This is a genomic window from Actinoplanes campanulatus (assembly GCF_014647795.1).
GTDB lineage: Bacteria > Actinomycetota > Actinomycetes > Mycobacteriales > Micromonosporaceae > Actinoplanes > Actinoplanes campanulatus.
The window spans coordinates 168,783-226,453 of sequence record NZ_BMPW01000001.1 but is presented as its reverse complement, the minus strand read 5'-3'; the positions used below and the strand labels follow the sequence as shown (position 1 = coordinate 226,453).

At 71.6% G+C, this 57,671-nt stretch carries 45 protein-coding genes (2 of these 45 cut by a window edge); 21 read left to right on the top strand and 24 right to left on the bottom strand.

Features of this window, described 5'->3' with window-relative positions:
* Positions 1-2,715, bottom strand: the 5' portion of a protein-coding gene (locus IEZ13_RS00995; protein WP_229794385.1) for a carbohydrate binding domain-containing protein. Its footprint begins 156 nt before the window's first position; only the first 2,715 of its 2,871 coding nucleotides appear in the window; its start codon is at positions 2,713-2,715; its stop codon lies beyond the left edge, outside the window.
* A gap of 297 nt (positions 2,716-3,012) precedes the next feature.
* A complete protein-coding gene (locus IEZ13_RS00990; protein ID WP_229794384.1) occupies positions 3,013-3,684 on the bottom strand; it encodes a TetR family transcriptional regulator in 672 nt (223 codons plus the stop codon).
* A 78-nt stretch (positions 3,685-3,762) separates the two neighbouring features.
* Here IEZ13_RS00990 and IEZ13_RS00985 point away from each other — a divergent pair, with 78 nt between their 5' ends.
* The 5 genes from IEZ13_RS00985 to IEZ13_RS00965 all read left to right on the top strand — a co-directional run bounded on the left by IEZ13_RS00985 (position 3,763) and on the right by IEZ13_RS00965 (position 13,219).
* Positions 3,763-5,187 carry a DHA2 family efflux MFS transporter permease subunit gene (locus tag IEZ13_RS00985; RefSeq protein WP_183215702.1) on the top strand — a complete coding sequence of 475 codons (1,425 nt, stop codon included), beginning with the start codon at positions 3,763-3,765 and terminating at the stop codon, positions 5,185-5,187.
* Between the two features lie 46 nt (positions 5,188-5,233).
* Positions 5,234-6,190 carry a magnesium transporter CorA family protein gene (locus IEZ13_RS00980; RefSeq protein WP_183215700.1) on the top strand — a complete coding sequence of 319 codons (957 nt, stop codon included), beginning with the start codon at positions 5,234-5,236 and terminating at the stop codon, positions 6,188-6,190.
* 84 nt (positions 6,191-6,274) lie between these two features.
* Positions 6,275-9,280 (top strand): ABC transporter permease, encoded by a 3,006-nt coding sequence (locus IEZ13_RS00975; RefSeq protein WP_183215698.1) that lies wholly within the window; start codon positions 6,275-6,277, stop codon positions 9,278-9,280.
* Positions 9,277-12,267, top strand: coding sequence for an FtsX-like permease family protein (locus IEZ13_RS00970; protein WP_183215696.1), 2,991 nt, complete (start codon positions 9,277-9,279; stop codon positions 12,265-12,267). The genes IEZ13_RS00975 and IEZ13_RS00970 overlap by 4 nt, the downstream gene beginning before the upstream one ends.
* 298 nt (positions 12,268-12,565) lie before the next feature.
* Positions 12,566-13,219: an ABC transporter ATP-binding protein gene (locus IEZ13_RS00965; protein ID WP_183215694.1), complete on the top strand. Its 654-nt coding sequence runs from the start codon at positions 12,566-12,568 to the stop codon at positions 13,217-13,219.
* Between the two features lie 89 nt (positions 13,220-13,308).
* Here the strand turns inward: IEZ13_RS00965 and IEZ13_RS00960 are convergent, their stop codons facing one another.
* Entirely contained in the window at positions 13,309-14,151 is an 843-nt protein-coding gene (locus tag IEZ13_RS00960) for an ABC transporter ATP-binding protein (RefSeq protein WP_183215692.1), read from the bottom strand.
* Between the two features lie 46 nt (positions 14,152-14,197).
* Here IEZ13_RS00960 and IEZ13_RS00955 point away from each other — a divergent pair, with 46 nt between their 5' ends.
* The 3 genes from IEZ13_RS00955 to IEZ13_RS00945 are packed head-to-tail and all read left to right on the top strand — an operon-like array spanning position 14,198 to position 18,884.
* Entirely contained in the window at positions 14,198-15,136 is a 939-nt protein-coding gene (locus tag IEZ13_RS00955; RefSeq protein WP_183215688.1) for a ribose-phosphate diphosphokinase, read from the top strand.
* 58 nt (positions 15,137-15,194) lie between these two features.
* Positions 15,195-17,213 carry a hybrid sensor histidine kinase/response regulator gene (locus IEZ13_RS00950; protein ID WP_229794383.1) on the top strand — a complete coding sequence of 673 codons (2,019 nt, stop codon included), beginning with the start codon at positions 15,195-15,197 and terminating at the stop codon, positions 17,211-17,213.
* 45 nt (positions 17,214-17,258) lie between these two features.
* On the top strand, positions 17,259-18,884 hold the full coding sequence (locus IEZ13_RS00945; RefSeq protein WP_183215684.1) for a serine/threonine-protein kinase: 1,626 nt from the start codon (positions 17,259-17,261) through the stop codon (positions 18,882-18,884).
* Between the two features lie 25 nt (positions 18,885-18,909).
* On the opposite strand, the gene IEZ13_RS00940 is transcribed toward IEZ13_RS00945, so the two are convergent.
* Positions 18,910-19,689, bottom strand: a complete 780-nt coding sequence (locus tag IEZ13_RS00940) for an SGNH/GDSL hydrolase family protein (protein WP_183215682.1) — start codon at positions 19,687-19,689, stop codon at positions 18,910-18,912.
* Positions 19,690-19,913: 224 nt separating this feature from the next.
* Here IEZ13_RS00940 and IEZ13_RS00935 point away from each other — a divergent pair, with 224 nt between their 5' ends.
* Positions 19,914-20,291: a hypothetical protein gene (locus IEZ13_RS00935; protein WP_183215680.1), complete on the top strand. Its 378-nt coding sequence runs from the start codon at positions 19,914-19,916 to the stop codon at positions 20,289-20,291.
* Positions 20,292-20,325: 34 nt separating this feature from the next.
* Here the strand turns inward: IEZ13_RS00935 and IEZ13_RS00930 are convergent, their stop codons facing one another.
* The gene (locus IEZ13_RS00930; protein WP_183215678.1) at positions 20,326-21,345 is read right to left on the bottom strand and encodes a LacI family DNA-binding transcriptional regulator; all 1,020 of its coding nucleotides are present in this window, start codon (positions 21,343-21,345) and stop codon (positions 20,326-20,328) included.
* A gap of 135 nt (positions 21,346-21,480) precedes the next feature.
* Here IEZ13_RS00930 and IEZ13_RS00925 point away from each other — a divergent pair, with 135 nt between their 5' ends.
* The 6 genes from IEZ13_RS00925 to IEZ13_RS00900 all read left to right on the top strand — a co-directional run bounded on the left by IEZ13_RS00925 (position 21,481) and on the right by IEZ13_RS00900 (position 30,740).
* Positions 21,481-23,451 (top strand): beta-galactosidase, encoded by a 1,971-nt coding sequence (locus tag IEZ13_RS00925; RefSeq protein ID WP_183215676.1) that lies wholly within the window; start codon positions 21,481-21,483, stop codon positions 23,449-23,451.
* On the top strand, positions 23,448-24,311 hold the full coding sequence (locus tag IEZ13_RS00920; RefSeq protein ID WP_183215674.1) for a carbohydrate ABC transporter permease: 864 nt from the start codon (positions 23,448-23,450) through the stop codon (positions 24,309-24,311). Before IEZ13_RS00925 ends, IEZ13_RS00920 begins: the two co-directional genes overlap by 4 nt.
* The gene (locus IEZ13_RS00915) at positions 24,308-25,132 is read left to right on the top strand and encodes a carbohydrate ABC transporter permease (RefSeq protein ID WP_183215672.1); all 825 of its coding nucleotides are present in this window, start codon (positions 24,308-24,310) and stop codon (positions 25,130-25,132) included. Before IEZ13_RS00920 ends, IEZ13_RS00915 begins: the two co-directional genes overlap by 4 nt.
* 26 nt (positions 25,133-25,158) lie before the next feature.
* Positions 25,159-26,472, top strand: a complete 1,314-nt coding sequence (locus IEZ13_RS00910) for an ABC transporter substrate-binding protein (protein WP_229794382.1) — start codon at positions 25,159-25,161, stop codon at positions 26,470-26,472.
* Entirely contained in the window at positions 26,469-28,505 is a 2,037-nt protein-coding gene (locus IEZ13_RS00905) for an alpha-galactosidase (protein ID WP_183215668.1), read from the top strand. The genes IEZ13_RS00910 and IEZ13_RS00905 overlap by 4 nt, the downstream gene beginning before the upstream one ends.
* Before the next feature lie 132 nt (positions 28,506-28,637).
* Complete coding sequence (locus tag IEZ13_RS00900) at positions 28,638-30,740, top strand: ATP-binding protein (protein ID WP_229794381.1); 2,103 nt, start codon at positions 28,638-28,640, stop codon at positions 30,738-30,740.
* On the opposite strand, the gene IEZ13_RS00895 is transcribed toward IEZ13_RS00900, so the two are convergent.
* The 3 genes from IEZ13_RS00895 to IEZ13_RS00885 form a co-directional block, all read right to left on the bottom strand.
* The gene (locus tag IEZ13_RS00895) at positions 30,734-31,480 is read right to left on the bottom strand and encodes an energy-coupling factor ABC transporter permease (RefSeq protein WP_183215664.1); all 747 of its coding nucleotides are present in this window, start codon (positions 31,478-31,480) and stop codon (positions 30,734-30,736) included. The two genes, IEZ13_RS00900 and IEZ13_RS00895, sit on opposite strands and share 7 nt — an antisense overlap.
* Before the next feature lie 61 nt (positions 31,481-31,541).
* A complete protein-coding gene (locus IEZ13_RS00890; protein WP_183215662.1) occupies positions 31,542-32,291 on the bottom strand; it encodes a ferredoxin reductase in 750 nt (249 codons plus the stop codon).
* Positions 32,261-32,860 carry a sulfite oxidase-like oxidoreductase gene (locus tag IEZ13_RS00885; protein WP_183215660.1) on the bottom strand — a complete coding sequence of 200 codons (600 nt, stop codon included), beginning with the start codon at positions 32,858-32,860 and terminating at the stop codon, positions 32,261-32,263. The genes IEZ13_RS00890 and IEZ13_RS00885 overlap by 31 nt, the downstream gene beginning before the upstream one ends.
* A 55-nt stretch (positions 32,861-32,915) precedes the next feature.
* Here IEZ13_RS00885 and IEZ13_RS00880 point away from each other — a divergent pair, with 55 nt between their 5' ends.
* Complete coding sequence (locus IEZ13_RS00880; RefSeq protein WP_183215658.1) at positions 32,916-33,350, top strand: nitroreductase family deazaflavin-dependent oxidoreductase; 435 nt, start codon at positions 32,916-32,918, stop codon at positions 33,348-33,350.
* On the opposite strand, the gene IEZ13_RS00875 is transcribed toward IEZ13_RS00880, so the two are convergent.
* The 7 genes from IEZ13_RS00875 to IEZ13_RS00845 all read right to left on the bottom strand — a co-directional run bounded on the left by IEZ13_RS00875 (position 33,347) and on the right by IEZ13_RS00845 (position 38,429).
* Positions 33,347-34,525 (bottom strand): adenylosuccinate synthetase, encoded by a 1,179-nt coding sequence (locus IEZ13_RS00875; protein ID WP_183215656.1) that lies wholly within the window; start codon positions 34,523-34,525, stop codon positions 33,347-33,349. The two genes, IEZ13_RS00880 and IEZ13_RS00875, sit on opposite strands and share 4 nt — an antisense overlap.
* Entirely contained in the window at positions 34,522-35,481 is a 960-nt protein-coding gene (locus IEZ13_RS00870) for a hypothetical protein (protein ID WP_183215653.1), read from the bottom strand. The genes IEZ13_RS00875 and IEZ13_RS00870 overlap by 4 nt, the downstream gene beginning before the upstream one ends.
* A 12-nt stretch (positions 35,482-35,493) precedes the next feature.
* Entirely contained in the window at positions 35,494-36,441 is a 948-nt protein-coding gene (locus tag IEZ13_RS00865) for a molecular chaperone DnaJ (RefSeq protein ID WP_183215651.1), read from the bottom strand.
* Positions 36,438-37,193, bottom strand: a complete 756-nt coding sequence (locus IEZ13_RS00860) for an NUDIX hydrolase (protein ID WP_183215649.1) — start codon at positions 37,191-37,193, stop codon at positions 36,438-36,440. The genes IEZ13_RS00865 and IEZ13_RS00860 overlap by 4 nt, the downstream gene beginning before the upstream one ends.
* Before the next feature lie 112 nt (positions 37,194-37,305).
* Positions 37,306-37,719 (bottom strand): PIN domain-containing protein, encoded by a 414-nt coding sequence (locus IEZ13_RS00855; RefSeq protein ID WP_183215647.1) that lies wholly within the window; start codon positions 37,717-37,719, stop codon positions 37,306-37,308.
* Positions 37,716-37,937 carry a type II toxin-antitoxin system VapB family antitoxin gene (locus tag IEZ13_RS00850; RefSeq protein WP_183215640.1) on the bottom strand — a complete coding sequence of 74 codons (222 nt, stop codon included), beginning with the start codon at positions 37,935-37,937 and terminating at the stop codon, positions 37,716-37,718. The genes IEZ13_RS00855 and IEZ13_RS00850 overlap by 4 nt, the downstream gene beginning before the upstream one ends.
* A gap of 201 nt (positions 37,938-38,138) precedes the next feature.
* Entirely contained in the window at positions 38,139-38,429 is a 291-nt protein-coding gene (locus IEZ13_RS00845; protein ID WP_183215638.1) for a DUF1540 domain-containing protein, read from the bottom strand.
* 447 nt (positions 38,430-38,876) lie between these two features.
* Here IEZ13_RS00845 and IEZ13_RS00840 point away from each other — a divergent pair, with 447 nt between their 5' ends.
* Positions 38,877-40,778 (top strand): hypothetical protein, encoded by a 1,902-nt coding sequence (locus IEZ13_RS00840; protein ID WP_183215636.1) that lies wholly within the window; start codon positions 38,877-38,879, stop codon positions 40,776-40,778.
* Between the two features lie 91 nt (positions 40,779-40,869).
* Here IEZ13_RS00840 and IEZ13_RS00835 read toward each other — a convergent pair whose 3' ends face one another.
* The gene (locus IEZ13_RS00835) at positions 40,870-41,574 is read right to left on the bottom strand and encodes a hypothetical protein (protein ID WP_183215634.1); all 705 of its coding nucleotides are present in this window, start codon (positions 41,572-41,574) and stop codon (positions 40,870-40,872) included.
* Positions 41,575-41,839: 265 nt separating this feature from the next.
* Between IEZ13_RS00835 and IEZ13_RS00830 the strand changes: the two genes are divergently transcribed.
* On the top strand, positions 41,840-43,822 hold the full coding sequence (locus tag IEZ13_RS00830) for a S8 family serine peptidase (protein WP_183215632.1): 1,983 nt from the start codon (positions 41,840-41,842) through the stop codon (positions 43,820-43,822).
* 88 nt (positions 43,823-43,910) lie between these two features.
* Here IEZ13_RS00830 and IEZ13_RS00825 read toward each other — a convergent pair whose 3' ends face one another.
* Positions 43,911-44,606 (bottom strand): hypothetical protein, encoded by a 696-nt coding sequence (locus IEZ13_RS00825; RefSeq protein ID WP_183215630.1) that lies wholly within the window; start codon positions 44,604-44,606, stop codon positions 43,911-43,913.
* A 302-nt stretch (positions 44,607-44,908) separates the two neighbouring features.
* On the opposite strand from IEZ13_RS00825, the gene IEZ13_RS00820 reads away from it, so the two are divergent.
* A complete protein-coding gene (locus tag IEZ13_RS00820; protein ID WP_229794380.1) occupies positions 44,909-45,160 on the top strand; it encodes a hypothetical protein in 252 nt (83 codons plus the stop codon).
* On the opposite strand, the gene IEZ13_RS00815 is transcribed toward IEZ13_RS00820, so the two are convergent.
* From IEZ13_RS00815 to IEZ13_RS00795, 5 genes are read right to left on the bottom strand one after another with little or no spacing between them, the layout of a single operon-like run.
* A complete protein-coding gene (locus tag IEZ13_RS00815; protein ID WP_229794379.1) occupies positions 45,161-46,342 on the bottom strand; it encodes a VWA domain-containing protein in 1,182 nt (393 codons plus the stop codon).
* Positions 46,339-48,534, bottom strand: coding sequence for a DUF5682 family protein (locus IEZ13_RS00810; RefSeq protein WP_183215626.1), 2,196 nt, complete (start codon positions 48,532-48,534; stop codon positions 46,339-46,341). The genes IEZ13_RS00815 and IEZ13_RS00810 overlap by 4 nt, the downstream gene beginning before the upstream one ends.
* Positions 48,527-49,588 (bottom strand): ATP-binding protein, encoded by a 1,062-nt coding sequence (locus IEZ13_RS00805; RefSeq protein ID WP_183215624.1) that lies wholly within the window; start codon positions 49,586-49,588, stop codon positions 48,527-48,529. The genes IEZ13_RS00810 and IEZ13_RS00805 overlap by 8 nt, the downstream gene beginning before the upstream one ends.
* Positions 49,585-52,419 (bottom strand): SWIM zinc finger family protein, encoded by a 2,835-nt coding sequence (locus IEZ13_RS00800; protein ID WP_183215622.1) that lies wholly within the window; start codon positions 52,417-52,419, stop codon positions 49,585-49,587. The genes IEZ13_RS00805 and IEZ13_RS00800 overlap by 4 nt, the downstream gene beginning before the upstream one ends.
* Complete coding sequence (locus IEZ13_RS00795) at positions 52,308-53,312, bottom strand: EamA family transporter (RefSeq protein WP_229794378.1); 1,005 nt, start codon at positions 53,310-53,312, stop codon at positions 52,308-52,310. The genes IEZ13_RS00800 and IEZ13_RS00795 overlap by 112 nt, the downstream gene beginning before the upstream one ends.
* A gap of 73 nt (positions 53,313-53,385) precedes the next feature.
* Between IEZ13_RS00795 and IEZ13_RS00790 the strand changes: the two genes are divergently transcribed.
* Positions 53,386-53,877, top strand: a complete 492-nt coding sequence (locus IEZ13_RS00790) for a MarR family winged helix-turn-helix transcriptional regulator (protein ID WP_183215619.1) — start codon at positions 53,386-53,388, stop codon at positions 53,875-53,877.
* Here the strand turns inward: IEZ13_RS00790 and IEZ13_RS00785 are convergent.
* Positions 53,851-54,831, bottom strand: a complete 981-nt coding sequence (locus tag IEZ13_RS00785; RefSeq protein ID WP_183215617.1) for a glutathione S-transferase family protein — start codon at positions 54,829-54,831, stop codon at positions 53,851-53,853. The genes IEZ13_RS00790 and IEZ13_RS00785 overlap by 27 nt on opposite strands.
* A gap of 534 nt (positions 54,832-55,365) precedes the next feature.
* Positions 55,366-55,995: a hypothetical protein gene (locus tag IEZ13_RS00780; protein ID WP_183215615.1), complete on the bottom strand. Its 630-nt coding sequence runs from the start codon at positions 55,993-55,995 to the stop codon at positions 55,366-55,368.
* Between the two features lie 165 nt (positions 55,996-56,160).
* Here IEZ13_RS00780 and IEZ13_RS00775 point away from each other — a divergent pair, with 165 nt between their 5' ends.
* Positions 56,161-57,671, top strand: the 5' portion of a protein-coding gene (locus IEZ13_RS00775; RefSeq protein WP_183215613.1) for a sensor histidine kinase. 526 nt of this gene lie beyond the right edge of the window; the window shows 1,511 of its 2,037 coding nt (coding positions 1-1,511); it begins with the start codon at positions 56,161-56,163; its stop codon lies beyond the right edge, outside the window.

Below are 57,671 nucleotides of genomic sequence, written 5' to 3'. Positions count from 1 at the left end.
GGTGCCGTTCGGGATGCCGCTGAAGGTCGCCCCGGCGGAGACGGCGATCAGCGCGAAACTGTCCACGCCGTTGGCGGTGTAGCGGCGCTTGTAGGCCATGTTGCCGCTGACACCCTCGGTCGAGTATTGGCCCATCTGGAGGGCGGGGACCGCCCGGCGGATCTGGTTGAGCCGCTGGAGGTGCTTGACCAGCGGCTGGTTCAGCGTCGTGGCGACCTGGCCGCTGGCCGAGCTGACCACCCCGTAGTCGCTGGCGGTGACGCTGCCGGCGAGGTTGGCGCCGTAGTAGGCCCGGCCGGTGGTGGCGAGCGGGCAGGTCGGGCCGCAGTCGATCTGCTTGCCGGCCTGGAACTCGATCTCCGAGCCGTAGTACAGCGTCGGGATGCCACGGAACGTCCACATGAGCGTCATGTTCTCGGCCCAGGCGTCGGTGCCACCGGTGTAACGGGTCGTGGACTTGTTCGGCCCGTAGTCGTGCGAGTCGACGTAGACGACGTTGTAGGTGGCGTCGTTGACCGAGTCGTCCGAGTCCTTGCCGTTCCAGTACGCGTTGTTCGCGTCACCGAAGTTCATGTGCATGCGCATGTCGATGATGTTCATGCCGGAGAACCGGCTGTAGTCGGGCGTGTGGTAGCTGTTGCCCGACAGGAACGCGTTGGTGCTGGTCGGCTGGTTGCCCGTACCCAGGTTGTTCTCGTAGTCGAACTGCTCGATCGCCGCGGTGACGTCGTCGGCCGAGTACTCCTTCCGCTCCTGCCAGGTGAAGAACTGGGCGGAGTGGTTGACCGAGCCCCGGTTCCACTTGTCGTTCACGAACGCCGCGACCTCGCCGAAGATGTAGAAGTCCTTGGCCTTGGTGGCGCCGTACTTCTCGGTGAGGATCTGCTGGAAGGCCGGCAGGAAGCGGCGGTTCCAGGTGATGCGCGGGATGTGCACGGCGGTGTCGATGCGGAAGCCGTCCACGCCCATGTCGATGTACTTCTCGTACGCCCCGATCAGGTAGTCCTGGACCACGGCGTTCTCGGTGTTGAAGTCGGCCAGGTCCTCGTGCAGCCAGCAGGACCGGGCGTCCTCACCCTCCCAGTTGCCGATCCAGCACTGGTGGAAGAGGTTCGACGGGAACAGCTTGTTGGTCGGCTGCGGCCACTGGCAGTTGTAGAGCGTGTATCCCTCGGTGCTCTTGCCGCCGGTCGCCACCCCGTAGTTGGGGCAGGCGTTGGAGGCCGGGGCGGTGCTGCTCCACAGGTCGCCGTTGTAGGTGCGGCCCTTGGCGAGCGCGTTGGCCGCCCCGGAGTCCTCCTCGAGCGGGTTGTAGGTCTTCCCGGCGACCTTCTCGCTGTAGTACCAGCTCCACTGGCTGTCCCGGACGCCGTAGACGGTCGGCGTGTAGAGGCCGTTCGCGCCCCAGCGGGAGCTGTGGTTGAGGACGATGTCCTGGTAGATCTTGAGGCCCTTGGCGTGGGCCGCGTCGATCAGCTCCTGGTAGGACGCGCCGTCCGACTCCAGCCGCGGGTCGACCTGATAGAAGTCCCAGCCGTGGTAGCCGTGGAAGTCGTAGTCGGAGCGGTTCAGCACGACCGGCGTGATCCAGATGGCGGAGAAGCCGAGGCCCTTGATGTAGTCGAGTTTGTCGACCAGGCCCTTGAAGTCGCCCCGGAACATCGGGTCGCTGTTGGCCTCGTTCCCGGACTTGGTGTGCTGGCTGCCGCCACGGTTGTTGCTGGTGTCACCGTCGTTGAACCGCGCGGTGAGGATGAAGTAGATGCTGTCCTTGCGCGGGTCGCCGCCGAGCATCTCGCCGCCGGCCGGGGCCGGGTCGGCCGCGCCGGTGGTGACGGTCGCCGAGGCGGCGGTGGAGAGGTTCCCGGCCGCGTCGAGCGCCTGAACCCGGTAGGTGTAGGCGGTGTTCGCGCTCAGTCCCCGGTCGGTGTAGCCGGTGGTCGAGCTGCTCAGCACCGTGTTGCCCCGGGTGATGCGGTAGCCGACGACGCCGACGTTGTCGGTGGCGGCGGTCCAGCCGAGGGTGACCGTGGTGCCCGCCGCGGTGGCGGTCAGCGCGGTCGGCGCGGTCGGGGCCGTGGTGTCGTCCGGGGCGGTCACGCACGGGCTGGTCGCGTTCGCGGTGACGACGCCGCCGTTGACGGTGCTCGTCCCGGTCCCCAGCGCGTAGTTCTTGCTGGAGTTGTTGTCCCAGGTCCCGGACCCGTTGTTGAAGGTCGCCGACCACGCGGTGGCGGTGCCGAGGCTGACGGTCCTGCGGACCCAGCCGGTGCACGCCTCCTCGTTCATCACCACACCCGGAACCGTGGTCCAGGATCCGCCGCTCGGCGCGTAGTGCAGGTAGGTCGTGGTCCACGAGGTCTTGTAGTAGACCGTCGCCGAGTTGCCGGCGGTGCTGCACGGCACCGACGAGCTGACCGCGCCGCCGGAGACGGTGACGGTGCCGGTCCCGACGCTGTAGTCGGCGCCCGAGTTGTTGTCCCAGGTGCCGGAGCCGTTGTTGAAGACGACCTGCATGCCGGTGGCGGCGCCGAGGTCGAGTTCCTTGACGTACCAGCCGGAGCAGCCGCTGTAGGCGCTCATCGCGACGCCCGGCACGGTGGTCCAGGATCCGCCGGTCGGGGCGTAGTGGATGTTCACCGTCGTCCAGGACGTGGGCGCCTGGTAGTAGACGGTCACCGTGGTTGCCGCGTTCGCGGCCGGGAGTTGCGTCAAGAGCAGGAGTGGTACGGCGCAGAGCACCGCAAGCGCTCTGCGGAGTATTCGGGACATGGGAGAGCCTCCAACCACCTCGGGGACGGCGGTGTCACGGGGGATATGCGGGGTTGACGGGTTGGTAATCCCGCGTTCATTTGAGGCGGACGCTAGCAAGTTCTTTCAGGACCTGGAAGAGCTGAGCATGTTCCTGCAAAAAGATGCACTCAGATGTCTGGATGTATACGGATCTGGACAGCCGTCAATGGCCGGCCGGATGCCCCAGAGGCCGGCTGGCTGACGTTTCCCCTGGTGGGGTCAGGTGCGATCGGCCCGCCGGGCGGCCGTCGTCTCCACCGCCGCGATCAGCAGATCGACGCAGAAGGTGTAGTAACGCTCCATGTCGGGCTCGTCCCGGTACGACGCGGCGAGCGCGATCATCATCGGAAAGCGGTCGGCCGGCATGGTCTCGAGCTGCACCCGCTTCTGCCGCCGCCACTCCGGCTCCTGCTCGGACGGCAACCCGGGCGGGCACCCGGGCTGGGCGCCGACGATGCCGATGCAGGCGTTCAGCAGGTACGACGCGACCCAGAAGCCCTCCTCGACGGTGAACCCCGCCTCGGTCAGGAGCGCCAGTGTGTCGTTGGTCGCGCGGTTGAAGCTCTCCGTCTGCGTCTTGTCCACCGCGTGCAGCAGGACGGGCAGCGACGGGTGGGCGCGCATCACGCCGACCACCGTCTCGACCACGTTGCGTAGCCGCTTCTGCCACGGGTCGCCGGTCGCCGGGTCGGCGCGGACCCCGGAGAGAACATGGTCGACCATGCCCAGGAGCAGCTCGTCCTTGTTCTTGAAGTGCCAGTAGAGCGCCATCGGGGTGACGCCCAGCTCCTTGGCGAGCCTGCGCACGGTGACCGCTTCGAGGCCCTCCTCGTCGGCGAGGCGCAGGGCGCGCTCGGCCACGGCCGCCTTGGTCAGTCGATCACCCGTCACTTGACAACCATACAACGTACAGGTCTCATGTACGAGGTACATGTACGTTGTACATGGACGACGTACAGGGGAGGGCTGATGAAGAACAACCGGCGGTGGTGGGCGCTCGTCGCGGTAGCGCTCGGGACCTTCATGACGTATCTGGACAACAACGTGGTAAACGTCGCGCTACCCAGCATTCAGCGTGATCTCGGCCTGAGCATCGCCGGCCTGGAATGGATCACCAGCGCGTACATCCTGGTCTTCGCCGGCCTGCTGCTGGCCGGTGGCCGCGTCGCCGACGTGCTCGGCACCCGGCCCGCGTTCCTGTCCGGCCTGGTGATCTTCACAGGCGCCTCGGTCGTGGCCGGGCTCGCCGACGGTCAGGCGCTGCTCATCGGCGCCCGGGCCGTGCAGGGCGTCGGCGCGGCGCTGCTCGCACCCGCGTCGCTGGCCCTGCTCCAGGAGCTGTTCCCGGACCCGAAGGAGCGGGGCGCCGCCATCGGGGTCTGGGGCGGGGTGGGCGCGCTCGCCCTGGCGGTCGGCCCGTTCGCCGGCGGGGTGCTCAGCGAGCACGTCTCCTGGGGCTGGATCTTCCTGATCAACCTGCCGATCGGCGTCGCGACGCTGGCGCTGACCCTGTTCAGCGTGCCCCGGCGCACCCTCGGCGGCCGCTCGGCGGGAGTCCTGCGCCGCCTCGACCCGGCCGGGCTCGCCACTTCCTCGACCGGGCTGTTCGCACTGACGTACGCGCTGATCGAAGGCGACGCGGAGGGCTGGACCTCGCCGTTCATCCTGGGGTCCTTCGGGGTTGCCGCGGCGGCGGCCGTGCTCTTCGTGATCCTCCAGAACCGCAACGCCGACTCGATGGTGGATCTCGCGTTCTTCCGGTCCCGGATGTTCACCGGCGGCCTGCTGGCGATGGGCCTGTGGGCGTTCGGGGTGTTCGGCATCTACTTCTACATGGCCATCTACCTGCAGAACGTGCTCGGCTTCACACCGACCGAGGCGGGCGCCGCGTTCATCCCGATGGCGATCATCACGGCCGCCGGCGCGGTCCTGGCGCCCCGCCTGGAGCTGCGGTTCGGCGTGGCCCGGGTGACCGCTTTCGGTCTTGCGGTGATGGCGGCCGCGATCGGCGGCATCGCCCAGTACGGCGAGGGCACCACCTACGGCGACCTGCTGCCCTGGTTCCTGCTCTACGGCGTGGGCGGCGGCCTGCTCATCCCGCTGAACACCGTGGTCGTCGACGCGCTGCCCCCGCAGCGGGCCGGGATCGCCTCCGGGATGCTGAACGTCTCCCGCGAGGTGTTCGGGCTGCTCGGCGTGACCGTTCTCGGCGCGATCCTGACCAACCGGGCGAACGCCGCCGCCGGCACCGAACTGCACCGCTACCTCGAGGGGTACCGGTTCTCGCTGGTCGTCGCCGCGCTCCTGGTGGCGGTGGGCGTACCGGTCAGTCTCTGGATGTTGCGGCGCACGCCGGCCACCCGGCCCGCGCCGAAGGTCCTCGAGACCGTCTGACCGCGGTCCGGTTCCCCCGCGCTCGGGCCATGGGCATAGTGGGTGCGTGAGCAGCCGTCTCTACGTGAAAGGCCGCCTCGTCGCGGAGGAATTCGACGCCGCCGAGGCGGGCGCCCGGCTCCGCGCGGAGCCGGGCGCCGTGCTGTGGCTCGACCTCGTCGATCCGGGGCCGGACGAGCTACGGGCCCTCGCCGCCGAGTTCGAGCTGCACCCGCTCGCCGTCGAGGACGCTCTCACCGACCGTGAACGGCCCAAACTGGACCGATACCACAACCACCTGTTCCTCAACCTCTACGCGGTCGCGTTCGACGACGAGGTACGCAAGACCGAGATCAGCGCGTTCATCACGCCGCGCGCGCTGATCACGGTGCGTAAGCCGCCCGACGAGGTGGCCCTCCATCTGGACCGGTGGGACGCCGACGAGCGACTCGCCTCCGGCGGCGTCGATTTTCTGGTGTACGGGCTGCTCGACGTCGTGGTCGACGGACAGTACGCGTCCGCCCAGCGGATCGACGAGAGCATGGACGGCATCGAGGACCGGATGATCGGTGAGGGAGCGGCGCCCCGCGATGTCCGGCGACGCGGTTTCGCCCTGCGACGGACCCTGGCCGGCCTGCGGCGGGCGGTCGCCCCGATGCCGGACGTGGTGCGCGAGGCCGGCCGGGCGCTGGCCGCCGACGAGCACCACCTGCGGCCGTACTACCGGGACGTCGAGGACCACGCGCGACGGGCCGTCGACCTGATCGAGCACTCCCGCAACCGGATCACCGAGCTGCTCGACGACGATCTGGCCGAGCAGAGCAACGCGCTCAACGACGTCACCCGCAAGCTGGCCGCCTGGGCCGCCATCATCGCCATCCCCACGGCGATCACCGGATACTTCGGGCAGAACGTGCCCTATCCCGGGTACGAGAAGTGGTGGGGATTCCTGATCAGCACCGCGTGCATCGTCCTCACCGGCAGCGGCCTGTACGCCTACCTCAAGCGCCGCAACTGGCTGTGAATCGGTTCAGCAAACCGTTATCCACAGGGCTCCCGGGCCCGTCACCCGATCGCGTAACGTTCCCCGGCAACCGGGGGAGGGTGAATGTTCGGGCTGGTCTTCGGCGCCGTGCGCGTTCGGGCCGCGCAGGTGCTGACGATTCTGGTGCTGACCGCGCTGGCGGCCGCCGTCGCGGCAGCCGGGCCGTGGTACGGGTTCGCCGCGGCCGCCGACGCCGCGGCCGCCTACCTGGAGGTCGCCCCGGCCACCCAGCGCACCGTCTCGGTGGCGAACCGGGTGGACACCCAGGGCGACCCGGAGGGCGAACTGCGCCGGTTCAGCGACAGTGTCCGGGAAGGGCTGCCGTCCGGTGTCGGCGACGGCGTCGCCGGGATGATCCGGCCGGTCAACGTGCGGACCGGGGTGGCCAGCAGCAGCATGTCCCTGGCGTACCGGGACGGGTTCTGCGACCACGTCCGGCTGGACGGGCAGTGTCCCCGGGCACGCGGCGAGATCGCGCTCAGCGCCGAGGCGGCACAGCGGTTCGGCGTCACCGTCGGCGGCACCCTGAGCATCCTCACCTCCACGTCGAACGGCCCGCTCGACCTGCGGGTGACCGCCGTCTACACCCTGGTCGACCCGGCCGGGACGTACTGGAGCGACCGCCTCTTCCGGGCCGAGGCCGAGCCGGACCCGGCGTTCACCGTGACCGGCACGTTCCGGCACTCCGAGCTGTGGACCCCGACCATGGCGTACGACGTGGTGCTGCCGGACGCGCTGCTGCGCGGCGACGGCGGCTACGACCTCGCCACCGAGCTCACCGCGGCCGACCGCCGGCTCGGCAGCCACGCGCTGCGGCTGAGCACCATGGCCCGGCCGCTCCACCTGGCCATCACCCGGGACCGCGACATCATCCTGCGGGGCGTCATGACCGCGGGCGCCCAGATGCTGATCCTCACCTGGTTCGCCGTCGGCCTCGCCGGGTGGTACACGTCGCGTGACCGCCGGGCCGACGCCGCCCTGCTCAAGCTGCGCGGAGTGGGCCGCTTCGGCACCCTGCGGCTGGCCTGGGGCCAGCACCTGGTGCCACTGCTCGCCGGTGTCGCCGTCGGCGCGCCCCTCGGCTATCTGGTGGGCTGGGCGCTCGCCGGCCCGGTTCACATCCCGGCGGACCAGGGAATCGCGCTGCGGTACTCCGCGGCGGCCGTGGCGGCGGTCCTCGCCGGCAGCCTCGCGGTGCTCGCCGCGGTCGAGGCGTCGATGCTCGTACGACCGGTGTCGGAGCTGCTCAGCGGCACCGCCCGGGTCCGGGCCTGGCGGCCGGCGTTCGTCGACGTGCTGCTGCTCGCCGTCGCCGCAGCCGCGATCTACCAGGCCTGGTCGGGCGGCCCCGACGAAGGGCTGGGCCCGGCCGCGCCCGCGCTCGTCGCGCTCACCGTCGGCCTGGCGGCGGCCCGGCTGCTGAGCCTGATCGCGGTCCGGGGCGGCGTCGCCGCGCTGCGCACCGGCCGCCTGCGTACCGGTCTCACCGCCCTGCGGATCTCCCGCTCGCCCGGCACCGACCGGGTGTTCGCGCTGGTCGTGGTGGCCGTCGCGCTGTTCACCACGGCGGCCGGCGGCTGGGCCGCGGAGACCGAGGCCCGGCTGGCCCGCAGCGCCGCCGAGATGGGCGCCGAACGCGTCCTCACCGTCGAGGCGCCCAACCGGACGTCCCTGCTGCACGCCGTGCGCAGCACCGACCCCGGCGGCCGCGAGGCGATGGCCGCCGTCCGCACCTGGTCCGGCGAGCGGGAGATCCTCGAGGTCGACAGCGCCCGGCTCGGCGCGGTCGCCGGCTGGCGCCCGGAGTACGGCCCGGTCGACGCGCTGCCCGCCGCCGTGGCCGCCGGCCGGCAGGAGCCGACACTGATCACCGGCGACCGGCTCACCCTCCGGGCCCGCCGCGACGGCCCCGCCGACGTGGCGCTCGACCTCCGCCTCCAGCACGAGGCCACCGGGATGGTGCTGACCGCCGGATTCGGCACGCTGCGCGCGGGCGAACAGACCGTGACCGCCCCGGTGCCCGCCTGCGCCACCGCACCCGGCTGCCGGATCGTGCGCTGGGAGATGACCACACCCCCGGACCCGGACGGCCGGATCGAACCGCCGCCGCCGGGCGCCGTGGTCACCGTCGTCGGGCTCGGCCAGAACGGGACTGCCGACGGGATCCTGGATGCCGGCGCCCTCGGCGACATCGCCCGGTGGCGCGCCGGGACGAAGGGCGCGGCCCTCGACGTCACGACCGTCGACGGGACCCTCCGGCTGGCCACCGACCGCAACGCGACCGGGGACCCGGTGGGCGCCGACGCGTGGGCGTCGGACCCGCTGCTGCCGCTGCCGGCCCTGGTCGCCGGGCCGGAGCCGGACGGCTGGCGGGACGACGACCCGGCCGTGAGCCTGTACGGGGATCCCGTCCCGGTGCGCGTCCTCGGCAAGGTGACCGCCCTGCCCATGCTCGGGAGCACCGGTCTGGTCGTCGACCTGGACTCGGTCCGCCGGGTGGCCGCCGAGATCGACCCTGGCGGGGTCTACCAGGTGTGGCTGGCGCCCGGCGCCCGCCCCGGCATCGTCGAGGACCTGGCCGCGGCCGGGCTGACCGTGGCCGGCAGCGCCACCACCGACGCCCACGCCTCCCGGCTCGGCGACCAGGGCCCCGCCGTCGTGGTCCGGTTCGCCCTGGTGGCGGGCATCGCGGCGCTGCTCATCGCGGCGGCCACCGTCGCGGTCGCCGCCACCGCCGACCGCCGGTCCCTCGCCGAACAGCTCCGGGTGCTGCGCGAGCAGGGCCTGTCCCGCCGGGTCGCGGTCACCACCTCGTACGCCGGAACCGCCGTGCTGATCCTGACCGGCGTCCTCGGCGGCGTGCTGGCCGCGCTCCTGGCCGTCGCCATCACCGGCCGGTCGGTGCCGGCGTTCACCGACGGCTGGGCGGTCCTCGCCCCACCCGATCCACTGGACACGGTGGCGGTCATCGTCGCGACCCTCGTCTCGCTGGCGGTCCTCGGACTGACCGGCTGGCTGGTCCAGTCACCCCTGCTGCGGAGCCTGCGCGAGCCGGAGGGCGGCCGATGATCTCCCTGGTCCTCGCCATGATCTGGAGCCGGCGGGGGCAGGCGCTCACCCTCGCGCTGCTCTCCCTGCTCGCCGTCGCCTCGGCGGTCGCGGCCCCGGCCTACCTGATCGCCGCCGAACGCGCGATCGCCGACGGCCAGATCGCCACGGCCCCCACCCGGGAGCTGACCATGGCCGCCCGCCGGTCGTACGACAGCGCCAGCGGCGACGCCAGCACCGGCGAACTGCGGTTCCCGGAGATCGGCAAGCTCCTGCTCGACCTGGAGGGCTTCGACCACTACCACGCCGCCGAGGTGCCCACGGTCGGCATCGAGGTGGCCGACACCTTCCCGAGCCGGCTGGTCTTCCGGCAGGAGGTCTGCGCCCACGTGGTCGTCCTCACCGGCCGCTGCCTGGCCGCCGAGGGCGACGCGCTGATCGGCGAGCGGACCGCCCAACGGCTCGGCCTGGCCGCCGGCGACCGGATCGAGCTGAGCGCGGCCCGGCAGAACGGCGCGGTCCAGCCGATCACGTACGTCGCCGAGGGCGCGCCGAAGACGCTGACCGTGGTCGGCACGTACCGGCCGGTGGATTCCGGTGCGCCGTACTGGGGACTGCACGGCTACTTCGTCTTCGGCGCCGACATGGGCCCCGGCGAACCGGTCTTCACCAACGCCGCCACCCTGAGCACGATGCAGCGAACCACCACGGCGATGGCGATCGACGGGATCGCCGAGCCCGGTGTCATCGGCATCGACCGCCTCGAGCAGCTGCGCGCCGAACTCACCGCGGTCGACAAGGCGGTCGGCGAACTCGACGAGCCGCTCCAGTTCGACAGCGGCATCCCGGTGCTGCTCGACCGCATCGACCAGGGCCGGGCCGCTGCCCGCCTGCTGGTGCCGGTGATGGCCGTGCCGCTGGTGCTGCTGGCCTGCTTCACCATCTACCTGACCGTCGGCTACGGCGCCCAGGGCCGGCAGAGCGAACTGGCCGTCGTCGCGCTGCGCGGCGCCCGCTGGTGGACCCGCTGGTGGCTGGCGACCGGTGAGAGCCTCGCCGCGGTGCTGGCCGGCTCCCTGGCCGGATGCCTCGCCGGGCAGTTGCTCGTCAACGCGGTGACCGGCCTCATCTTCCCCGGCGTCGGCGCGGAGCCGGCCTTCACCTCGCTGCGGTACGCGCCGTTCGCCGCGCTGGCCGCCCTGGCTGCCGCGGTCCTGGCCCAGCGGCGGCAGCTCACCAGCCCGGTGGCCGGCTTGCTGCGCCGGGCGCCGTCCCGCGACCGGGGCCTTCCCGGCGTCTCCGAGGTGGCGGTCGTGGTGCTCGCCGTCGTCACCGGCATCCAGTACGCGCTCGCCGGCGACCCGCTGGAAGGCCTCGGGCTGTTCGCGCCGGCCCTGATCATCCTGTGCCTCGCCCTGATCTGCGCCCGTGCCCTGCTCCCGCTGGTCAACCGGTACGCGGCCGGCGCCCTGCGGCGCGGCCGGCTCGGCATCGCGCTGGCCGGCGTCCAACTGTCCCGCCGGCCCGGTGCCGGGCGCCTGTTCGCCCTGCTGGTCGCGTCCGCCGCGGTGGCCGGCTTCGCCACCGCCGCGGTCGACACCGCGGCCCAGGGGCGGGCCGTCACGGCGTACCTCGGCACCGGCGCCGACCGGGTCCTCACCGTCCAGCCGATCACCCGGCAGCGGCTGCTCACCGCGGTCGGCGCCGCCGACCCGGACGCGCGCTGGGCGATGGCCGTCACCCCCCTGCCCAGCGGCGGCACCGGCTCACCCCCCGGGATCGCCGTCGACACCGCCCGGCTGGGCGCGGTGGCCGCCTGGCCGGACGGCGCCGTCGCACCCGAGCGGCTGCGCGCCCTGCTCCATCCGGACGCGCCCGCGGCCCCGGCTTTCGTGAGCTCCGACATCACGTTCGAGGTCACCGCCACCGGAGGGCCGCTGCGGCTCGCCCTCTCGCTGTCGTCGTCGGCCGGGCTCGGCGACGTCGTCCTCGAACTCGGCACCGTGCCGCCGGGGCCACAGACGTACCGGCAGGACGTGCCGGTCTGCGAGCGCGGGTGCCGGGTCAACGGCATCCGGGTGTCCGGCGAGGGCAAGGTCCCGGACATCACCGGCCGGCTCGTCATCCGCGGCCTGGGCACCGGCACACCGGCGCCGCTCAACGATCCCACGCGGTGGCGGGCCACCCGGGACGCACGCCTGTCGGCGGCGCCCGACGGACTCCAGGCCGACGTCGAGGTCTCCCCGAGCGTGGTCGACGCGGTGTGGATCCAGCCGGTCAGCACGCCCTATCCGCTGCCCATCGCGTACGCGGGTGAGGTGCCGCCGGCCGAGCTGCTCCCCGGGCTGAACGTCGTGGACACCCCGATCACGCCGGTCGTCGAACTGCCGGCCGTGCCCGGGCTCGGGCGCCGTGCCGTGCTGGCCGACCTGGAGTACGTGGACCGGCTCGCGGTGCAGAGCCGGGAGGTCCAGGCGCCACAGGTCTGGCTCGGCCCGGCCGCCCCGGCAGACGCCGTCGATCGGCTCGAAGCGGCCGGGATCCGGGTCGTCTCGGAGACCTCGGCCGCCACCGTGCGCGAAGCGCTCGACCGGCAGGGGCCGGCCGTCGCCCTGTGGTTCCACCTGCTCGCGGCCGTGCTCGCCGGACTGCTCGGCGCCGGGGCGCTGGCCCTCACCGTGGCCGTCGACCGGGGACGGCGTACCGAGGACCTCGCCGCGCTGCGCACCCAGGGTCTGCGACCACGCCCCGCCGGGCAGGCGACACTGTGGACCTATCCGGTCCTGGTCACCATCGCTACCGCGGTCGGCGTCCTGGTCGCGGTCGGGGCGTGGCGGCTCACCGGCTGGGCGCTGCCGCTGGCCGGTATCACCCCGCCCGACCTGCCGCTGCCCACCTGGCCACGCGTCACGGCCCTGCTCGCGGCCGCCGGCGCCGTCCTATCGGTCCAGTTCGCCGTCGCCTTCCTGGGCGGCCGCGACCTGCGCCGCCGGATCGAGCCCCGATGACCCCCACCGTCAGCACACGGCCCGCCCGGTGCGGGAGATGGTTGTCGCCCACAACGCGCTCAGCGTGTGTGCGTGCTCGGCCTGTCGCTTTGGTCGCTGCACGTGGCCGGGGATGGTTGCCCCCCACAACGCGCCCAGCGTGTGTTCCTGCCAGGCCTGTCGCCTTGGCCGCTGCACACGCGCCGCCGACCGTGAGCGGCGGTCCGGTTACGGACGGCGGCGGAGTGGATCGGGCGGGGCAATCGCGGAGCGGTCAAGAGACGGCGTTGATGGCAACGGGGAGAGCGGAGGGACGGCGATGGGGACGCTGACGGTGGAGGATGCGGCGTTCGGCTATGGCGACGGGACGCCGGTGCTGAGCGGGGTCGCCGTGACGGTCCGGCCGGGCGAGGTGCTCGCGGTCACCGGTACGTCCGGGGCCGGGAAGAGCACGCTGCTGCGGGCGATGGCGGGTCTGCTCGCGCCGCGTTCCGGGAAGATCTCGGTGGACGGCGCGCCGCTGACCGGCCGGGATCACGCCGTATCGCTCGGGGTGGTGCTCATACCGCAGGACAACGGTCTGGCCGCGATCCTCACCGCGGCCGAGAACATCTCGGTGGCGGTGATCGCGACCGGTGGCTCACCGGCGGACGCGCGGCGGCGGACCTCCGAGTCGCTGGACGCGCTCGGCCTCTCCGGCCAGGCGAACCAGTTGATCGACGAGCTCTCCGGTGGCCAGCAGCAGCGCACCGCGGTGGCGCGCGGCCTGGCGCTGCGCGGGAAGATCGTGCTGGCCGACGAGGTGACCAGCGAACTCGACGCGGCGAACCGTCAGCGGGTCCTCGACCTGCTCCGAGCCGAGGCGGCCCGCGGCGCGACGGTCGTCTTCGCCACCCACGACCCGGAGGCCGCGGCGGCCTGCGACCGCGAACTCCACCTCACCGACGGCGTCGTCACCTGGCCCCGCCCCTGACCGGAGCGCCGATCTTGGGCGTCTTTCCACCGCGAGAGGTGGCAAACCGTCCAAGATTGCCGAGAGTGCATCCGCGCGGAGCGCGGGTGCTAGACCGGGGTCTCGTGCCCGGAGGGCAGCAGGGTGACCTCGCCCTCGATGTGCTGGACCGTGAAGAGCGTGCCCGGCGGATAGGAGCCCAGCACCTCCGGCGGCAGCTGGACCGTGCCGTCGCCGGCGACCACCGCGAAGTCCTGGCCGTCGCGGCCCTCGGCGCCGACGCGGCCGTCGCGGATGGTGACGGCGCGGCCCAGGCGGGCGCCGACCTCGTTGTCGTGGGTGACCACGACGATGGTGGTCTGGCGTTCGGTGTTGACCGTCTCCAGGGCGTCCAGGACCTCGTCGCGCCCGGCCGTGTCGAGACGGCTGGTGGGTTCGTCGACGAGCAGCAGGCCGGGGCCGGTGGCGATGCCGACGGCCAGGGCGGCGCGCTGCTGGGCGCCGGGGGTGAGTTCGGCGAGCTTACGGCGGCCCTGGCCGGGGAGGCCGACCAGGTCGAGGATGCGGTCGGGGTCGTCGAGTTCGATGCCGCGGGTGTGTGCGGCCCGGCGCTGGGCGAGCCGGATGTTGCGGTGTAGCGACGCGTAGGGCAGCAGGTTGCGGGAGGCGCCCTGGAGGACGACGCCGATCTCGGTGCCGCGCAGCCGGGAGATCTCGCCGTCGGAGAGTTTGCCCATGTCGTAGGTGCCGATGTTGATCCGGCCGGCGGACGGGCGCATCAGCCCGGCCAGCAGCGCGATCAGGGTGGACTTGCCGGAGCCGGACGGGCCGACCAGCGCCAGCGTCTCGCCGGGGGCGATGGAGAGGTCGACGCCGGCGAGGGCGACCACGTCGCCCGCTTCGGCGCGGTAGATGTGCACTACCCGGCGGCAGGCGACGGCGAGTCCGTTCATGACGCCCAAACTAATCAACGTCCGCCCCGGTGAATAGGGTGTCCCCGTGCGCGACATCGCCGTTTTCACCGGATCTGCCCATCCTGAACTCGCCGCCGAGATCTGCGAGCACCTTGGGGTGCCGCTCATGCCCACCCAGATCTCCCGGTTCGCCAACGACTGCATCGAGGTGCAGTTGCAGGGGAACTGCCGGGAGCGGGACGTCTTCCTGATCCAGCCGCTGGTGCCGCCGACCCAGGAGCACCTGGCCGAACTGCTGTTCATGCTGGACGCGGCGCGGGGCGCGTCGGCGGCCCGGATCACCGTGGTCCTGCCGCACTACGCCTACGCCCGCAGTGACAAGAAGGACGCCCCGCGGATCTCCATCGGCGGCCGCCTGGTCGCCGACCTGCTGAGCACCGCGGGCGCCGACCGGGTGCTGGCGATGACCCTGCACTCGCCGCAGGTGCACGGGTTCTTCAGCATCCCGGTGGACCACCTGCACGCGCTGCGTGAGCTGGCCCACCACTTCCGCGGCTATGACCTGAGCAACACCGTCGTGGTCTCCCCGGACCTGGGCAACGCGAAGGAGGCCGCGGCGTTCGCGCGGATGCTGGGGGTCGAGGTGGCGGCCGGCGCCAAGCAGCGGTTCGCCGACGACAAGGTGGTGATCAGCTCGGTGATCGGCGAGGTGGCCGACCGGGACGTGATCGTGCTGGACGACGAGATCGCCAAGGGCAGCACGGTGTTCGAGTTGCTGGCCCGGCTGCGGGAGCGCAACGTGCGCAGTGTCCGGGTGGCCTGCACGCACGGCCTGTTCACGAACGACGCGGTGCAGCGGCTGTCGGACGAGAAGGAGATCGAGGAGATCGTCTGCACCAACACGGTGCCGATCCCGCAGCGGAACCGCACCGACAAGCTGACCATCCTGTCGGTGGCGCCGGCGCTCGCCGAGGCCATCCGGCGCATTCACAACGGCGAGTCGGTGAGCGCGCTGTTCGCCTGATTCTGGCAAACCGGTCTCACCGGCCTCACGAAACGCGAATCATTACCGCATGGGTGTCATGGCTTACCCCCTCCGGTACGCGCTTGCCGACCTCGCCCTCGCGCTCAGCCGGGCAGCGTCGGATCCGGCCGAGGTCCGTTCCACGGCCGCCCGCGCCGCCGCCGACATGATCGGTGACGGCGCGGGTGTGCAACTGCTCCGTGAGGACGGCCGGTACGAGGAGATCGCGTACCACCATCTCGACAACGAACGATCGGACCCGCTGGCCCTGGCGCTGAACCGGGCCGGCCAGGCCCCCGACGACGAGTACTCGACCACACTGGCCGCCAGCCGCCGCCCGATCGTGCTGGCCGGCGAGTCGGCGGCCGCGCTCGCCAACCCCGAGTTGTCGATCACCGCGGCGGTGCTGATCCCGGTGATCGTGGACAACACGTACTCGGGCCTGCTGATCCTCACCCGGCACACCCCGGACGCCTTCTACTCCACCCCGGAGGTGGAGCTGGCCCGGGACATCGCCGGCGAGCTGTCGCTGGCGATGAGCAGCGCCCGCGCCCAGGAGCGGCTGCGGGTGGCCGAGGAGCGGTACCGCCGGGTGCTGGAGACGATCCCGGAGGGTGTGCTCCAGCTGGACCCGAACGGCGTGGCGACGTACGCCAACGAGCCGATCGGCGTGGTCCTCGGGATGCCGCGGGCCGAGCTCGTCGGGGTGTCGCTGCGCGGCTTCCTGGACAACGTCGGGCAGAAGGAGCTGGACCGCCGGATCGCCGAGTGCAAGACCGGCCGGTCCACGGTCGGCGCGACCCGGCTGATGCGGGCGGACGGTTCCCGGCGCAGCGTACGGATCAGCATGATGCCGGTCCAGGACGAGAACCACGAGTTCACCGGCGTCCTGTGCATGATCACCGACACCACCGACCACATCGACGCGCGGGGTCTCAAGCGGCAGCTGGACCACCTGCGGCGGCTGGACAGCCTGGGCCAGCTGATCGGTGGGCTGTCGCACGACTTCAACAACCTGATGACCGTGGTGGCCGGCTCGGCGGACATGATCCTGAGCAGCGCGGAGGAGGGGTCCTCGCACTACCAGTTGGCCAAGGACATCCTGGACGCGGTCGGGACCGGGCGGACACTGACCCACCAGTTGCTGGCGTTCGGCCGCAGTGAGGGCGGCCGTCCCGAGGTGATCCCGATCCCGGACCTGCTCACCGACGTGCAGGCGCTGTTCAGCCGGACGCTCGGCGAGCACATCGGCCTGGATCTGGCGTTCGGCCCGGAGGTGTGGCCGATCCGCGCCGAGCGGGGCCCGCTGGAGCAGGCGCTGGTCAACCTGGCCGCGAACGCCCGGGACGCCATGCTGCACGGCGGCATGGTCCGGGTGACCGCCACCAACAAGGTGATCGAGCCGGGGCAGCTGGCCGAGGGCGCGCCCACCGGCAAGCTGGTGCACCTGGTGATCACCGACACCGGCGCCGGCATGGCCGAGGAGGTCCGCCGCCGGGCGCTGGAGCCGTTCTTCACCACCCGTCCGACCGCGGCCGGCCTGGGCCTGGCCACCGCCGCCGGGATCGTGCACAACCTGGGCGGTCACATCGAGCTGGAGTCGCAACCCCGGATGGGTACGACGGTGCACATCTACCTGCCGGCGGCCGAGCAGAGGGGCGGTACGTCCGGGGAGCGGCAGCGGCGGACCAACGTGATCGGCCGGGTGCTGATCGTCGAGGACCAGCCGGACGTGGCCCAGCTGGTACGCCGGCTGATCGAACCGGCCGGTTACGAGATCGCGGTGGCCACCGACGCGCTGATGGCGGTCACCGAGGTGGCCGCGGGGGCACGGCCGGACCTGCTGATCACCGACGTGGTGATGCCGACGATGACCGGGCCGGAGCTGGCCGGGGCGCTGCGGACGCATCAACCGGATCTGCCGGTGCTCTACATGTCCGGGTACACGGCGGCGTCCCTGGGCCCGCAGTTGCACCTGGACGAGAACAGCATGCTGCTGGAGAAGCCGTTCACCCGGTCGACGCTGCTGGGCGCGATCCGCTCGCTGTGCGGCCCTCAACCGCCAGTGTCAGGATAATGACCCCAACTTGCCGAAATTTCGGGCAAAGCGCAGTATTCCGGGGTGGCTGAGGACCAACTCGTCGGGAACTCGTACCGCCTGATCCGCCCTATCGGACAGGGCGCGACCGGAACCGTCTGGCGGGGAGAGCACCATCCCACCAACGAACCGGTCGCCGTCAAGCTGCTCCACGAGAGCCTGCTCCGGCAACCGCGCCTGGTCACCCGCTTCGTCCAGGAGCGGACCATCCTGTTGATGCTGCGGCATCCCAACGTGGTCCGGGTCCGCGACCTGTTCAGTGTCGGCGAGACGCTCGCGCTGGTGATGGACCTGGTGGACGGCGGCAATCTGCGCGATCACCTGCACCGGGACGGGACGATGTCACCCGCCGAGGCGGCCCGTCTCGCCGCGCAGATCGCCGCGGCCCTCGCCGAGGCGCACGAACTGGGCGTCATCCACCGCGACCTGAAACCGGACAACGTGCTGCTGGACGGTGACGGCCAGACCCGGCTCACCGACTTCGGCATCGCCCGCATCCTCACGCTGCCCAGCATGACCACCCCGAACGCGGTGGTCGGCACGCCGCACTACATGGCGCCCGAGGCGTTCCACGGGACCACGCCGAGCGCGGCCACCGACGTGTACGCCCTCGGTGTGCTGCTCTACGAGCTGGTCTGCGGCCGTCCGCCGTACCGCTCCGATTCGATCCCGGAGCTGATGCGCCTGCACGCGGAGGGGAAGCCGGAGCGCCGCGACGGCATCCCCGATCCGCTCTGGCGGATCGTGACCACCTGTCTCTCCGCCAAGCCGCGCCTGCGTCCCAGCGCCGCCGAGCTGGTCAACGACCTGACCGCGCTGGCCGCGAGCCTGCGTTCGGCGCCCGCGCTGCCCCGGGCGCCGTCCGCGGAATCCGAGGTCCTTGCGGAGGAGGCCGGTCCGCGCAAGCCGCCGGTGCCCGGGCCGCGCCGCCGTCCGCACCGCAACGATGCGGCCGGTCGCTGGTCCCGGCCGGGCGCGATGGCGGCGCTGACCGTCGGGGCGATGCTCGTCTCCGCGATCGCCACCACGGCCTGGCATCTGGGCCGGCAGGACGACGAGACGCCGGAGGCGGCGCCCACCGTGATCGTCGCTCCGAGCGTGCCGTCGCTCACCCGGGCCGCGCCTCGCGCCGGCGCTTCGCGCCCTCCGGCCAACCGATCCGGTCGTGAGCACCGGGCGGCGAAGGGCGTCGCGCTTGCGGCGCCCCAGCCCAAAGCGGCGGCGGTACGGTCGACGCGCACCGCCCCGGCCAGGACCACCGCCCGGTCGCCGCTGCCGGAGGGCAGAGCGCGCGGGCCGTGGCAGTGCGCGCAGGGCCTGGTGTTCGACCTGCCGAGCCGGACCGCGGTGGGCCCGCGCCCGTGCCATTCGACCGGCCGTGACGTCCGGTTCCAGGGTTCGCTGACCGCTCCGGCGGGTGGCCGCGCCCGGGTCGAGGTGACCCTGCGCGACGCCGCCACCGGGCGGACCGTCGCCGGGCCCACCACCTGCGATCTGCGGTTCACCCGGCAGAGCTTCATCCGTGGGTGTGGTCCGGCCGCCGCCAGCCCGCGCCGGGGCCGGAGTTACACGGTGGTGATGTCCTACCGGTTCGTTCGCGACGGCCGCTCGTTCTCGAACACCGCCCGGGGCCACACCTTCACCTGGTGAGGCCCCGTGGTGCCGTCGAGTGGCGTCAGCCCGCCGCGCCGGTGAAGGCCGGCAGGTATCCGCTGGTGTAGCCACTGGTGTTCGGGTGGTACGAGTTCTGCGGCGGGATGATCGTCAGCCCGTTGAGCCACGGCCGGGACGAGCACACGCCGTGCCCGGTGAACTCGTCGCGCACGTCGGAGTAGACGAACCCGGCCGCCTCGGCGCGCTGCTGGATCATTTCGTCGAGGACCCGGGCGCCGTCGTTGATCGCCCGCCGTTTGGCCGTGCTCATCTCGCAGATCAGCGACGCGGTGTCGAAGATCAGCGGGTAGGAGAGCACCACCACCCGGGCGCCCGGCGCCTTGGCCCGGATCGCCGAGTACGCCGCGTCGAGCTTGCCGGGCAGGGTGTTCGCGACGTACGTCTTCCCCTGGTTGACCTTGCTGACGCAGGCGGAGTCGCTGGAGGTCAGGCAGGTGACGATGGTCGGGGCGAACCCGGCGTCGTTGCCGCCGATCGTGATGCTGACCAGGTCGGCGCCGGCCTTGATGGCCGGCGCCTGGGTGCGCACGATGTCGTCGGTGACGGCGCCGCCGCAGGCCAGGAACTGGAACGACGCCGGGCTGTTGGCCGCGGCCCACTTGGGCCCGTAGGCGTTGTTGCTGCGCAGGCAGGTGCCGGACTGGCCGGGCGCACCGACGCCGGAGGAGTACGAGTCGCCCAGGGCGACGTAGTCGATGCTCGCCGCCTGGGCGGGTGCGGCGAGGGCGAGGCTCAGGACGGACGAGGTGACGAGACAGGCGAGAACGGTAGCCCTACTCATCGATGGCCTCCGATGCTCCACGTGGGGATACGGGGACCGAAGCGCTTCGGTTACCGCACGGTAAGCCCGTCTTCCGAGAAATGGAATCCCGTGAAATTCCTGTTAAGAAGTAGTAACATCCATCGATGTGACCTGGGCCTATCACGCAAGGTCATGTTTCGTGTGCGACTCGCCGGGCGGCGAATCCTCAGCGGCCTTCCAGGCATGCGCGCTAGCGTTCGATCATGGAGGAGAGCCGGGCCCGCCGTGTCGTCACCCGTCTGCGGGATCGTGACGTTTTCGCTCATCTGAAACTGCCGAGCGCCGGGCGCTCCGGCTACGCCGTCCGCATCGTGCTGGCCGACGGCCGCGAGGCGCTGTGGGGCGACGACGGATCGGCCGCCCTCAAGGCCCAGGTGATGCGGGACGGGGTGCTGGTCGGCTTCGTCGACTCGATCCCGGGCTCCGAGGACTACACCGACGACCAGATCGTCGACGCCATCGCGGCCGCCGACTACGACCGCCCGATCGGCCGTTCCGTGCGGCCGGCGGTGACCCGCCGGGTGCCCCCGTCGTCGCCGCCCCCGACCCTCGCCGAGCGGTGGCGGGGCTTCCTCGGCTAGGCGAGGTCGGCCAGGCGAGGTCGGCCAGGTCGGGTCAGGCGGAGTCGCGCAGCACCAGCGGGGTGGGCAGCAGCTGACCGCCCGGGTCCGGGTGCTCGCCGCGCAACTGGCGCAGCACCAACTGGGCCGCGCAGGAGCCGATCTCCTTGGCCGGCTGGTGCACCGTGGTGAGCTGCGGCTGGCAGCGGACCGCCCACGTGCTGTCGTCGAAGCCGACCACGCCGACGTCGCCGGGAACGCTGCGCCCAGCTTCCCGCAGCGCCTCCAGGGCGCCGGCCGCGATCGCGTCCGAGGCGGCGAAGACCCCGTCCACACTCCGATCGCGTTCCAGCAGCTCGCGCATGCCCTTGACGCCGGAGCCGTAGTCGTAGTGCGGGACGTCGGCGACCATCTCCTCGTCGAAGAGGGGGCCGAGCGCGGCGCGGAACCCGGCCAGTCGGTCTATGCCGGAGTCCCGGTCCAGCGCGGCGGCGATCATGCCGATCCGGCGGCGGCCGCCGGTGAGCAGGTGCTCGGTGATGGCGCGGGCCGAGCCGACGTTGTCTATCCCGACGAAGGGGATGGTCCGGTCCAGCTCGGGCGGGTGGCCGACGAACGCGGCCGGCAGCGAGAGGTCGCTGATCACCTTGATGATCGGATCCTGGGTGCGGGCGGACACGACGATGGCGCCGTCGACGAAACCGCCGCTCAGATAGCGGGCGACCCGCTCGGTGTCCCGTGACGACTCGACGACCAGGCTGACCATCTGGTGGTCGGCCAGCGACAGCGCCGCGTTGGCGCCCAGCATGATCGAGCCGATGTTGGGGTCGTCGAGGAAGAGCGAGTGCGGCTCCAGCGTGACGAAGGCGACCGCCTGCGACCGGCGCATCTTCAGCGCCCGCGCCGCGTTGTTCGGCACGTAGCCGACCTCGGTGATCGCCGCCTCGATGGCGGCGCGTGCCTCGGCGGAGACGTAACCGCCGTTCAGCACGCGGCTCACGGTGCCCCGGGACACACCGGCCGCGGCCGCGATGTCGTGCACGGTGGCGCGTTTCTGGGGCTGGGGCCGGGACATGCGATCAACAGTAACCCGCTCGCTATTGACCTCTTCGCAGGCCAGTCCTACTGTGTGCACGTTCACACATCCGTAACAGCCGTTTAGGTTCGCGGAAATGTGTGCACGTGCACACATTCGCTGACCAGGAGTGCTATGAAATTCGTGCGCATGCCGGTGCCGGGCGTCAGCCTGGGCTGCGACTACAACCCGGAGCAGTGGTCGCCGGACGTCTGGCGCGAGGACGTCGCGCTGATGCGGCAGGCCGGGGTGGACCTGGTAGCCGTCAACATCTTCGGCTGGTCCAATCTCGAGCCGAGCCCGGGGGAGTACCGCTTCGACGACCTCGACGAGGTCGTCGAGCTGTTGCACGCCAACGGCATCAAGCTCAACCTCGGCACCGGGACCTCGTCCCCGCCACCCTGGCTCACCAGCCGCTACCCCGAGGTGCTGCCGGTCGCCGAGGACGGCACGACCCGCTTCCCGGGCGGCCGGCAGGCCTGGTGCCCCAGCTCCCCGGTCTTCCGGGACCGGGCGCTGGACCTGGTCTCCCGGGTCGCCCGCCGGTACGGCCGGCACCCCGCCCTGGTCCTGTGGCACGTCTCCAACGAGCTGGGCTGCCACAACGCGCTCTGCTACTGCGAGACCAGCGCCGAGGCGTTCCGGAACTGGCTGCGCGGCCGCTACCGGAAGATCGAGACGCTGAACGCGGCCTGGGGCACCTCGTTCTGGAGCCAGCGGTACGGCGACTGGTCGGAGATCCAGCCGCCCCGCCTCGCGCTGTCGCTGCGCAACCCGGCCCAGATCGTCGACTTCCACCGGTTCAGCTCCGACGAGCTGCTCGGCTACTACCGCGCCGAGGCCTCGATCCTGCGCAAGCACTCGCAGACGCCGGTCACCACGAACTTCATGGTCACCGCCCACATCCGCAACCTCGACTACTGGTCCTGGGCGCCGGAGATGGACGTGATCGCCAACGACCACTACCTGGACCACCGCCTCGGCGACCCGGTCGCGGAGCTGTCCTTCGCCGCCGACCTGACCCGCGGCCTGGCCGGCGGGCGCCCGTGGATGCTGATGGAGCAGGCGGCCGGCGCGGTCAACTGGCAGCCGCACAACCTCACCAAGGCGCCCGGCGAGATGATCCGCAACTCGCTGACCCACGTGGCCCGCGGCGCCGACTCGATCTGCTTCTTCCAGTGGCGGGCGTCGGCCCAGGGCGCCGAGAAGTTCCACTCGGCGATGCTGCCGCACGCCGGCACCGACACCGTCGCCTGGCGCGAGGTGCTGCGACTGTCCGAGACCCTGGACCGGATCGGCGAGGTGGCCGGCACGGAGGTCGAGGCCGACGCGGCCCTGCTGTTCAGCTGGGACTCGTGGTGGTCGGCCGAGGGCGAGGCGCGGCCGTCGCAGGCGGTCACCTACCTCGACCAGGTGCACGCCGCGCACCGGGCGCTGCGCGGGCTCGGCGTGACCACCGACGTGATCGCGCCCGGCACCGACCTGAGCCGCTACCGGCTGGTAGTCGTCCCGTGTCTCTACATGGTGTCGGACGAGCACGCCCGGGCGATCGCCGACTACGTGGCCGCCGGCGGGCACGTGGTGGTCACCTTCTTCAGCGGGATCGTCGACGAGCGGGACCGGATCCGGCTCGGCGGTTATCCGGGGGCGTTCCGGGACCTGCTCGGGGTGGTGGCCGAGGAGTTCGCGCCGCTGCAGCCGGAAATGTCCGTGACGCTGACGAACGGCGCGACCGCGACGCTCTGGACCGAACGGCTGCGAGTCACCACGGCCACGGTGGAGGCCTCCTACCGGGACGGGCTTCTCCCGGGGGTCCCCGCGATCACCCGCAATCAGTACGGCGACGGCGTCGCATGGTACGTAGCCACTAAAACGGATATGTCCGAGCTGTTTAGAGAGGCGACCGGCCGCCGCGGAGAGACCGGCAACGTCGAGATCGTCCGGCGCTCCGGGGGCGGCCGCTCCTACCTCTTCGTCATCAACCACGGGACCGATCCCGTCGAGCACCCCACCACCGGGTACGACCTCGTCGCCGGCCAGGCGATCAGCGGGTCGCTCCGCGTCGAGGGCGGCGGTGTGGCCGTGATCCGAGAGGAGGCCCGGTGAAAGCCCCGAAGAAGGCCCTGCTGTTCTTCATCCTCCCGTTCGGCCTGCTGTTCACCGCGTTCTACCTGGCCCCGATCCTGTACGCGATCAAGCAGTCGCTGTGCAGGGTGGAGCGCACCGGCACGTTCGGCCCGGCGGTCGAGGTGTTCGGCGGCCTGACCCAGTACCAGCGGGTCTTCGCCGACGGCCCGTTCTGGGAGTCGATCGGCCGGGTGCTGCTGTTCGGCGTCGTGCAGGTGCCGGTGATGCTGGGCCTGGCCCTGTTCCTGGCGCTGCTGCTGGACTCCGGACTGGTCAAGGGGCGGCGGTTCTTCCGGCTGGCGTTCTTCGTCCCGTACGCGGTGCCCGGTGTGGTCGCCGCGATCATGTGGGGCTTCCTCTACTCGCCCAGCCTGTCCCCGTTCGACGCGGTCACCGGCAACGTCGACCTGCTCAGCGCCGACGTGGTGCTCTGGTCCATGGCGAACGTCGTGACCTGGGTGTACGTCGGCTACAACATGCTGATCATCTACTCCTCCCTGCTGGCGATCCCGCAGGAGGTGTACGAGGCGGCGCGCATCGACGGCGCCGGCGCGGTCCGCACCGCCTGGGCCATCAAGATCCCACTGGTGATGCCGGCGATCGTGCTGACCACCGTCTTCTCGATCATCGGCACCCTCCAGCTGCTGGCCGAGCCTCAGGTGTTCCGCACCTTCAGCTCCGCGGTGACCAGCACGTACACGCCGAACCTGACTGTCTACTCCACCTCGTCCATTCCGAACTTCAACCTGGCCGCGGCGTTCTCGGTGGTGCTGGCCCTGGCCACGTGCCTGCTGTCGTTCGCCTTCCTCAAGGTCACCCAGCGGGGAGGCGACAAATGAAGCGCGTGACGCCGATGGTGATCATGGGAGCCGCGACCTTCTACTTCCTGGTCCCGATCTGGTGGCTGTTCGTCGCCGCGTCCAAGACCAGGAGTGAATTCACCTCGACCACACCCCTCTGGTTCGCCGACTTCGCGCTGATCGACAACCTGAAGGAGCTGTTCGCGTACCGGGACGGGGTCTTCCTGCGCTGGATGCTGAACAGCGTCGTCTACACCGGCGGGGCCGCGCTGCTCGGCACGATCCTGGCCGCCATGTGTGGATACGCCCTGGCCAAGTACCGTTTCCGGGGCCGCGAGGCGATCTTCGACATCGTCCTGGGCGGGGTCCTCGTGCCGGCCACCGCACTCGCCCTACCGTTGTTCCTGATCTTCAGCCAGTTCGAGGCGACGAACACCTTCTGGTCGGTCTTCCTGCCCAGCCTGGTCAACCCGTTCGGCGTCTACCTGGCCCGGATCTACGCCACCGCCAGTGTCCCGGACGAACTTCTCGAAGCGTCCCGCCTGGACGGCTCCGGCGAGATCCGCACCTTCTTCACCATCTCCAGCCGGCTGATGTTCCCGGCCCTCGTGACGATCTTCCTGTTCCACTTCGTCGCGGTCTGGAACAACTTCCTGCTCCCGCTGATCATGCTCGGCGAGGAACGCCTCTTCCCGGTCACCCTCGGCCTCTACACCTGGAACACCCAGGTCAACCAGCTTCCCGAGCTGCGGATGCTGGTGCTCACCGGCGCGCTCGTCTCCATCGTGCCCCTGGTGATCGCCTTCCTGCTCCTGCAGCGGTTCTGGCGCAACGGCCTCGGCTCCGGCGCCATCAAGTAACCCCCCCTTAAGAAATGAGGATCGAAATGCGCGCTCTCAGTGTCGTGCTGGTCTCAGCACTCGCACTCGGTGCCTGCTCATCCGGTGGATCTTCCGAAACCGCCGCCGACTCGAAGAGCTGTGCCCCTTCGGAAGGCAACGTCACGCTGACCTACACCACCTGGATCCCCGGGATCGAGAACGTGGTGAAGGTCTGGAACGACAAGAACCCGAACATCCAGGTCAAGGTGCAGACCGGCCCGAACGGCAACGGCGGCACCTACGCCAACTTCTTCAACCAGCTCAAGGCCGGCAACGCCCCCGACCTGGGCCACATCGAGTACGACGCGCTGCCCAGCTTCCGCGTCCAGGACGGCCTGACCAACCTGGCCGACTGCGCCGAGGTGACCGCCGCCAAGGACCAGTTCGTCGACTGGACCTGGGGCCAGGTCACGTTCGGTGAGGAGAACTCGGTCTACGGCATCCCGCAGGACGCCGGGCCCATGGCGCTCTTCTACCGCAAGGACCTGTTCGAGAAGAACAACATCCCGGTGCCGACCACCTGGGACGAGTACGCCGCGGCCGCCGAGAAGGTGAAGGCCGCCGGTGGCTACATCACCAACTTCTCGCAGAGCGACATCAACCAGTTCGCCGGCTTCGCCTGGCAGGCCGGTGGCCGCTGGTTCGCCAACGACGGCAGCAAGTGGACCGTCAACCTCCAGGACGAGGCCACCACCAAGGTCGCCGGCTACTGGCAGGGCCTGATCGACAAGAAGCTCGTGTCGAGCGTGCCGCCGTGGACCACCGAGTGGGACAACGCCTACAACACCGGCCAGGCCTGGACCTGGACCTCCGCGGTGTGGGGCGCCAACTCGATCATGTCCGGCGCCCCCGCCACCAAGGGTAGGTGGGCGGTCGCCCCGATGCCGCAGTGGACCTCCGGCGCCACCGTCGCCGGCAACTGGGGCGGCTCGTCGACCGCCGTCTTCAAGGGCTCGAAACACCCGTACGAGGCCGCGAAGTTCGCTCTCTGGCTGAACACCTCCGAGGAGGCGCTGACTCTGCTCAACAAGGAGGCGCAGCTCTACCCGGCGACCAAGGCCGGCGCCAAGCTCCCGGCGCTGTCCGAGGGAGTCGAGTTCTACGGCGGCCAGAAGATCTACGATGTCTTCGCGACGGCCTCCGGCCAGGTCGCGCCCGACTTCGTCTGGGGACCGACGATGACCAGCACCTACGCCACCGCGTCGGACGGCTTCAAGGCCGCCGTCTCCGGCAACGGCACCCTGCTCGACGCGCTCAAGACCACCCAGGCGAAGACCGTCGAGAACATGAAGTCCCAGTCCATCCCGGTCGCCGAGTGACCGTGTTCCACCTGCGTGCCGCGGGTGTCAGCCTCGTGCTCGACACCCGCGGCACCGCCGCGCGCATCCTCCACTGGGGTCCCGACCTGGGCGACCACCTCCCCGCCGAGGACCACTTCGTGCCCGCGGTGCCACCGAGCTCGATCGACGTACCCCTGCGTCTTTCTCTCCTGCCCTCCCTCGAAGAGGGATGGACCGGCCGGCCCGCACTCTCCGCGGGTCCGCTGCGGCTCATCGATGCGCACGCTTCCGAAAACACCGCTTTTGTACGGCACTCGAGCCCCGATTCCACGCAAGAGGTAACCACGGAGCTGGGGATGTCCGCGGAGGGTGTCCTGCGACTGCGGCACCGGGCGACCAACCGTGGCGACGCCGAGCTGACGGTCCCCGGCCTCGACATGCTGCTCCCGATCCCGGACAGCGCCGCCGAGCTCCTCGACTTCACCGGCCTCTGGTCGCACGAGCGGCTGCCGCAGCGTGCCCCGCTGCGGCACGGCGTGTGGAGCCGGGAGAGCCGGCACGGCCGTCCCGGCCACGACGACGCGTTCCTGATGATCGCCGGGGAGCCCGGCTTCGGCTTCCGGGCCGGCCGGGTGTGGGCCGTCCACCTCGCCTGGAGCGGCGACAAGCGGATCTGGGCCGAGCGGAGTGCTCTCGGCTACGGCGTCCTGGGAGCGGGTGAACTGCTCAGCCCCGGAGAGATCCGGCTCGCCCCCGGCGAGTCCTATGCGACGCCCTGGCTCGTCGCGGTCTTCTCGGACGCCGGTCTCGACGGCCTCTCCGATCGCCTGCACCCGTGGATCCGCGCCCACTCCCCGGCGCGGCTGCCCCGCCCGGTGGTCCTCAACACCTGGGAGGCCGTCTACTTCGACCACGACCTCGGCGTGCTGAGCGACCTCGTCGACGCCGCCGCCTCCGTCGGTGCCGAACGGTTCGTGCTGGACGACGGCTGGTTCGCCGGCCGCCGCGACGACCGGCGCGCCCTCGGCGACTGGTTCGTCGACGCTGAGGTCTGGCCGGACGGCCTGCACCCGCTGATCGCCCGGGTGGAGAAGGCCGGCATGGACTTCGGCCTCTGGGTCGAACCGGAGATGATCAGCCCCGACTCGGCCCTCGCCGCCGCCCACCCCGACTGGATCCTGGACGGCGGCACCGGCCCCACCTGGCGCCGGCAGCGTGCCCTCGACCTCACCAAGGCCCACGACTACCTGCTGGACCGGCTGTCCGCCCTGCTCACCGAGTACCCGATCGCGTTCCTCAAGTGGGACCACAACCGCGACCTGTTGACCCCGCACTCCGGCCGGCAGACCCGCGCCCTCTACCGGCTGCTCACGTCGCTGCGCGCCCGGTTCCCGCACGTGGAGATCGAGAGCTGCGCCTCCGGCGGGGCCCGCATCGACCTCGGCATCCTCGAACTCGTCGACCGATTCTGGACATCCGACACCAACGACCCGCTGGACCGGCAGTCGATCCAGCGCTGGACCGGCGTGCTGATCCCGCCGGAGTACCTGGGCGGGCACCTGGGCGCGGCCACCGCACACGTCACCGGGCGCACCTCGGCTCTCGGCCTGCGCCTGGCCACCGCCCTGTTCGGCAGCGCCGGCATCGAGTGGAACCTGACCGCCGCCTCCGAATCCGAACGCCTCGACATCGCCGCGTGGATCACCGAGCACAAGCGCCTGCGCCCCCTGCTGCACACCGGCCGCGTGGTCCGCGCCGACTCGCCCGACCCGGCGCACCTGCTGCACGGGGTCGTCGCCCAGGACCGCACACACGCGGTCTTCGCCCTGGTCACGCTGGGCGCACCGCGGGCCGCCCTGCCGCCGCCGATCCGGCTGCCCGGCCTCGACCCGGACCGCCTCTACACGGTCCGCCCGATCGGCGTCCCACCCCGGACGCTCCAGGACGCCCCGCCCCCGTGGCTGGCCGCCGGCTCGGCCACCCTCACCGGCCGGGTGCTGGCCGAGGTGGGTCTCCCCGCCCCGCTGCTCACCCCGGAGCAGGCCCTGCTCATCGAGGTCTCTCCGCACTGACAGCGCATGTGCCGCCCGGCGCCGGTCGACCTCAGCAGAAGCCGTAACCGGCCGAACAGGGCTGAAGGTGGGTCGTTACGACCTGGAGGTTCGGTTGCGATGAGTTACCGGCGCTCTCTTACGCGAACCGCATTGTTCGCTCTCGCCTACAGCGCCGCGGTGCTTCTCGGGCGGCAGACCGCGGTCGGTCCGGACGGTGTCGGCTTGGCGTGGCCCGCCGCCGGAGTATCGGCGGTGTGGTTCTGCGCCCAGCGCCGCGCCCGCGCGCGTTGGGCGGATGTCGTGGCGCTCCCGGCGGCGCTGGTCGCCACGACGGCGGTGACCACGACCCCGGCGCCGAACGTCGCTCTGGGTTTCGGCATCGCGGGCGTCACCCAGGCGATGGTGTTCAGCCGGTTGCTGTCCTGGTGGAGACCGAACCTGTGGGGCGCCGGTGGCACCGAGCCGTTACACCGCTCGCGCGACCTGTGGGGCTTTCTGGGCGCGGCGGTCGGCGCGAGCTTCTGCGGCGCCGGCCTCGGGGTCGCCAACGAGCGGATCTTCTATGGCAGCCTCGACTGGACACATTTCACGCTGTACCTGACCCGGCACACGGCCAGCATCCTGATCTTCGGTTCGGCCGGGGTGCTCGCCGGGTCGGCCCTCGCCGGGTTCCGCGACCGCCACGGCTCGGTGGGCGGATGGTGGCGGCACCACATGCGGACGCTGGCCGGGACCCCGCCATGGCGGATCGCCGAGTACCTGGTGATCGTCGCCGGCACCACCTGCGCCTACATGATCGGTTTCGGTAACGCCGCCCATCTGCCGCTGGCGTTTCCGCTGCTCAGCTGGACCGTGCTGGTGGCCATCCGGCTCAGTACCCCGTTCCTGCTGCTGCACAACACGGTCATCGCCGGCATCGCCGTGCATTACACGATCGCCGGGACGGGCCCGTTCGCGCGCGTCGCCGACCCGCTGACCCAGGGCATCCTCGTCCAGCTCTTCCTCGTCCTGGTCACGGTGGTCGGGCTGGCTCTGGCGCTGGCACGCGACGAGCGAAACGTCCTGCTGGCCGAGCTGGCCGCCGAGAAGGCGGAGCTGGCCCGGGAGAAGACCGAGCTGGCCGCGCAACAGATGCTCGCCGCCGCGCACGCCGACCTGCTGGCCGCGATCATCGACTCGATGGCCGACGGCCTCGCCGTGATCGAACCCGACGGCCGGGTATCACTGCGCAACCCCGCCTTCGGCCAACTGCTCGGCGGATCCGGCCACCCGGAGGCCGACTCCCGCTTCGGCCTGTTCCGCCTCGACGGCACCCGGTACGGCGACGACGATCTCGGCTATCTGCGCGCCCTCGCCCGACATGACGTACCGGAACGGGACGCCCTGATCCGCAGACCCGGCACACCCGACGGCCGCATCGTGCGGACCACAGCCACACCGCTGCTCCGTCGCGACGGCACCCGCAGCACGGTCGTGCTCCTGCACGACGTGACCGCCGAACGACGGCACCGCGACGAACTGACCAACTTCGCCGGCGTCATCGCTCACGACCTGCTCAACCCCCTGGCCAGCGTCGACGGCTGGACCACCGCCGCGGCCGACGCGCTGTCGGACCTGCCCGCCCATCCCAGCCTGGACCAGGCGCTCGCCGACCTGACCCGGTCGGGCCGGGCCGCGGCACGGATGCGGGGACTCATCGACGGCCTGCTCGCGTACGCCACGGCTCGTGAGGCGGCCCTCGCTCCGGCGCCCGTGGACCTGGCCGGGGTCGTCGCCGACATCGCCGAAGCGCGCACCGACGCGGCCGGCGCCGTCGGTGCGCTCGAGCCGCGGTTCACCATCGGCGAGCTGCCGCCGGTGCAGGTCGATCCGGTACTGCTACGTCAGCTACTGGACAACCTGATCGGAAACGCGATCAAGTACACCGCCGCCGGAACCAGGCCGGCGCTGACCATCACCGCCCACCGGGACGGGAACATGGTCGAGATCCGCATCGCGGACAACGGCATCGGCATCCCGAAGGGGCAGCACGACGCCATCTTCGGCAATTTCCACCGCGCCCACGGCGACAGCGGGTACCACGGCACCGGCCTGGGCCTGGCGATCTGCAAGCGCATCGTCGAACGCCACCACGGCACGATCACCGCGACCGACAACCCGGACGGCGGATCCTGCTTCATCCTCTCCCTGCCCGCGGCGCTGGACACCGCGGCGCCCACGGTGCTCCGCCCCCGCATGACCCTGCCTCAGTAGGCGGTGTGCCCGCGGCGGCGGACGACGCGGTAGAGGCTCTCCGGCTCGCCGGCGACGGCGGCCGGGACCGCGGGCGGTGTCCGTTTGACCCGGGGGCCGGTCACGGCGTGGACGAGGGCGGGCCGGAACCGGGCGAGCGCGACCACCGCGGCCGCGGTGATCAGCCCCTCGCCGATGCCGATCAGCACCTGGGTGCCGACCATCTGACCGGTCAGCCCGTTCAGCGGCGGGTCGCCACCGAGCGCGTACTGGAGGCCGGCGCCCGCCGCGGCCGCCCCGGCGCTGACCATGGCGGTGGTCAGCGCGATGGTGGCCAGCCCGTCCGGGTTCCGCGGCAGTCCCCGCAGCAGGGCGGCGACCAGCAGATACGCGGCGGCCGTGCCGAGGATCGCGAGATTGAGGACGTTCAGGCCGAGGGTGCTCAGGTCGTCACCGAACAGCAGGCCGTCCAGGATCAGCACGCCTGTCACGGTGAGCGCGCCGATCCACGGTCCGACCAGCATGGCGGCCAGCGCCCCGCCGATCAGGTGCCCGTGGACCCCGGGCAGCAGATGGTTGATCAGTTGCGCGGTCAGCAGGAGCACCGCCAGCAGGCCGGCCGTCAGCGCCGACGGCCGGTCCAGGTGGGTGCGGGCCCGGGCGGCGCAGAATCCGAGGGCGGCCACGGCGGCCACCGAGAAGACGATCGTGACCGGTGTGCCGACGGTCCCGCCGGCCACGTGCATCGCTGTCGCTTCCATGGGCGTACTCCCCAGCCTTGTGCCGTCGAAGCTGGTTCGTGGCCGGGGAAGGCATGGATGTCTATGCGCCGCCGAAACGTTCGGTGCGGATGCGTTTCGGGTCGTGTCCGAGAGCGACCAGCATGTCGGCGGCCGTCTCCACGAACGTGGTGGGGCCGCAGACGAAGCAGTCCGGCTCGAAGCCGGGCGGCCACCCGTACGTGTCGACCGTCGCCAGGTCGATCCGCCTCGGTGGATGCGGCCAGTCGTCCGGCGCCTTGCGGGTCCAGACGAACCGCACGTCCAGCCCGGCGTCCTCGCGGCCCCGGCGGCGCAGCTCCTCGGCGTAGAGCGCGTCCTCCGGCGTACGCACCGAGTAGATCAGCCGGAACGGCTGCCGGCCGCCGGCCAGCGAACGTGCCCGGATCATCGCCATCAGCGGCACCACGCCCGAGCCGCCGGCCAGCAGCAGCACCGGCGCCGTGGCGGTGTCCCGCCAGACGAACCAGCCGCCGACCGGGCCGCGCACCTCGATCCGGTCACCCGGCTCGACCACATCGGTCAGGTACGGCGAGACCTCGCCGTCCTCCAGCCGCTGCACCGAGATCTCGACCGGGCCGTCACCCGGCCACGCCGAGGCGATCGAATAGCTGCGCTGGGCCTGGTAGCCGTCCTCGGCGGTGAGCCGGATGTCGAGGTGCTGCCCGGCCAGGTGCCCGGGCCACTCCGGAACGTCGAGCACCAGGGTGCGTGCCGACGGTGTCTCCCAGCGGGCCGCCACGACGGTGGCCGCCCGCCAGGTCAGTCGCCGTGATACCGCTGCTCGCGCCATGGGTCTCCGTACATGTGGTAGCCGGCGTCCTCCCAGAAACCGGGCTCGTCCTCGTGCATCATCCGGAAGCCGTCCACCCACTTCGCCGACTTCCAGAAGTACAGGTGCGGGATCAGCAGCCGGGCCGGGCCGCCGTGCTCCGGGTGCAGTGGCTCGCCGTCGTACTCGTAGGCGATCCAGGCTCTCCCGTCGAGCAGGTCCTCCAGCGGCACGTTCGTGGTGTAGCCGCCGTAGCTGTGCGCCATCACGTAGTCGGCGGCGGACTCGACCTCCTCGAACAGGGTGTCGATCGCGACGCCCTTCCAGGTGGTGCCGAGCTTCGACCACTTGGTGACGCAGTGGATGTCGACCGTGATCTCCTCGGCCGGCAGCGCGGTGAACTGCTTCCAGTCCCACGTGTGCTTCTCGCCGGTCTCGGTGACGATCGTGAAGTGCCAGCGGTCCAGCGGGATCCGCGGGGTCGGCCCCGCCGAGAGCACCGGGAAGTCGTGCGCGAGGTACTGACCGGGCGGCAGATCGGGCGGCGACTCGCGTCTCCGCCCGCCGAAGCCCCGGGAGATGATGCTCATGAGGTATGAGTAAACCTCACGGCCGGATCCGAGCGGGCGGGGTAGGGTCGGGATCATGCCGTTGACGGGTGAGTACGCCCCCAGCACATCTGACTGGGCGCGCAATCAGGCAGAGAAGTACGAGGCCACCGGCGGTGCCGAGGCCAACGACATCCTGGGCAAGCCGATCATCGTATTGACCAGCGTCGGTGCGAAGACCGGGCTGCTGCGCAAGACCGCGTTGATGCGGATCGAACACGAGGGGGAGTACGCGGTCGTCGGCTCGCTCGGCGGCGCCCCCAAGAACCCGGTCTGGGTCTACAACATCCGGAAGAATCCGCTCGTCGAGCTCCAGGACGGGTCGCTCAAGCAGGACTACACGGTCCGTGAGCTGTCCGGTGAGGAGCGCGACACCTGGTGGAAGCGCTCGGTGGAGGCCTTCCCGAACTACGCCGACTACCAGACGAAGACCGACCGCCAGATCCCGGTCTTCCTCCTGACCCCGGCCTAGCGCGACTTCTTGTCCGCGGCCCCGGGGCCGTGCGACTCCACGAGGACCGGCGCGCCCAGGTGCGAGGCGATCGCCTCGCACCAGTCGTCCGGCCGGTACAAGCCGGCCGGGCGGGCGCGCCGTAGCCGCTCGCCGAGGCGCTCCTGGTACACCAGGTCGCGGGGCGGGCCCGGCTCGATCCGGTCCCAGGATTCGCCGTCCACCTCGTAGCCGGTGCAGATCCGCAGACCGGGGGAGCGGTCCGGGACGTCCAGGTGGGTGATCGCCAGGGCGTCGACGCCGCCGGCCACCTCGACCGCGTACCGGTGGGCCACCGCGTCGAAGTGGCCGACCCGGAAATCGCCCTGCCACGGGTCGCGGCCGTTGTGCGCCTCCGGCAGGTCCAGCGGCGCCTCGGTCACGAACGGGCCGGCTCCGTGCCGGGTGGTGTATGTCCTGATCACGCCGAGTCGCAACAGATCCGGGCAGAGCGACAGGGCGTTCGCGAACGTGGTCGTCGACCACGTCGTGTGCGGATGCCACCCGCGCCACTCGTCGAGCAGCACGCCCTGGGCGCCCTCGAAGACGCACGGCCCCTCAGCCAGCAGACGGGACGTCCAGGACGGCCCGACGATCCGGACCGCCTCACCGAACGCGACGAACGCCTCGACCACGTCGTCCAGCGGCGGCCCGGGCACGTCGAGCGCCTCCCGGACGGCCGCCAGGCGGCGCCGGAGCCGTGCGGGGGACAGCACGTCGGCGACTTTCGGGGCATCGGGGTGCTCGGACGCGTACGCCATCGTCTCTCCGACGCCCATGCCGCACGAGCCGTGCCGAAGCGAACGCTCCCGCCGCTGGTTCGCGGCGCGATGCCACGGAGTGGCGAGCAGTGCCTCCCCATCCACCGTGAGCAGGTGGAACGGGTTGCCGAGCGCGGCCGCCTCACCGGCCAGCGAGAGCGGGTCCACCACCATGAACCGGGTCAGGTGGGTGGGCACGCCGCGCAGCGTGCCCGACCCGAACTGGCTGAACGTGTGATGCCGCCCGTCCTCGGTGATCACGTTGTGCGCGGCCTGCGCTCCCCCGTTGAAGCGCAGGACGGCCCGTTTCTCCTCGGTGGCGCAGAGGAAGTCGACGACCGTGCCCTTGCCGGCGTCGCCGTACCCGAGGTCGACGACCGCGACGTGCCGGCTCACAGCCGCTGGTTCCCGCCCGCGCCCCCACCCGCGATCTCGAACGACGACCGCACCACCGGCGTCCGCTGCAACGGCGAAAGCGCCCGGCCGACCGTGCCGCCCGCCGCCGAGCCCACGTCGGTCAGGTCGGCGATGCCCTCGTCCAGGTCGATGGCGTCCTCGCCGAGCCCCACGGTCAGCGCGATCGTCTCGCAGACCGCGTCCAGGTCGTCGAGTTCCAGGACGTTCTGCCCGAGCAGCTTGCGCCAGCGCGACAGCACCTCCCGGTCGCCGCTGTGGTGGGCCGCCGTCGGCAGGATGTAGTAGACGTCGAACTTGCGCTTCAGCTCGGCCAGGATGTCCTCGGTCGGGATCGGCTCGCGTAGTTCGTCGCCGATCACCGCCCGCACCTCGCGCGGCTTCACCCGGGGGTAGGGCATCTCGTCCCCGATGATGAACAGATAGCCCTTGCGCCCCCGGTTGACCAGTGAGTCCAGGATCGTGTGCCGGGCCATGAAGTACAGCGCCAGCTCGTAGGACTCGTGCTTCTGGCCCCCGCCGCCGCCCTCCAGGACGATCTTCGCGAGGTCGTCGTCCATCCGGTTGTCCGACTCGAACTGTCCGATCTGGAGCGGCGCCCGGTCGCAGGTGGCGTCGCCGATCGCCCCGAACATGATCTGCGGGTCGACCGCGTAGCCCTTCCTGGTGAGCAGCCCCAGAAGCTGCGGCAGCTTGGTCTGGAGAACCCGCGGCACGTTGCCCATCGACCCGGTCACGTCGAACAGGACCGCGATCGGCGTGCTGAACGGGTGTTCGTCACTGTCCCGGGACTCCCGCATGAAGACCCCGTCCGGATCCAGGTCGGGGTGCGCGGTCCGGGCGCCGGAGTCGCTGTACGCGAACGCGCTCCTCCCGGTCGCCGCCCGGAAGTCGGCGGCCGCCGTGTAGACGTCGGTGGACCAGTGTCCGCTTCCCATGTCGCTCTCTCCTCAGTTCCGGTACCGCTGGGGGATGATGTCGTCGAGTTCGCCCAGCAGCGCCCAGGCGTCCTGCGGCCGCATCCGCGGCGCGTCATAGGTGCATCCGGCGGCGAACCGCCGCAGCGGCTCGGGCATCCGCGACCCCATCAGCCGCGTGATCAGCCCGGTCGCCATGTAGATGTCGGTGGCGGGACCAGCGAGCCTGTCGTTCAGCACCTCCGGCGGGTAGGCCGACTGCCGTGCTTTCACTATCGCCCTAGGTCGATGTCCCGCATAGCACCAGTCGATGATCACTAGACCGCGCATCTCCCGATGGATCAGCACGTGCTCCTCCAGGAGCGCCCCGTGCGTGACTCCGGCCCGGTGCGCCCAGCCCAAACCGGTCAGCAGCCGGCGCCAGATCCAGAGCACTTCCTGCGGCGCCGCTTCCTTCACGTGAGCCAGGCTGACCATGCCGTCCTGCCGCTCCACGACGTTCACCCGGCGCCGGCAGCGCCGCTCGTCCTCGTAGACGAAGCTCTCGATCAGCCGGGCCGCGTAGGGCCGGAACCGCGGATCGCCGTTCCGCCACAGTCTCTGGAGCGTGGCGGCCTCGACCTCCATCAGGTCGCTGTCGCCCGGATGCCGGGGGATCTTGACGACGGCCTGGCCGTCGGCGTACAGCTCGGCGAGGTCACCGTGGGCGAACACCTCGCCCATCCGGTAGGCCCGCCGGCGTCCGTGCAGCACCGGCACTTCCGGCTTCTGCCGGTAGAGAGCGGAGAGCTTGGCGAAGGCGTCCGTCGCGGTCGCCCGCCGACCCGCGCCCACCGCGTCCGGATGGACCAGCTTCGCCCATTTCTTGTACGCGCGGCCGCCGCTCCGCTCGACATCCAGTTCCCGGAAGCTCTCCGCGGCGGCGATCTGCCCGACCGCCTCCTCGAAGGAGAGCGTCTCGATCCGTGCTGTCGTGATCATCGCACCCGGTCCTCCCTGGTCGGCCGGAGCAGCGCCGGGTGCAGCAGCCGGGCGTCACCGGCCCGGTACAGCTTCGCCCGCGGCCCGCCCCGCTCCCCGCCCTTCGCCGTCGTCTCGCCGGTGCTCTCCACGAAGCCCGGAACCGACAGCACCTTCCGGTGGAAGTTGCCGGCGTGCAGCTCCTCGCCCCACACCGCCGCATAGACCTGCCGCAGCTCGCCGATCGTGAACTCGGGCCCGGTGAACGCCGTGGCGAGCGGCGTGTACTCGAGCTTCGCCCGCGCACGCTCCAGCCCGTCGGCGAGGATCTCGTCGTGGTCGAAGGCCAGATCCTTCGCCTCCTCCACCGGCACCCAGTAGGCGCGCGCCGCGTCACTGCCGGCCGTCGGCTCGGGCAGGCTCGGCGCGAACGCCAGATAGGCCACGGAGACCACGCGCATCCGGGGATCACGGCCCGGGTTTCCGTACGTCTGAAGTTGCTCCAGGTGCACCCGCTCGAGCTCGGTCTTCTCCTGACCCGGCGTCAGCCCGGTCTCCTCGGCCAGCTCCCGGAGGGCCGCCTCGCCGAGCGTCTCCTCGCGGACGAACCCGCCCGGCAGCGCCCGGTGGCCGGCGAAGGGCTGCTCGCCGCGCTCGACCAGCAGCACGCAGAGCCGCCCGTCCCGAATGGTCAGCGCCACCACGTCCACGGTCACCGCGACCGCGGGATAGTCCCGAGGGTCGTACCCCGCCAGGAAGATCGCCTCGTCCATCGCCCGCTCCGGTTCTTCTCGCTATGAGTCTTACTCGATATGAGTGCAACCTAGCGCGTGCTTGAGCGTCCGTCAACGCCGTCGCCTTGCCCGAGTCGGCCGGAACCTCACCTCAAGGGAGATCGTGGATCCGGCGCTCGGACAGGTCGGGAAGGTGCCGGGCAGCGGCGACGAAGTCGTTGTCGTCGTGCAGGACAGTCAGTCCGCCGACGGCGGCGCAGGCGCAGATCAGGAGATCCACGCAGGACAGCGCCCGATGCGCACCGGCTCGCATCAGGCGGTACTGTGCCGAGTCCACCCATTGCCATGCGCTCTTGGGCACCGCGACGTCCGGATACAGGTCGGCGAACATCGAGGTCATCTCCTCGTATTCATCCCGCCCGCGAGCCGAGCGACGGAACTCGGTGCGTTGCGGGCGGCACGATCCGATGGCGTGGTCCGAGATGACGCCGGCCCAGCCTTCTCGCAACGCGTCGTCCCGCAGGATGTGCCAGACCGCTGATGAATCGATCAGGTATCTGATCACTCGGTCGGCGCCTTGTCCGCACGATGCAGGTCCTGCCAGCCTTCGTAGTCCCATCCCCGGGCGACTGTCGCGTGGTGATCGAGTGCTGCGATCCGTCGATGGCGGGCCGCGTACTCACGCAGCGCCAGGTTGACCGTTTCCTTCTTGCTCTTGGCTCCGGACAACCGCATCGCCTCCGCGAGTGCCTCGTCGTCCAGATCGATTTGTGTGATGGCCATCCGATCTCCTGTTGGTAGTGTTTGAACACCTCAAACACTACCAACATCGCTGGTGGGTACGGGCCTCCTCGGCCGACTCTCGCAGAGCCGCCCGTCCCGGATGGTCTGAGCTGAGTGTGACCCAGGCCGGGTGTCGGCCGGTGTCAACAGAAAACCGCCGCCTCACCCGGGGTGAGACGGCGGCGCTCTGTGCGGAATCGGTCAGGAATGCTCGTAGGTGAGGCAGTCCGCCACGTCCGCGGAGGCCCCCACGGTAATGGCCGGCGCCTGACACTCGAGATCCTTGTTGTACTTGCAGTCGGCGCGCTTGCAGGCGCCCACCTGGGCGATGGCCACGCCCATGCCGCCGGACAGCCCGGAACCCACGAAGGTGTCGCACTCGGCGTTCGTGTCACCGATGGTGATGGCGAACGCGGTGCATCCGTCGTGGTTGTAGCCACAGTCCGTGACGGTGCAGGTCTGCACGCGCGGCATGTTCATCATCTGAGTCACGACGGTTCTCCTTCGGCGGGCAGGTAACGAGCCTTGATTCGAACTTACCTATTGTTCTGCCGTTCTGCACGTTTCCGAGGTTGCATTCTCAGAAATGGAGAATGCTTAGGAAAGGCTTTACTCCTCCCGATTTAGGTAAGCCATACCTCACCAATTGATCGCGCTTATCGGTCATCGTCGGCGCGGGGTGGGGTTCGTTTTGTCCGGCAGGGGCCCGTGGGGGTGTTCGGTGTGTTGCCGCCGCGGTGTCCGGCGGTCGCGGTGCTGGGCGGGGGCGGGGCATGTTAGCTCTGCGGTGTGGGTGTGTCCGAAAAATGAGGTTGTTTATAGCTTTCGGGATCTCTATCACCCTTAATCGTTACGCTTCGGGCGAGACGGCCCGCCGTCGCCTAAGCGCGCGGGCTCCCAATCCCTATCGCGGTTTCGCAGACCGTAGGAGGACCTCGCATGCGCAAGTCCACAGCTCGACGACCCGGCCACCGGCCACTCAAGGCCGGAGGTGCGGCGGCGGCAGCAGCCGTGCTGGTGCTGGCCGGCACCGCGACACCGGCCAGCGCCGCCATCACGCTCAGCACAAGCCAGGTGGCGATCGCCGGCGGCACCGTTCTTTATCTCACCGGTGGCACCGCATTGGCCGACACGATGGCTGTTCGGTTCGTGCCACAGACGGAAACGAACTGCCCGGCCGCCTATGACACGGCCGTGACCGGCGCCGTGAACGGTGGTCTGATCGATGCGACCAGCGTCACGACCGCCCATCTCACCACGCCGGCCCTGCCCGCGGGCACCTACAAGACGTGCATCTACGCCAGCGCGACAACGGGCGCACTGGTCGCCACCGAGACCACCGCGAACCTCGTCACCGCTGTGAACATCGCCGCGCTGAGCCCGACCACCGGGCAGGCCACTGAAAAGATCACCCTGACCGGGAGTAGTGCGATCTTCACCGGGACCTCATACACGACTCAGTTCGTCGCCGGCACGGAATGTCCAGCCCTCTACACCGCTCCGCTCGCTGGGACGCGGATCAACGCCACCTCTACGGTGAAGGTTGCCGCCACCACCTCCGTTCCCGTCAACACCGCAGTCACGGTGACCGTGCCCGGGACCGCGACAGTCGCGACTTTGACGGCCGGAACGCCTTACCATGTCTGCTCCTATGGCGGCACCACGGCCGGCACCACTCCGTTGGCGGCCCGCAGCAATGTGACCTTCGCCAGCTTCGACAAGACGCTGCCCGCCGTCACGGTGGTTCCGACCGGTGGCAGTTCGGGTGAAGCCACCAACTTGACGCTCACCGCGCCGACCACGACCTCCCCCTTCGCCGCTGGCGTCCCCAGCGTGCTGGCCACCCGGAACAGTTGCCCGCTCACACGTCCAGCGGATGCCGCTCTCGGGGCTGCCACCGGCCTGGAGCCCTTCGAGGCGACGGTATTGAAGATCACGAATTCCAAGGTCGCGGTCACCCTGCCGGACGACGACGTGATCGTCGGAGGCAAGGACGTCACTACACCGTGGAACCTTTGCGCCTACGCGAGTGACGACCCCGCCGCCGCGATGGCCACGGCACCGGCTGTCTTCACCGTGGCCGCGGTGCTGGATCTGTCGGGCGCTCAGTTCGCGGTCGAAGGCGGCGCGGCGACGGCGACCGGATCCGGTCCGGCGCAGGGCGGGCAGACCCTCACCGTCTCAGGGCTGAGTGGCATCCCGACGGCCGCCGGTGCGACCCTCACCGCTTCGCTCGGCGGTAGCCCGATCACGAACATCACGGTGGTCGACGCCACCTCGTTCACCGGCACCACCACCGCTCACGCGCCGGGCCCTGCGCACCTGAGCGTCACCACGTCTTCCGGCACCAAGACCACCACGGGTACGCCACCGTACACCTTCACCTATGGCATCAACCTAACCCCGAACACGGCGCCGACCGGTACCTCGCCGGTGCTGGACATTACGGGGGCCGGCTTCGGCGGGTTGACGTTTGGCGACGTGGCTACCGGTGTGGCGCTGGTCGACGATGAGTCCTACGTTCTGCTGACAGACAATGCGTGGAATGACGCAGTCTTGACCAGTGCCCGCCCGGCGATCGTGCAGACCGGAGCGAACCCGGTCAGCTACTGCAACGGCGTTCTGCCCATCAGCGACGCGGAGATCATCTGCACGCTCAACCTGGAGGACTCCATCACGGGTGCCACCGCAGATCACACGCCAACGATCGGCACGGGCACCGAGGTGCTTGACGGTACCTATACGGTCACGGTGGTCAACGATGGCCAGTCTGTAGACAGTGCGCTCGTCAACTTCTCGGCGGTGTCGAGCAGTTCGACGTTCACGGTGGCCTCGTTCTGATCTCATCGAGGTTCTCGCGTTCAGCAACAAGCAGCGGCCCGGAGTGTGAGCTCCGGGCCGCTGTGCTGTGACGCCATATCGACCGACCGGCTCACCCCATGTCGCGCCAGCTCTTCTCCAGGGCGTCGACCGCCTTGTCCCGGGACGGGCGGCCCTTCGGGTCGACCACGATCGCGAGCACGCTCTTGTCCGGACTGGTCCGCCAGCACATCAGCAGGTTGTCCTTCTTCGCCGGTCGGGGATTGGTGCTGAACTGGAAGGTCTGCGAGCAGGACGCACTCCGGTGTTTCCGGACGCCGCCGGCGACGTAGGCCAACTCCCCCCGCCCGGTCAGATCCCCGCGAGCGGTGACCATCCGCACGATGCCACCCGCCTTCAGGGACCCTTCGGTGGTCGTCTTGACGTCGTCGGCCGCCGTGGTGCTCTTCGGTGCGACCGGCCGTTGAACCTCGACGCCGTCCTTGGCCATCTTCCGCCGTGCTTCCTTGATCTCCTCGGCCGCCGTCGAGGGGGTCGGTGACGCCTTCTTGGAGGCGGCCGTCGGTGTCGCCGAGGGCTCCGGTGATCCGGATGTGCTCGCCGGGGCCACCGGGGCCGGGACGATGATCCTCTGGCCCTGAATCACATCGGCTTGCCGGTCGGCGAGCACCTGGCCGGTGATCACATATGCTCCGGTGCCGAGGACGGCCGCCAGGCCGGTCACCCCGATCACTGCCTTCCAACTCGGCCGGTGGATCGGGCTCTGCGCGGGTCGGTGCTTCCGGTCGCGGTTCCGGCGGCCATCGGATCGGCTCATGTCGTCATACCTCGCGGTTCTCGATTCCGTCAGGCCCCATGTGCACGTGAGCCAGTCGAATCTTCATGTTCCCTAACAAGTCGGACTTCTCGCACGAGAATCGCGGCCTTGGTGCCGGGCGCCCGCTCCCGGTCCGCAACCTCGTGATCACCGCGCGGACCTCGCCTGAGAAGACCCCGCAACGCATCCGCAACGGTCCGGTACCGGTGTCCACAACCCTCTCTTCCGAATCTGTTCGCAGTTGCTTCGAGGAGTAGGAAATATCTTGAAGAAGGCTCACGTCCGCCAGATCGTCGCCGGTGCCGTCACCGCGGGTGCGCTCGCCGCAGTCGGTGTGTTCGCCCTGCCGAGCGGCAGCGCGGACTGGACCCCGGTCACCTACGGGCTGACCGCGGAACCGGAACACATAGTTCCGGACGTGGTGACCGAGGCCCAGCCCGCGCGGGTGGTGTCGACCACGATCGACGAGGACGGGCGGCCGGTCGTCACCGTCAAGGAGGCCACCGACAAGGCGTCCGCGGTGAAGCTGGTCAAGGACGCGCAGGAGACGGAGAACGCCGTCGGTGTCGAGATCGACGCCCCGGTGTACGCGCTCGGCGTCCCCACCGGCTCGGATCCCTACCGGGCACAGCAGTGGGACTTCGCCAAGATCCGTACGGCCGAGGCGTGGCAGCGGTCGACCGGCTCCGGCGTCACCGTGGCGGTCATCGACACCGGTGTGGACGCGGCCCACCCGGACCTGGGCGCCAACGTGCTGCGCGGCTACGACGCCATCGCGAACACGGCCGGGACCAGCACCGACGGCAACGGGCACGGCACCCACGTGGCCGGCACCATCGCCGCGGTGACCGGCAACGGCGTGGGTGTCTCGGGCATCGCGCCGGACGTGCGGATCCTGCCGGTCAAGGTGCTGGCCGCCAACGGCAGCGGCAACATGTCGGACACCGCCGAGGGCATCGTCTGGGCCGCCGACAACGGCGCCCAGGTGATCAACATGTCGCTGGGCGCCACGACGAAGGTGTCCGCGGTGAGCAACGCGATCACGTACGCCCGCAGCAAGGGCGTCACGGTGATCGCCGCCGCCGGCAACAGCCGTCAGCAGGGCAGCCCGGTCTCCTACCCGGCCGCCGACGAGGGTGTCGTCGCGGTGGCCGCGACCGACTCCGCCGACAAGGTGGCCGGCTACTCGAACGCCGGCGCCTACGTCGACGTGGCCGCCCCGGGCAGCAACATCACCAGCACCTACCCGACCGCGCTGGGCGCCCAGTACAAGGCGATGAACGGCACCTCGATGGCCGCCCCGCACGTCGCCGCGGTGGCCGCGCTGCTCAAGGGCTACCGGTCGAGCCTCACCCCGGACCAGATCGAGACCGCTCTGGAGAAGTCGGCGGCCGACCTGGGCACGGCCGGCTTCGACAACGACTTCGGCAACGGCCGGATCGACGCCGACGCGGCGCTCGCCACGATCACGTCGCCGACCACCGCACCCACCACGGCCCCGACCAAGGCTCCGACGACCGCACCCACCACGACCGCGCCGACCACCGCGCCGACCACCAGCGCCCCGACCACCGCTCCCACCACGGCGCCGACCAAGGCTCCGACGACCGCTCCGACCACGGCGCCGACCAAGGCTCCGACGAGCGCTCCGACCACCGCGCCGACCAAGGCTCCGACGACCGCGCCGTCACCGAGCCCGACCGTGGTGAAGGTCAAGCCGGTGATCACCGCCAACGTCACCGGCGGTGAGGTCGTCTACGGCACCGCCGTGACCACCACGTTCACCGTCAAGGCCAATGGCAAGGCGTGGCCGGGCAAGCCGGTCCAGATCTGCGTCACCGAGGGCGCCGCCGCGCAGCAGTGCGCCGACGCCACCACCAGCTCCGCCGGCACCGTCCGGGTGAACCGCACCGCCAAGGCGACCTACCAGCTCGTCCTCAAGGTGGTCGCCACCACCACGAGCGAAGCCGCGACCTCGGCGCCGGTCACCTACAGGGTGCGCCCGGCGGTCACCGTGGCCCGGACGGCGAAGGGAAAGCTGGCGGTCACCCTGACCGGCGCGGTCGGCCGGCCCGCCGAGATCCAGCAGAAGGTCCGTGGCGCCTGGACCACCGTCGGCAAGTACACGGCGAGCGCCTCCCCGGTCAAGGTCACCATCACCGGCCTGGTCGCCGGCCAGACCTACCGGGTGATGGTCCCGGCCGGCCCCACGCTGCTCGGCGTCACCAGCGCCCCGATCGTGGCCTGACCACACTCGCGGACCACGACGAACGGCCCGGCATCCTTCTGGGATGCCGGGCCGTCTCGTTGCCATTCCGGGTTCGATGCCGGTCGCCTCAGTCGAGGCGGTCCCACTCGCGCTGGATGACCACGACGCTGTCGGCCGTGGACGGTTCGCCCTCGGGTGTGGTCGTCATCGTGATCACGCTGCGTTCCGGCGACGTGCGCCAGCACATCAGCATTTCAGGTGCCGGCGACATGACCGTGTCGTTCGGGACGTCCGTGGTGCAGTGCACGCCACCGCCGACCTCGGTGCCGTCGTCGCCGGCGAGGATCAGCTCCCGGTCGCCGGTGAGGTCGCTTTGCGCGGTCACGATCCGTACCGTGCCCTCACCCAGCTTCTCGGTCCGGTCGGCGATTTCCGGTCCGCCGAAGCCGAAGCGTTTTCGCAGGTCAGAGATGACGGAGGAGGCTCGCGCGGCGTCCGGGGCAGGGCTCGCCTGACGGCTCGACGCGGGGGTGTGCGCGGGGCTGCGATGCGCGGGCGCCGCCTGCTTCGTTGCTTTTCCGGGGGTACGGGCATCCGACGGCGAAATCCCGGCCGCACCCACCGTGGGGGAGGCCGGCGTGGTCTGCGGCGCCAGTGCGGCCGGTTCCGGACGGGTGGGCTGCGACTCGTTCATGAGCTGGGTGGCCAGGAACCCGACTCCGCTCAGCACGGCCACCGCCCCGGCGACCCCGATCGCGACCTGTCCACGTCGCCGGGTGGCCCGCTCGGGAGCCGAAAGCGGGGGATCCTCGTCGTTGGTCATGTCACCTCCTCGGGCGCGGGAGATTCCGCACCTCATGGTTCCAGAGGCGGGTACATATCAGGCAGGAATCCACTTATCGGCAACTATCGCGCGCTCACCCCGTACCCCCGCATCTTGATCTTGGGGGTTGGACTGACAGTGACCGGGCCGAAGCGACCGGTGCCGATGGCCCGACCGGGGGTCACCCGGACCAGCGAGCCAAGAGGTCGCGCGGTTGACCGGTGCACGATGCACGCGCAATGTGTGGGACACGGCGGGCGCCATGGCGGGGTGCCCGCGCCAGGAAGGAGCGGCCCCGTGCGGTGCGGCGCGAGGTCCCGGCGATGACCGGGATCGCGGATCGAGTGGAGCACGGCCCCGCCCGGCCTTCGTGGGACTGCTCCTCCTGCGGGCGGGCCTGGCCGTGCGACCCGGCCCGCGAACAGTTGGCCCGCGAACACGGTCGCGTCGACCTGGCCATCGTGATGTGGGACCACCTCGAGGAGGCCGCCCGGGACATGCCCCAGGCGCCCGCCTCGGAGCTCTTCGACCGCTTCCTCCGCTGGACCGACTGATCAACCTCCCGCCGCGGTGGCGCGCTCGGCGAAGGCGCGCAGGTCACGGCGCTCGATCGCGGCGGCCATCAGATCCGGGAAGACGTCCGGCGTGCACGCGAACGCCGGCACCCCGAGAGCCGCCAGGGCCGCCGCGTTCTCGTGGTCGTAGGCCGGCGCCCCCTCGTCGGACAGCGCCAGCAGCACCACCACCTGTACCCCGGCCGCGGTCATCTCGGCCACCCGGCGCAGCATCTCCTCCCGGACGCCACCCTCGTACAGATCGCTGATCAGCACGAAGATGCTGTCCCGTGGCCGGGTGATCAACTGCTGCGAGTAGGCGATCGCCCGGTTGATGTCGGTGCCGCCGCCGAGCTGTGTGCCGAACAGCACCTCGACCGGATCGGCCAGCTGATCGGTCAGATCGACCACGGCGGTGTCGAAGACCACCAGCGACGTACGCAGGGAGCGCAGCGACGCGAGCACAGCGGCGAACACCCCGGAGAACACCACGGAGGCCGCCATCGAGCCGGACTGGTCCACGCAGAGCACCACGTCCCGCTGCACCGCCGTGCTCCGCCGCCCGTAGCCGACCAGCCGCTCCGGGATCACCGTCCGGTGTTCGGCCAGGTAGTGCTTGAGGTTCGCGCGGATGGTCCGGTCCCAGTCGATGTCGGCGTGCCGGGGCCGGCTGATCCGGGCCGCGCGGTTCAGCGCGCCGGTCACCGCGGCCCGGGTCTGCTGCGCGATCCGCCGCTCCAGCTCCTCCACCACGGTCCGGACCACCTGGCGGGCCGCCTCGCGGGTGGCGTCCGGCATCACCCGGTTCAGCGAGAGCAGCGTGCCGACCAGGTGGATGTCGGGTTCGACGGCGGCCAGCATCTCCGGTTCGAGCAGCAGCCGGGTGAGGTCGAGCCGTTCGATGGCGTCGGCCTGCATCACCTGGACCACGGTGCCCGGAAAATACTCCCGGATGTCGCCGAGCCAGCGGGCCACCTTCGGCGCGGACCCGCCCAGCCCGGCCGACCGTCGTGCCGGCTTGCCGTCCGCCCCGCCCTCCCCGGCGTCGTAGAGCGCGGCCAGCGCGGCGTCCATCGCCCCGTCCCGGCCCTCCGCCCTGCCGAGCGCCTCGTCGGCCGGACCGCCGAGCACCAGCCGCCACCGCCGCAGCCGCTCCCGCGTCACGTCGTCATCGCCGCTCACGCTTCCCCCTGAACCATGGTGAGTGGGCGGCCCAGCAGGGCGCTGAGCACCGGCAGCGGCTCCGCGGCGCGGGCCGGGTCGATCTCGGCGGTCGCGCCGGCGGAACCGGAACGCCCGCCCGCCACCCGCTCGCCGATGGCCCGCCGCTCACCCGACTCGAACGCGCCGAACGTCCGTCGCAACAGCGGCAGCACCGACTCGAAGGCATCCGCCGGAATGTCCGCCAGCCAGTCGTCCACCAGAGCGAGCAGCGCCTCGTCGTGGACCAGCAGCAACCCGCCACCGGCGAGGAAACCCTCCACCCAGGCCGCCGCGTGCGCCGGCGCCGCGCCGACGGTCAGCGGCAGCCGCAGCCGGCGGCGCACCTCCGCGCCGTCCAGCCGCCCGGCGTCCAGCAGCAGGCGGGTCAGCCGCCCGGCCGGCAGACCGTGCAACCCCGGCCGGACCGCGAGCGCCCCGACGGTCGCCAGCCACCGCTCCCGCTGCGACTCGTCGGCGAGCAGGCCGACGGCCTGGTGCACGCCGTCCATGCCGTCCCGCAACCGCCGGGCCGCCTCGTCGGAGAGTGACCCGGCCGCCGACGGCAGCGCGGCGCACACCCGGGCGAGCAGGCCGGCGGTCACCGTGGACAGACCGGCCACGTCGGTCCGGCGGACGTCGCCGTACCTCAAGGTGCGCGCCAGCGCCGGGATCGCCGCCATCAGGTGATGCACGTCGGCATCCAGCGCGGCGCGCCGGTCCAGCGCCGCGAGCACCGCCGGGTACGCCCCCGCGAGATCCGCCAGCAGACACGTCTCCACCAGCTCGGTGACCTCGGCCAGGGTGCCCGCCGCACCGGCCCGTGCGGTCACCCGGGCGGTCGCCGCGGCCGCCACGGTCGTGCCCCACATGCCGCCCTCGACCAGCCGGACCGCGAACTCGGGCTGCCAGCTCAGCCGCCACTCCTCCCGGAACGTCCCGGTGCCGCGCCGGGCGGCCGTCCGCTCGCCCCACGGCACGTCGAGGATCCGCAGCCGGTGCAGGAGCCGGCTGCGCCGCAGGTCGTTGTCCTGCCGCAGGTCGAGGTCGAGGTTCCGCTCGCCGGGTTCCGGTTTCAGCCGCAGCGAGCGCTGCAGCGCGGTCAGATCCCGGACCAGCGGCACGGCCGGCATCTCGTCGGGCACCGCGCCCAGCCGCTCGCCGACGACCAGCCGGCGGGAGATCAGCTCGGTGCGCAGCGGCTCGCCGTCGCACATCACCGCCTCCGCGGCCTCGGTCACCTCGGCCAGCCCGGCCAGCGGTCGTCCCCGCAGCGTGGCGAGGGCCTCGGCCAGCCGGGCGGCCTCGATCACGTGCGCCGACGACGTGGGTACGCCCTCCGCGCGCAACACCCCCGCCGCGTCCACCAGCCACCGGGGCACCACGTCGTCGCCGGTGGTGAACAGATGGTGGTACCACCCCGGCGACCGCACCCCGGCCCCGTAACCCGACCACGACGCGAGCCGCCCGTACGTCCACGGCACCCAGGTGAACGCCACCTTCCCCTTACGCCGCCCCTTGAGCAGCGCGGCGTCGTCCTTGACCGGCACCTTCTGGAGCAGCGCCGGCACGTGCCACGCCCCGCACACGACGGCGATCTCCTCGTGCCGCCGCCGCTCCTCCCGGAGCACGGTCCGCATGTGAGCCTCGCGCAGCAGATCGTCCGGATTCTCCGGGACGGTCTCCCGGATCGCCGTCATCGCCTCCGCGATCGCCTCGAAGACCGGTACACCCCGATGCTCGACGACGTCCTCCCACCAGCGCTCGGGATCGTCATACCCGGCCGCCGCGGCCAGCTCCCCGATCGGATCCACCGGCCGGGCCGCCTCGCCCTCCCCTTCGGGAGGGTCCGCCTCCGGGGCGACGCGAAACGCGTACGGAAGATCGAAGAAACGCACCCGGACGCCGTGCCCGACCGCCCACCGGATGGCCTGCCATTCCGGCGAGAAGACGGCGAACGGCCAGAACGCGGCCTTCCCGGGATCGTCCACCGCATACCCCAGCAGGGCGACCGGCGGTTCCAGGCCGTCGTCCGCCACCCACCGGACCAGGTCGTCGGCCTCCGGCGGACCCTCGATCAGCAGCACCTCCGGCGGGTGCGCCGACAACTCCCGGACCACGGCGCGGGCCGACCCCGGGCCGTGGTGCCGGATCCCGTAGATCCGCTCAGGCATCGCGGGCGGCCCGGTAGAAGTCGAGCCACCCGGACCGCTCCCGGACGACCGCCTCCAGATACTCCCGCCAGACCACCCCGTCCGAGACCGGGTCCTTCACCACGGCGCCGACGATGCCCGCCGCCACGTCGCCGGGATGCAGAGTGCCGTCACCGAAGTGGGCGGCCAGCGCCATCCCGTTGGTGATCACCGAGATGGCCTCGGCCGTCGAGAGGGTCCCGGTGGGCGACTTCAATTTGGTACGCCCGTCCTCGGTCATCCCGGACCGCAGCTCCCGGAAGACCGTCACCACACGGCGGATCTCCTCCAGGGCGGCCGGCACCTCGGGCAGCTCCAGGGCCCTGCCCAGCTGGGCCACCCGCCGCGCCACGATCTCCACCTCGTCGTCGGCGCTCGCCGGAACCGGCAGCACCACGGTGTTGAACCGGCGGCGCAGCGCGCTGGACAGCTCGTTGACCCCACGGTCCCGGTCGTTGGCCGTGGCGATCAGGTTGAAACCACGCTGCGCCTGGACCTCGGTGTTCAGCTCGGGGACCGGCAGCGTCTTCTCGGAAAGGATGGTGATCAGCGCGTCCTGCACGTCGGACGGGACCCGGGTCAGCTCCTCCAGCCGGGCGATCGACCCGTCCCGCATGGCCCGCATGATCGGGCTCGGTACCAGGGCGGCGTCGGTGGGGCCCTCGGCGAGCAGGCGGGCGTAGTTCCACCCGTACCGGATCGCCTCCTCGGGGGTGCCGGCGGTGCCCTGGACGAGCAGTGTGGAGTCGCCGGAGACGGCCGCCGCCAGGTGCTCGGAGACCCAGGTCTTGGCGGTGCCGGGGACGCCGAGCAGCAGCAGCGCCCGGTCGGTGGCCAGGGTGGAGACGGCCACCTCCATGAGGCGGCGCGGGCCCACGTACTTCGGGGTGATCTTCGCGCCGTCGCCGAGCAGATAGGTGACCACGGCATGTGGCGACAGCCGCCAGCCGGGCGGACGGGGCCGGTCGTCGGCGGCGGCGAGCAGGGCCAGCTCTTCGGCGTACTGGTCCTCGGCGTGCGGTCGCAGAGCGGTCACGAAAGCTCCTGGAACATCTCGAGTCGGAAGGTGAGGGTGCGGGCCAGCTCGGCCACCGGGCGAACCCGGGCCGGATCGACGGTCTGGTCCAGCAGTGCGGCCAGCCGGCCGGTGAGGTCGGAGTACTCCGGGGGCATGGCCAGGCCGGCCGCCCGGCACAGCTCGCCCAGCTGCCAGGTGTGCCGGTCGACGCGGGCACGGTGTTCCACCGTCTCCAGGACGGCGACCGACAGCCCGTCCGGCCACGGCCCGGGATGCAGCGCCAGCAGCCGTTGGGCGGTGCCGTCCTCGGCGCGCAGGGCGTCGGCGGCGAGCCGGGCCAGCCGGTCCGGTGGCAGGACCAGGTGCAGATCCCAGCGGACGGCCTCGCGCAGCCGGCCCGCGTCAGCGCCCAGCAATGCGGTCGCCCACCGCGGGTCACGCTGCACGACCGCCGCCTTGGCCCAGCCGTGCAGCAGCGGCGCCGCCCAGTCGTGGCCGCCGGCCGCGTCGAGCCAGCCCCGCGGGCCGAGGCCGGTCCAGGTGTCCAGTGGGGTGCCGGCCACCACCTCCTCGAGCAGCCACGCCCCGGCGCCGACACCGCGGACCGGGGCCGCGCCGACCCCGTCCCGGCGCAGGTCCCGGTCCAGTTCGGCGGGCGGGTCGACGCTCAGCCGGCCGGCGCCGTCGAACCGGACCGCGGCGTGCGCCCGCTCGGCCATCCGCCGGCCCAGCGCCGCTCCGGGCAGGTTGCGCAGCAGTTCGAGGGCGGCCTCCCGAACCTCCTTACGCCGGTCGTCGAGCGCCCGCTCCAGGAGTGGCTCGTCCCGCAGCGACAGGCCCGGCCCGAACGCGCCGATGAACCGCGCCCGGTTCTCCGAGGACTCCTCCGTCCAGGTGCTCTCCACCAGCGCACGAGCCTGGTCCGGGTCGATCCGCCGAAGCGCGGCCAGGTGACCGAGCCGCTCGGCCGAACCCGCGGTGGCCCACTCCCCGGCCACCTCGTTCCGCACCCCGTTTCCGGCCAGAGCGGCCGGGGCCTCGCTGAGCAGCCAGCGCCAGTCGGCGCGCTGCCCGGCCAGCCAGGCGCCCCGCCGCCCGGCGACCTTCGCGAGGTCGGCCCGGACCGAGATGTTCCGCCGCCCGGCCTCCAGCAATGCCGGAAGGATCGCGGGCGGCGCGACCCCGCCGCGCCCGGCGGCCGCCGCCAGCCATTGGGCGAGCAACTCCTGCTCGTTGTGCCCACCACCGGGCGCGCCCCCACCGAGGATCTGGGCCAGCCGCGCCGACGCCGCCGCCGGCAGCGGCGCGACCGTCTCAGCCGGCGCGGCCGCCATCGGCGCCCGCCCGCTCTCCGGCGCCAACCCGGCCCGCCGGCAGGTCAGCGCCACCGCCGCCGCCTCCAGCAGCGCGGCCGCCGGGCTCTCCGGGACCGGCGAGCCGAGATCGGCGCTCAGCGGCCCGACCTGGACGGCGTGGCCGGACCACGGGCGGCGGCCCGTGCCGACCAGGGCAGCCGTCAGCAGCTCCGGAGGCAGCTCCGGATCACGGGAGGCGGACGGGTCCGGGATCGGCGGGGCGGCGGGCACGAAAGCACCGTCGGCCCACGCGGCCAGGGGGCGCAATCCGGACGGGGACCACTCCGCGGCCACCGTGGCCGGGGCGGCGCCCGCGGCGGCGAGCAGCCACCACGGCTCGCGATGGCCCGGGGCCAGCGGCAACGCGTCGCCCGCGGCGTCGACCAGGTGGGCGCCGGACGGGCGCACACCGGACAGGAGCACGGGTGCGTCGGACCGCCAGGGCTCCGCGGCCAGGAGCGCCGACCAGCGGGAGAGAGCCGCCCGGATCGGCCCGGCGCCGTCCGGTGCGCCGAACGGCTCGGCCGCGGAGGTGCGCTCGGCGACGAGCGCGCGCAGTGGCACGGAGCCCGGGTAGAAGCAGAGGTCGCCGCGGAACGCGGTGCCCGGGACGAGGTCGGCCGGCAGCGGCTGGCCGGGCGCCGCGAACGACAGCACCAGCGCGAACCGGTCGCTGCCGGAACCGTGCAGCCACGTCCGCCGGCTGGTCAGCGCGCCGTCGTCGACCTCGACCTGGCCGAGGACCTGCCAGCGGTCGGTGACCCGGGGCCCGGCCAGCACCTCCTCGGCCGACGTCGGGAACCCGATCCGGGAGCGGACGGTGGCCGCGAGCCCCGGGTCGAGGGTGTCGAGGTGGGCGTGCCCGGAGACCAGCAGGCGCAGCAGCGCCAGCTCGCCGAGCAACCGGTCGGCCCACTGCGGGCCGATGCCGGCGATGCCGCCGAGCCGGCGCACCGCCCCGGCCGCGCCGGGTGCCTGCGCGTCGACCAGGCGGGCGGCCATCGCCTCGAACGCCGCAGGCCCGGACCGCCCGGCCGTGGCCAGACCCTGCTCGACCTGGTCGTCGAGCCATCGGCGCAGCTCGGTCATGCCGCCGGCGACCCGGTCGGCGCGGCCCTGCGCCCGTTTGGCGGCGGCGACCGGATCGGGCGCCGCGGCGGGGGACCGCGACGTCCGCGCGGCCCGCGCCGCCACCCACCGGGTGACGAACTCGGGAGCCGCGCCGGCGGCGGAACCGGCGCCGGACGAGGACCAGTGCAGCAGCAGCCCCAGCACGTGTTTGCAGGGGATCTTGCGGCTCGGGCAGGAGCACTTGAACGCCGGCCCGGACAGATCGGCCGCCACCTGATAGCCGCGGCACACTCCCCAGAGGACGTCGCCGATCAGCCCGGTGGTGGTGAACTGGCCGGTGACGCCGCGTGCGTTGCGCAGCGATGCGGGGTCGGGCGCGAGCGCCTCGACCTGAGCGGTGGACCATCGTTGTTCAACGGGCACGCCCCGACCCTAGGCCCCGGGTACGACGTTTTCCGCCCCCGCCGGCGGCCCACCGGATGCGCTGACTGGCCCCAGACCACGGCGCCGAAGGCGAGTGTCATGCCGGTCAGCTGCACCGGTGTGAGGGTCTGGCCGAGCGCCGCCCAGCCGACCGCCGTGGCCATCACCGGGGAGAGCAGGCTCAGCAGCGAGACCTGGGCGGCGGGAAGGCGCTCCACGCCGGCGAACCAGATCGTGTAGGCCAGGGCCGTCCCGACCAGTGACAGGTACGCGTACCCCAGCAGGTTGGGCGCCGTGAGTGCGGGTGGTGGGCCCTCCACCAGGAGGGCGACCGGCAGCAGGAGCAGGCCGCCCGCGGTGAGCTGCCAGCCGGTGGCGGTGAGCAGCGACACCGAGGGCCGGCCCCACCGTTTGGTGAGGATGAGGCCGAGCGCCATCGATGCGGCGCCGGCCAGCCCGGCGGCGACGCCGACCGGGTCGAGCCGGGCCGCGGCGGTCAGCACGGCGAACGCCACGCCCACCGCGCCGATCAGGGCCGCCAGCACGGTGCGCAGCGCCACCCGCTCCCGCAGCAGCAGCACGCTCAGCCCGGCGACGAGCAGCGGCTGCACCGCGCCGAGGACGGCCGCCATGCCGCCGGGCAGCCGGTACGCCGTGACGAACAGCAACGCGAAGAAGATCCCGACGTTGAGCGCGCCGAGCACCGCCGACTTCCACCACCAGGCGCCGCGGGGGAGTCGCCGGGTGAGCGCGAGCAGCACCAGCCCGGCCGGCAGTGCCCGCAGGAGCCCGGCGAGCAGTGGCCGGTCGGGCGGCAGGAACTCGGTGGTGACCGCATAGGTGGTCCCCCACACCAGGGGTGTGACCGCCGTGAGCAGCAGGGCCCGCCGCATCGCCACCATCTCCCTCGACGTAAAGTATCTCGACGTAAAGATAAACTTTGTCGAGAAGCTTGTCATCAAGAGAATGGGGAACGTGACCGACGACATCGACCGCATCCTCGGACAGTGGGCCCGCGAGCGCCCCGATCTGGACACCGCCGCCATGGGCGTCTTCGGCCGGATCTTCCGCCTCGGCAAACTCGCCGGCGACGTCACCGAGCGCGCCTACGGCCGCTTCGGCATCGGCCGCCCCGAGTTCGACGTGCTGGCCGCGCTGCGCCGCTCCGGCGAGCCGTTCCAGCTGTCGCCGGGCGCCCTGGCCGCGTCGATGATGCTCAGCACCGGCGGCACCACGGCCCGGCTCGACCGCCTGGAGAAGGCCGGCCTGGTCACCCGCTCGCCGGACCCGAACGACCGCCGGGCCATCCTGGTCCGCCTCACCGAGCGCGGCCGCGCCCTCGCCGACGAGGCGGTCACCGCCGGCCTGGCCGAGCAGCAGCGGCTCCTCGCCCATCTGCCGCCGGAGAAGAGCGCGCAGCTCAGCGCCCTGCTACGCGAACTGCTGCACGGGCTCTGAGGCGGGCGGCGTCCCGTCCCCGAAGGGCCGTCCGCCCAGCGCCTCGCGCCCGTGCGGGGTGAGCCACCCGGAGAGGTCCGGCCCGGCCGGCACGATGCCGGCCGGGTTGATGTCCCGGTGCACCTCGTAGTAGTGCCGTTTGATGTGAGTGAAGTCGATGGTGTCGCCGAACCCCGGCGTCTGGAACAGGTCACGCGCGTAGGCCCACAGCACCGGCATCTCGGTCAGCTTGTGCCGGTTGCACTTGAAATGGCCGTGATAGACCGCGTCGAACCGGGCCAGCGTGGTGAACAACCGGACATCCGCCTCGGTGATCGTGTCCCCGACCAGGTAACGCCGGGACCCGAGCCGCTCGGACAGCCGGTCGAGCCGCCGGAACAGCCGGTCGTAGGCCTCCTCGTAGGCCTCCTGCGATCCCGCGAACCCGGCCCGGTAGACGCCGTTGTTCACGTCCGCGTAGACGACCTCGTTCACCTCGTCGATCTCGTCCCGCAGCGACGACGGGTAGAGATCCGGCGCGCCCTCGCGATGGAACGCCGTCCACTCCAGCGACAGGTCGACGGTGATCCGCGCGAAGTCGTTGGTGACCACCGCGCCGGTCGGCACGTCCACGATCGCCGGAACGGTGATGCCCTTGTCGTAGTCCGGGTACCGCTCGAAGAACGCCTCCTGCAGCCGCTCGATCCCGAGAACCGGATCCCGCCCGCCCGGATCCAGGTCGAACGTCCAGCTACGTTCGTCGTGCGTCGGCCCGCAGACCCCCATCGACAGCGCGTCCTCCAGCCCGAGCAGCCGGCGCACGATGATCGCCCGGTTCGCCCACGGGCACGCCCGGCTCACCACGAGCCGGTACCGCCCCGCCTCCACCGGAAAACCGTCGCGCCCGTCCGCGGTGATCCGGGTGGCGATGTACCGCTGGTCCCGGGTGAACTCACCCGATTCGACATAGGCCATGCCACTCAGTCTTCCCCCATCCGCCGCCGGCACACCGCATCCAAGAAAGACCATTTCCGGTACGGGCTACCCGAACCCGCCGTACCAGACCCGCGATCTGCCGCCGGGCCCCGCCCGGTGCCGCGCCCGCCGGGCGGAGCTGCCCACTCACTCTCACCGACACCCCACTGGCCGCACACAGCGCCCCCCGTGTGCACCCGCACCCGCGTCGTAGCGTCAGTCGCCGCACGCGAACGCTGTTTCGTGTGCGGCCGCCGGGCCCACCCGGGCCCGGCCGTCGGGGCGGGCAGAGCGCACCTGCCCGGGGCCGCGTGACGGCCCGGTGGCCGTGGCGTCCGCGAGCCCGCCCCCGCCCTCACGCCCGGCGGGCGCGGCACGGCCTGGACCCGGCAGTGGCTCGCGGGTCTACTACGGCGGGTTCGCGTAGCCCGTACCGGGAATGGGTTGGAGATGACGCCGGCGCTCCTGGAAAGCGCGCCCCACGCACAGAGGCGGCCGACCTCCGCGCGGGAGGGCGACCACCGATGGGGTTGATCAGTCGCGGGCGCCGGTGAGGTGCGGGCGCAGCGCGAGCAGGACGCCGAGGGTGGCGTAGCCGATCAGGAGGTGCGTGGCGCCGACGAAGCGGCCGACCGTCACGCCGAAGATCCCCATCGCCGGGAGGGTGATGAACACCCAGCTCTCGGCGCCGAGCGGCCACCAGCGGGCCAGGCCCTTCCAGCGGCCGGCGACGGCGATCTTCACGCCGATGACGAGCATGCCGAGCATGGACAGCGGCCAGAACACGTCGAGGATCGCCAGCCACAGGTCGTCCCGGAACGCGGGGACCGCGCCGTGCAGCACGCTCCACACGGTCGCCAGGGTGAGCAGCACCATCTCGGCGCGCAGCATGCCGCGGGCGACCTTGCCGACCCCGGTGGCGCCGGTCCGCAGCTGCACCACGACCAGAGCCAGGAGGGCGAGCTGAGCGGGTACGGCGAACAGGTCCACCATCGTGACCACGTCCGGGTCGCCTGACTGTGGATCGAAGGCGAAGTAGGTGCCCGACCAGATGGTGGCGCCGACCGCGAGCGCCCAGCCGGTACGGCGTACCGCCCGGACGCTGATCGAGGCGGCGCCCGGCTCGTCGGTGCGGGCCGGGGCGGGGGTGATGTGAACCGTCATGGAGTTTCCGTTCTCGATGTCCGTCGTCGACGGGGAGAACACTCTCCGGGACGCGTCCCGGGCCGGCAGGGCTCCGCGTCACCGGCGCCGTCCCGCGAGGTGTCCCGGGTCATCCGGGACATCCGCCCAGCGACCGCGGGACACCCGGGCTGTCACCATGTGCCGGTGAAGAAGGCAACGCCCGCGGCCGTGGCGGTGGTCGCCGTGTCGGCCGGGTCCCTGATCGTGGCCTCGCTGCTGGATCTCCAGGTGCCGTCGGCGCACCGGGAGCGGATCGTCACCGAGGTGGCGTGGACCGCCGGGATCGCCGGCCTGGGCCTGGCCGTGCCCGGCGCACTGCTGCTGCGCCGCCTGCCCCGGCACCCGATCGCCTGGCTGCTCTGTCTCTCCGGGATCCACTGGTGCCTGGACGCGGCGGCCGGCACCTGGCTGGCCTACGCCACCTGGAACGACCTGCCCGGCGCCGCCGCCGCGTTCTGGATCTACCAGCGGCTCGGAGCCGCCCTGCTGGTCTGGCTGCCGCTGCTGCTGCTGATCTATCCGGCCGGGCGGCTGCCCGGCGGCCGGTGGCGGATCGCCGCCTATCTGAGCCTCACCGCGTCCTGCCTGATGCCGCTGCTCTCCCTGGTCATCCCGGCCGGCGCGGCTCAGCAGCGGGCCGGGGAGCCGATGCCGGCCGAGTTCGCCGGGCTGAACCTCGACCCCACCTCGATCCCGCTGCCGGACGGCTGGTGGGTGGCGATCTTCCAGGTGTCGTTCCTGGCCATCCCGCTCGGCATGATCGTGCCGGTCGCGGTGGTGGTACGGCGGTTCCGGCAGGCGGACGGCTACGACCGGCTGCGGATGCGCTGGCTGCTCTGGGCCGCGATCATCGACCTGCTGGTGGTCGTCTCCGTCCTGGTGGTGCCCGAGTTGTCGTCGGTGGCGCTGGCCCCGGCGGTCGGCCTGACCGGCGCGGCGGTCGTGGTGGCGATCGCCCGGCCCACCCTGCTCGACGTCGACCGGCTGCTCGGCGGCACCGTCCTGTACGCCGCGATGGCCGCCACCGTCCTGGCCGTGGACGCGTGCGTGCTCGGCGCCACCGGGCTGTTCCTCGGGCAGAGCCTGCCGGAACGCGACGCCGCGGTGGTCGCGGTCCTGCTGGTCACCGCCGGGTACGGGCCGTTGCGGCACCGGCTGTGGCTGCTCGTGCGGCGGCTCGTCCTGGGGCGGCGCGACGACCCGTACCGGGTGGTGGCGGGGCTCGCCGAACAACTGGAACGGTCCACGTCGCCGGAGGACGAGCTGCTCGCCGTGGCGCGGGCGGTGGCCGAGGCGTTCCGGTCGCCGTACGTGATCGTCGAGGTGGACCGGCCCGGCGGCGAGAAGGTGGTGGCCACCGAGGGCGTGCCGGCCGGGCGCACCACCACCCTGCCGATCACGTACCGGGGGGAGACCGTGGGCCGGGTGATCCTGCCCGCCGCCGGGCCCCGGGTGTCGCTGTCCCAGCGCGACGAACGGCTGCTCGCCGACATGGTCCGGCAGGCCGCGGTCGCCGCCCGCAACGCCCACCTGGTCGGCGAGTTGCAGCGCGGCCGGGAACTGATCGTCGCGGCCCGTGAGGAGGAGCGCCGCCGGCTGCGCCGTGACCTGCACGACGGGCTCGGCCCCACGCTGGGCGGGGTGGCGCTGCGCAT

Excerpts from the sequence above, each read along its gene's own strand:
- IEZ13_RS00985 (WP_183215702.1), top strand. The coding sequence starts at position 3,763 with ATGAAGAACAACCGGCGGTGGTGGGCGCTCGTCGCGGTAGCGCTCGGG.
- IEZ13_RS00975 (WP_183215698.1), top strand. The coding sequence starts at position 6,275 with ATGTTCGGGCTGGTCTTCGGCGCCGTGCGCGTTCGGGCCGCGCAGGTG.
- IEZ13_RS00970 (WP_183215696.1), top strand. The coding sequence starts at position 9,277 with ATGATCTCCCTGGTCCTCGCCATGATCTGGAGCCGGCGGGGGCAGGCG.
- IEZ13_RS00965 (WP_183215694.1), top strand. The coding sequence starts at position 12,566 with ATGGGGACGCTGACGGTGGAGGATGCGGCGTTCGGCTATGGCGACGGG.
- IEZ13_RS00960 (WP_183215692.1), bottom strand. The coding sequence starts at position 14,151 with ATGAACGGACTCGCCGTCGCCTGCCGCCGGGTAGTGCACATCTACCGC.
- IEZ13_RS00950 (WP_229794383.1), top strand. The coding sequence starts at position 15,195 with ATGGCTTACCCCCTCCGGTACGCGCTTGCCGACCTCGCCCTCGCGCTC.
- IEZ13_RS00940 (WP_183215682.1), bottom strand. The coding sequence starts at position 19,689 with ATGAGTAGGGCTACCGTTCTCGCCTGTCTCGTCACCTCGTCCGTCCTG.
- IEZ13_RS00935 (WP_183215680.1), top strand. The coding sequence starts at position 19,914 with ATGGAGGAGAGCCGGGCCCGCCGTGTCGTCACCCGTCTGCGGGATCGT.
- IEZ13_RS00930 (WP_183215678.1), bottom strand. The coding sequence starts at position 21,345 with ATGTCCCGGCCCCAGCCCCAGAAACGCGCCACCGTGCACGACATCGCG.
- IEZ13_RS00925 (WP_183215676.1), top strand. The coding sequence starts at position 21,481 with ATGAAATTCGTGCGCATGCCGGTGCCGGGCGTCAGCCTGGGCTGCGAC.
- IEZ13_RS00915 (WP_183215672.1), top strand. The coding sequence starts at position 24,308 with ATGAAGCGCGTGACGCCGATGGTGATCATGGGAGCCGCGACCTTCTAC.
- IEZ13_RS00910 (WP_229794382.1), top strand. The coding sequence starts at position 25,159 with ATGCGCGCTCTCAGTGTCGTGCTGGTCTCAGCACTCGCACTCGGTGCC.
- IEZ13_RS00895 (WP_183215664.1), bottom strand. The coding sequence starts at position 31,480 with ATGGAAGCGACAGCGATGCACGTGGCCGGCGGGACCGTCGGCACACCG.
- IEZ13_RS00890 (WP_183215662.1), bottom strand. The coding sequence starts at position 32,291 with ATGGCGCGAGCAGCGGTATCACGGCGACTGACCTGGCGGGCGGCCACC.
- IEZ13_RS00885 (WP_183215660.1), bottom strand. The coding sequence starts at position 32,860 with ATGAGCATCATCTCCCGGGGCTTCGGCGGGCGGAGACGCGAGTCGCCG.
- IEZ13_RS00880 (WP_183215658.1), top strand. The coding sequence starts at position 32,916 with ATGCCGTTGACGGGTGAGTACGCCCCCAGCACATCTGACTGGGCGCGC.
- IEZ13_RS00870 (WP_183215653.1), bottom strand. The coding sequence starts at position 35,481 with ATGGGAAGCGGACACTGGTCCACCGACGTCTACACGGCGGCCGCCGAC.
- IEZ13_RS00865 (WP_183215651.1), bottom strand. The coding sequence starts at position 36,441 with ATGATCACGACAGCACGGATCGAGACGCTCTCCTTCGAGGAGGCGGTC.
- IEZ13_RS00860 (WP_183215649.1), bottom strand. The coding sequence starts at position 37,193 with ATGGACGAGGCGATCTTCCTGGCGGGGTACGACCCTCGGGACTATCCC.
- IEZ13_RS00850 (WP_183215640.1), bottom strand. The coding sequence starts at position 37,937 with ATGGCCATCACACAAATCGATCTGGACGACGAGGCACTCGCGGAGGCG.
- IEZ13_RS00840 (WP_183215636.1), top strand. The coding sequence starts at position 38,877 with ATGCGCAAGTCCACAGCTCGACGACCCGGCCACCGGCCACTCAAGGCC.
- IEZ13_RS00835 (WP_183215634.1), bottom strand. The coding sequence starts at position 41,574 with ATGAGCCGATCCGATGGCCGCCGGAACCGCGACCGGAAGCACCGACCC.
- IEZ13_RS00825 (WP_183215630.1), bottom strand. The coding sequence starts at position 44,606 with ATGACCAACGACGAGGATCCCCCGCTTTCGGCTCCCGAGCGGGCCACC.
- IEZ13_RS00810 (WP_183215626.1), bottom strand. The coding sequence starts at position 48,534 with ATGCCTGAGCGGATCTACGGGATCCGGCACCACGGCCCGGGGTCGGCC.
- IEZ13_RS00795 (WP_229794378.1), bottom strand. The coding sequence starts at position 53,312 with ATGCGGCGGGCCCTGCTGCTCACGGCGGTCACACCCCTGGTGTGGGGG.
- IEZ13_RS00790 (WP_183215619.1), top strand. The coding sequence starts at position 53,386 with ATGGGGAACGTGACCGACGACATCGACCGCATCCTCGGACAGTGGGCC.
- IEZ13_RS00785 (WP_183215617.1), bottom strand. The coding sequence starts at position 54,831 with ATGGCCTATGTCGAATCGGGTGAGTTCACCCGGGACCAGCGGTACATC.
- IEZ13_RS00780 (WP_183215615.1), bottom strand. The coding sequence starts at position 55,995 with ATGACGGTTCACATCACCCCCGCCCCGGCCCGCACCGACGAGCCGGGC.